This is a genomic window from Micromonospora chaiyaphumensis (genome assembly GCF_900091435.1).
In the GTDB taxonomy this organism is placed as follows: Bacteria; Actinomycetota; Actinomycetes; order Mycobacteriales; family Micromonosporaceae; genus Micromonospora; species Micromonospora chaiyaphumensis.
Window position 1 is genome coordinate 225,681 of the sequence record NZ_FMCS01000007.1, and the last position, 55,844, is coordinate 281,524.

The following is a 55,844-nucleotide window of genomic DNA, read 5'->3' on the forward strand; positions in this document are numbered from 1 at the left end:
GCACCCCCGGCCCGTCGCCGGGCTGGACCAGCGGCAGATGGACAACGCCAAGGCCATCGTCGACACCGGCCTGACCATGAAGATGCCCCGCCGGGCGCTCGTGGTGGCCGTGGCCACCGCCATGCAGGAGAGCAACCTCTACAACCTGGCCAGCGACGTGCTCCCCGAGTCGTTCGACTACCCGCACCAGGGCAGCGGCTCCGACCACGACTCGGTCGGCCTGTTCCAGCAGCGGCCCAGCAGCGGCTGGGGCACCGTCGCCGAGTGCATGCGCCCGGCGTACGCGGCCCGCGCCTTCTTCACCGCGCTGAACGAGGTGCCCGGGTGGATCGAGATGAGCCTCACGGCAGCCGCCCAGGCGGTGCAGGTCTCCGCGTTCCCCGACGCGTACGCGAAGCACGAGGACCGGGCCACCACCGTGGTGGCGGCGCTGGTCTGAGCCGGCGCTCAGGCGGCGCTGCGCTCGGCGGTACCGCCGGGTGGCACGCCCGCGGCGGCGGTCGGCGTGTCCGGGGGCACGGTGTCGCCGCGTACCCCGGCGAGGATCTCGTCGACGCGGGCCTCGCGCCGACGGCGGGCCAGCAGCGCCGCCTCGAAGTCCCGGCGCGCCCGGACCGCATCGGCGTAGGCCTGCTCGCGCACCCGGCGGGCCTCCTCGCGCGCGGCCTCCAGCTCGCCCCGGGCCTCGGCCAGCAGCCGGGCGGCCTCGCGCTCGGCGGCCGTGCCGGTGGCCGTGTCGCCGTCCACGGCGGCCGTCCGGCGGCGCAGGAAGTCGCAGAGGTGGGTCGCGTCCTCCCGGATCAGGTCCCACTCGCGGCCGGCGCCGGCGCTCTCCGCGCGTGCCGCGAGCCGGACCAACCGGATTCCCAGCTCATCCAGGCAGGAGTCCACCTGCCGCTGGTCGTAACCGGTCTCAACCACGGAGAACCTCATGCTGTGTCGCCCCCCAGGCAGCTGGTGTCACGTCCCCACCTGACGATCCTGGGCGCCCACGGCCACGGCCGCGGCGGTTCCCGCAAAATGTTCAGCATCCGGACGCCCGGACGAAACCGGTCAGGGGTGCTTGGGGAGCACGACCACCCGGCCGAAGAACTCGTCGATGCGGCGCACCACGTCGTTGAAGTCGTCCAGGTCGATCGGCTTCGTCACGTACGCGTTGGCCTGGAGGGTGTAGCTGCCGAGGATGTCCGTGTCGGCGTTGGAGGTGGTCAGCACGACGATCGGGATGGTGCGCAGGTCCTCGTCCCGCTTGACCTCGCCGAGCACCTGGCGCCCGTCCATGCGCGGCATGTTCAGGTCGAGCAGGATGACGTCGGGCCGCCGGGCCTCGGTGTGCCGGCCCTCGCGGCGGAGGAACTCCATCGCCTCCTGGCCGTCGTTGACCACGTCGATGACCTTCTCGACGTCCGAGTCCTCGAGCGCCTCCTCGATCATCAGGACGTCGCCCGGGTCGTCGTCCACCACCAGGATGCGAACGGGGCTCGGGGTGCCATGACCCATGGGACTACCTGCTTCGTCTCGGAGGTGGAGCGCCGACGGCGAGGTCGACTGCTGGCGGGGAAATCTATCCGATCAGGAGGCGGCCGGAGTGGCCGGGTCGGCCGGCTCCGCCTCGTGGCGCAGCACCTCGGCCAGCCCGGTCACCTGGAGCACCCGGGCCACCCGCCCGGTCGCTCCGGTTATCCGCAACCAGCCGCCGTCGGCGGCGGCGAGGTTGTCGCCGCGGACGAACGCGGCGATGCCGGTCGAGTCGCAGAAGGTCAGCTCGGTGAGGTCCAGCAGCAGCTCACGGTGCCCCTCGGCGAACAGCCGGTCGATGGCCGCGTTGAGTTCGGGCGCGGTGCTCAGGTCGAGCTCACCCGCGAGCCGGAGGCGGGCCGGACCGCCGTCCCGCTGGCCGTGCGTGACGGTGAAGGTCACCGTGGCCCCTCTCGATCCCACCGCAGGCCGACCCTTGCAGTGCAGCAAGTATAAGCAGGTCCGCCCGCCGCGCCCGCACCCCGACGGTCACCGTTCCGGCACGGCGGACAGCCCGCCGACCAGCGCACGGGCCCGGTCGAGGAACCGCCCGGCCCGGGGGAAGTCGTGCAGCCGCTGTCCATAGTGGTCGAGGGTGAGGGCGACCGCGCCGGCCGGGACCCGGCGGCTCACGAGGATCGCCACCAGCCACTCGACGAACTCGGTGAAGAGGGTCTCGTCGTCGACGTAGAGGGCGGCGGCGAGGAAGTCGACGATGTAGCCGAGGTCGCTGACGGTCGAGTCGAGCTGCGCCGGGGTGTAGTGGCGCACCCCGGGCACCCGCTCCCGCAGGTCGGCCAGGGCGCTGTCGATCAGCTCACCGCGCCGCTTGGCCAGGCTCGCGTACTCGTCGTCGGCGAGGTGGTCGAGCCGGGCGGGCGGCACCGCGCGCAGTGCCCGCTCGTCGGCGACCAGGTCGGCGGCGGTCGGCGCGTCCGGCGCCCAGGGCACGCCGAGCACCCGGGCCCAGCGGCCGTCGCCACCGAAGCCGCGCCCACCCACCACCACCGGCACGTCGGAGCGCCGGCACGCCTCGATCATGCGGTGCGCGTGGGGCAGCCGCATCGGCAGCGCGCAGGCGAGGGCGACCGCGTGCGCGTCGTACCGGTGCAGGTAGGACACCAGGTGGGCGGCGGGCACGCTCGCCCCGAGGAAGGTGATCTGCCAGCCGCGCAGCCGCAGGACCTCGGCCACCAGCCGGGCGGGCAGCGCGTGCCACTCGCCGTCCATGCAGGCGACCACGATCCGGCCGCGGGTGGGGCGGGGATCGGCGTACGCTGCCACGGCCGCCACCACCCGCTCGCTGATGTGGGTGGCGGCGTGCTCCTGGGCCACGCTCCACTCGTCGCGCGCCCACCGCTCCCCCACCTCGGCCTGGGCCGGGGCGACCAGATCGAGCAGCACCCGCTCGGCCGGCACGCCGGACTCCAGCAGCCCGCGGGCCACCTCGACGGCGGCGTGCTCGTCGGCCTCGGCGAGGCACTCCAGGTAGCCGGGGAAGGCCTGGGCCGGGTGGGCCTCGGTGGTCGTGGCGGTCACGCGTCGGTCTCCCTCGTTCGGTCGGTGCCGACCGGCCCGGGCACCGCGTGCAGGTGGCGGCCCGGGCGGCCCGGGGTCGTCGCCCGCAACGCGAGCACCGCGATGTCGTCGTGGTCGCCGTGGCCGAGCCAGTCGCAGGTCACCTGCTCGACCCGCTCGGCCAGCGCCGGGGCCGGCATCCGGTGGCAGCCGGTCACCGCGTGCAGCAGCCGCTCGGCGCCGAACTGCTCCTCGCCCCGCCGGCCGCCGCGCGCCTCGGTCACCCCGTCGCTGTAGAGCAGGCAGGTCTCACCCGGGGCCAGGTGCACGGTGACCTCGCCGATCCGGGGATCCGGCACCACGCCGATCAGCATCCCGCTCAGCGGCACGACCTCCACCTCGCCGGAGGCCAGCAGCACCAGGGGCGGGAGGTGACCGCCGCCGGCCATGGTCAGGGTGAGCCCGCCGTCGCGGTGGGGGCGCACCACGCCCAGCACCATGGTGGCGAACCGGCCCTGCCCGTGCGCCTGGGTGGTTTCCAGCAACGCGTCGTTGAGCAGCTTCAGCAGCCGCGCCGGCTGCGACTCGACCCGGTGCAGCGCGTGCAGGCACTGGCGGAGCTGGCCGGTGAACACGGCCGCCTCCACGCCCTTGCCCGAGACGTCGCCGAGGAAGAAGACCGAGCCGCCGTCGACGAGCCGGTGCGAGCCGTAGAAGTCGCCGCCGATCCGCAGCCCGGCCTGCGCCGGCCGGTAGGCGGTGCCCCACTGCACGCCCTGGGCCGCCGCCGGCTCGACGGGCAGGAGACTCGCCTGGAGGGTGTCGGCCACCTCGGCCTGGTCGCGGTAGAGCAGGGCGGTGGTGAGCGCGGCGCCGGCCCGGGCAGCGAAGGCGCGGACCAGGTCGAGGTCGGCCTCGTCGTGCCAGCGGCCGGCCCGGCGGGCGACCAGCAGCACCCCGGCCGGGGCCTCCCGGCCGGGCAGCGGCACCACCCGGGCGGTGGCGCCGGCCTCGTCGAGCCCGGGCAGCCAGCCCGCCTCGACGGCCTGCTCGACCAGCCAGTCCAGGGCGTGCGGCTCGGCGCCGCCGAGCCCCTCCTCGATCGCCGACGGCAGCGCCGCGGCGGCGAGCACGCCGCTGTCCACGGCCGGCGACGGCTCCAGGTCGCGGCGCGGCGTCAGACGCGCCGAGCTGAAGTTGTCGCCCGCATCGTCGTCCGCGCGCACCGCCCGCCACCACCGGGCCCGGCCGGAGCGCGGGGCCAGCACCAGCACGGCGACGTCGGCCACGGTCGGCACGGCCAGCCGGACCACCGCGGCGGCGGCGCGGTCGGGATGCAGGGGGTTGCCGAGCTTCTCGCCGACCACGGCGAGGAACGCCGAGCGGGCCCGCTCGGCGAGCAGCGCGTCGGCGCGGCTGACGCTCTCGGTGACGTCCTCGACGTACCAGCAGCGACGACCGGCGGAGAGCGGGACCCGGCGCAGCCGCAGTCGCCGGCCGTGATGGGTGAACTCGCCCGGGTCGTCGCCACCGAGCGCGGCAACGCCCGCCGCGGCGAGGACCTCGCCGGGCACCACCTCGGGGACCAGCCGCTCGGCCACCGGGCTGAGATGCCGCACCACCCCGTCGGCGTCGCAGACGATCAGACCCTCGCGGAAGTGCTCCACCACCTCCGACCAGCCGGGGGTGGCCGGGCCGCGGTCCGGGGCCAGGGGCGGCAGCGCCGGCTCGGGCGGGGACCACGCCCGAGCCCGTTGGGCACCCGGCGTGGAGATCCGTCCGTCGCCCGGGTCAGCACCCCTGACGTCGGCAGCAGTCACCAGCTGAGCCCCACTCCTTGTCGATACCCGCGGTCCACCGGCAGCGGCGCGTATGGTCAAATCTCTCCGCCCACCCTACGCCGGTGTACCGGTACCGCCACCTCACGGCCGACGGCCCGGCCTGCGGACGCGCCACCCGGCAGGCCCGTACCGGGCTTGTTACGATCCGGGAACGACCCGGCCCGGCCGGCAGCGCGGAGAGGCGTGATGGTGGCATCCCGACGGAGAACGCCCGAGGCGACACCGCTCACCATCTCCGTGGACCGCTCCGATCCGGGGGTGCCGGTCATCCGGATCGGCGGTGATCTCGCCTTCGCCACGGCCACCCCGCTGCGCACCGAGGTCGACCGGCTGCTGGCCGGGGCCCCGCGGACGCTCGTGCTCGACTTCCGCGACCTGATCTTCATCGACAGCACCGGCCTGTCGGTGATCGTGCACGCCTGGCGGCACGGCCAGCAGAGCGGGACCGCCATCCAACTCTGGGAGACGCCCCGCTTCCTGGCGACCATCCTCGACATGACCGGTGTGGCCGGCCTGCTGACCCGGCCGCAGCCCGACGGCCGGTCCGACCGGCCCGTACCGGGCTCGTCCGCCCTTGCCTGAGCACCCCGGGGTTTCCCGGACCGGTCCGAGCTGGAAACATGGCCGTATGCCCGCGCAGCTGTTGACCATCGAGGTGGACCGGCTCGACGCCGGCCGTGCCCGCCTTCGGCTGACCGGCGAGCTGGATTTCGCCACCGCGCCGGAGCTCGTCGCCGCCGCGGCCGAACTGCGCCGCGACGGCTGCCACGAGCTGTTGCTCGACTTCGCCGGGGTGGCGCTCTGCGACTCCTCCGGCCTCAGCGCCCTGGTGGTCATCCACCGGGCCGGCGCGGGTCCGGTGCGGCTGGACGCCGTGGGCCCGCAGGTGCGGCAGCTCCTCGACCGCACGGGGCTGGCCGAGCTGCTCGCCGTCCCGCCGCCCGGGGAGACCGGGGCCACCCGCGAGGCCGGCTGACCGGCCGGAAACGGGAGGTGGCCCCCGGCCCTGGGACCAGGGGCCGGGGGCCGGGGAGGGTGGCTCAGGCGGCGGGCGTGGCCTGCAGGCGCGGGCCGGACTCGCGCAGCTCCCCCACCGTGGGCGACGCCGCGTCCTCCGGCGTGCCGGAATCAGGCGTCTGGAACAGGTAACGGACGAACTCCCCACCCGCCTCGTTGTCGTCGGCTCCCGGCCACTGCCCCACACAGTCGACGCCGACGACCTCACGTCCGGTGCCGTCGATCTCCTCCAGCAGCGCCCAGAGGGTCACCGGGTAGCTGCGGGTGCCACCCGGGTCGACCTGCCACCGGGCGTACCAGCCGGGCCGGGCGGGGACGATCTCCACGATCCGTTTCATGACGACCTGCCCTTCCGCGTGCGTCGGAAGTTCTTCCGGTCCACCACGATCGTGCGGCCCCCCGGGGTGACCGGTCCTCACCCGCAGCGAGTGAAGCGGCCGGTTCGCCGGCAGCCGTTTCCTTCCCGGCAGCGCCGGGAAGGCGACCGGCGCAAGCGCAACCGACCAGGAACGAGGTGCGACGATGCGCAAGCAGATGGAGGGCGACAACCAGCGCCGCCGGGCCCTGGCCCGGGACGCCCGGGGACGCGGCCAGCTCCCCAGCCGGACCGGCGCCAGCCTGAGCGCGTCCAAGCAGATCACCTCGCTGGACCGGCGCGAGCGGTCCGGCCCGCCGCCGGCCGGCCGGCGCAAGCCGGACACGACGCGCGGCGGTCCCGCGCCGCCGCCCGCGGCCGTGGCGGAACGCCCGCGCCCGCTGCCCGACGAGCGACCGCCCCCGGTGACCACGCTGGGCTACCGGGATCTCGTCGGCGACGTGAGCCGGCGGGCGGGCGTCGACTTCTTCACCGCCAAGGTGGCGGCGGAGGCGACCGTGCTCGCGCTGGCCGGGGCGCTCGACGAGGCCGAGCGGGAACGGCTGCTCGAGGCCGTGCCGGTGAAGCTGCACGACGTGGTGCCGGTGGAGGGCATCGAGCGCCGGCGCGACCTGCCCGGCTTCCTCGACGAGGTGGGCCGGCACAGCCGCCTCACCCCGGAGCAGGCCCGCTACCAGGCGCAGGCCACCCTGGCCGCGCTCGCCGACGCGGACGGCGAGCTGGTCGAGTCGCTGCGCGTACCGGACGGGTTGCGGGACCTGCTCGCGCCGCCGGTGGCCGGCGGCGGCCTGGTGGGCGCCACGTCCGCGACCGCCCCGCTGGACGAGCAGGAGCTGCGCGACGCGCTCGCCCAGCTGCCGTACTGGTCCAGCGACCGGCAGTCCCTGGTGCGCACCATCGAGCTGCCGACCGGCAACCTGGACCGGGTGCTCGACCGGCTCGACCAGCTCCGGGCTGAGGCCGGGCGCGGCCCGCAGATCGGCCGGCCCGACGCGGACAGCGCCGTGCTCACGGTGCGCAGCCAGCAGGTCGACGGGGTGACGGCGTCGGACGTGGACCTGGCGAGGCGGGTCGACGACGCGATCGACGAGGCCGGCGCCGGGATGGCCACGGGCTGAGCCACGCACGGTCGCGGGCCGGTGGGCGTCCCGCCCGCCGGCCCGCCGTGCCCCGGGTAGCGTTGCCGGCCGTGGAGAGCGACGCCGAGGCCCTGGAGATCGTCGTGGACCCGGCCCGACCCAGCGGCCGGACGCTGCTCGCCGCCGGGGTCGAGCAGTCCTACGTCGACGTCGCGGATCCCCGCCACCTGCACTTCGAGTACGTGCGGCGGATGGCGGCCGTGGTCGACCTGGCCGCACCGCCGCGCCTGCCGCTGGCGGCCCTGCACCTGGGCGGCGGGGCGCTCACCCTGCCGCGCTGGCTGGCCGCCACCCGCCCCGGCTCCCCGCAGCGCGTGATCGAGCGGGACCCGGCGGTGGTCGACCTTGTCCGCCGCGAGCTGCCCCTGGTGCCGGCCGAGGTGGCCGTCGAGATCGGCGACGCCCGGGACGCGGTGACCGCCGCCCCGGCCGGGGCGTACGACGTGGTGCTCGCCGACGTCTACCGGGCGGCCCGGATGCCCCGGCACGTGACCAGCGTCGAGTTCGCCGCCGCGGTGGCCCGGGTGCTGCGCCCGGACGGCGTCCTCCTGGTCAACGTCACCGACCTGCCGCCGCTGGTGCACACCCGGACCCAGGTGGCCACGCTGCGGGCGGTCTTCGCCGACGTCTGCCTGGTCGCCGACCGGCGGATGCTGCGCGGCCGGCGGTACGGCAACCTGGTGCTCGCCGCCGCCACCCGCCCCGAGCGCCTGCCGGTACGCCGGCTCGTCGCCCGCGCCGCCGGCGATCCGGTGCCCGGCGGCGTGCTGCACGGGGCGACCCTCGACGCGTTCGTCGCCGGCACCCTGCCGGCCACCGACGCCAGCCTCGCCGAGCGCTGACCGGCGGGGTTTCCGCTGGTCCGGGGCGGGTAGCCGCGCCGGATGAGCAACGCCGACGACCGGTACACCGCCCGCCGGGCGCTCATCGTGATCGGTCTGGTGCTCGCCACGCTGATCGGGCTCGGGCTGATCTGGGCGACCCGGCGGGTGCTCGTGTGGGGCCTGGTCGCGGCGTTCCTGGCGGTGGCGCTGAAACCCCTTGTCGACCGGGTGGAACGGCGGCTCGTGCGGCACCGGGCGCTGGCCACCCTGCTGGTCTTCCTCGGCACCTTCGTGCTGCTCGCCGCGCTGGGGACGGTCATCGTGCTGCCGCTCGTGGACGAGGTGGGCCGGTTCGCCGACCGGGCCCCCGAGCTGCTCCGCGAGGCGCGGGCCGGGCGGGGGCCGGTGGGCGAGGTGTTGAACCGCTTCCACCTGCGCCGGTACGCCGACGCCCACGCCGACCAGCTCCAGCGCTACGGCGCCCGGCTCGGCCAGCCGGCCGTCGGGGTGGTCCGGGGCGTGCTGGAGATCGTCGCCGGGGTCCTGACCGTGGTGGTGCTGGCGTACCTCATGGTGCTGGAGGCTCCGAAGATCATCGCGGGGACGCTCAAGCTGGTCGGCGACGGCGCGGCGGTGCGGCTCCGGCGCATCGGGCAGGACTCCTCCCGGATCATCACCGGCTACCTCAGCGGCAACCTGCTGATCAGCGTGATCTGCGGTGGCCTGACCTTCGCCGTGCTCTTCGTCGTCGGGGTGCCGTTCGCCGGGGTGATCGCCCTGGTGGTCGCGCTGACCGACCTGGTGCCGCTGGTGGGTGCCACCATCGGGGCGATCGTCGCGGCCGGCGCCGGGTTCCTGCACTCCCCCACGGCGGGCGTGGTGGTGCTGGTCTTCTTCGTGGTCTACCAGCAGGTCGAGAACCACCTGCTGCAACCGGTCATCATGGCCCGCGCGGTCCGGCTGAACCCGCTGACCGTGCTGGTCAGCGTGCTGCTCGCCGCCGAGCTGGCCGGCCTGGTGGGCGCCCTGCTGGCCATCCCCGCGGCCGGGATCGGGCAGGTCCTGCTGCGCGAGTTCGCCCGCACCGGCCGCCAGGCCCTGCCGGTGCCGGCCGCCGCCGGCCCGGACGCGGCGGCCGGCGGTCGGGGCCCCACGGAGGAGAGCCCGCCGCCGGCCGGCGGTTGAGTCCGGTCGGATCAGCCGCGGCGCACCACCTCGGGCGACTCGCTCTCCAGCGGCACGGCGTTCGCCGGGACCAGGCCGAGCTGCACGGCGGGCCGGGACAGGGTGGCGTCGAGCAGCCAGTCCGCGCCGACCCGGGCCCGGTTGCTCGGCATGGCGTACAGGTGGTAGCCGCGGGTGACCGCCTTGGCCGGCAGGCCGGCGAGCGGCACGTGCAGCGGGTTGGCCGCCGCCTCCTTGCCGCCCAGGTCGACCACCCAGCCCAGGTCGCGATGCTTGTACGACTTGCGGGTGCCCTGCCCGTACGAGGCGGCGATGTTGTGCGCCGCGAGCTTGCCCTGCCGCTGCGCGTGCTGGGCGGTCATGGCGCAGACCTGCCCGGGGCGGGTCGGATCGGGCACGGCCGCCGCGTCGCCGCAGGCGAACACCTCCGGGTAGCCGGGGACGTTGAGGTACTCGTCCACCACGAGGCGGCCCTTCTCGGTGCGCAGCCCCAGCTCGGCCACGAACGGGTCGGGGCGCACCCCGACGCACCAGACCAGGCTGCACGTCGGCACGTACTCCCCGTCGGTCAGCAGCACCCCGTCCGGGGTGGCCTCGGAGACCGAGGTGCCCATCCGCACGTCGACCCCGCGCCGGCGCAGCACCCGGTCGGCCGTGACGGACAGCCGCTGGTCCAGCTCGGGCAGCACGCGCGGAGCCACGTCCAGCAGCATCCAGCGGGGACGCACCTTGAGGTGGGGCCGCTGAGCCATCAGCCGGTCCGTGAAGAGCTGGCCGTGCGCGGCTACCTCGGTGCCCGTGTAGCCCGCGCCGACCACCACGAAGGTGGTCCGGGACCGCTGCTCGGCCGGGTCCTCGGCCAGCTCGGCCAGCTCGATCTGACGGACCACGTGGTCGTGGAGGTAGACCGCCTCGGGCAGGCCGCGGAAGCCGTGCGCGTACTCGGTCACCCCGGGGATCGGCAACAGCTTGTTGACGCTGCCGACGGAGAGCACCAGGCGGTCGTACGCGAGCTGGCCGTGGTCCCCCTCCGCGGAGCGGTAGCCGACCCAGCGGTTCTGCAGGTCGACCCGGTCCGCCTCGCCGATGACCACCCGGACGCCGTCGAGGGTGCCGGCGAGCGGCACGGAGATCCGGGTGGGCTCGACCACCCCGGCGGCGACCTCGGGCAGCAGCGGCAGGTAGAGGAAGTAGTCGGTCGTGTTCAGCAGGACGATCTCGGCCCGCTTGCCGGCCCGCCGGCTCAAGGCCTTCGCCGCGTGGTATCCGGCGAAACCGGCCCCCACGATCACCACACGAGGTTTCGTCATGCCTGCTGCCGTTCCCGTCGAGGACCCCGACAAACGTGGCCGTCAGTCCGCGGAGAGCCGCACGTACCCCTTGCGGCCCACCGCCTCGAGGTCCCAGGACTGCCCGAAGGCCCGCAACCGGTCGACGGCGATCCGGCCGATCTCGGGCGGGACGTCGGGGTCGAGGACGAGGCGGCCGTCGACCGGGTTGAGGTTGAGCATCGCGCGGGCCAGGGCCAGCGGAGTGGCGCTCGCCCAGGCCTGCGGGCTGCACGCGGTCGGGTACGGCACGGCGAAGAGCAGCCGCTCGCGCGGGTAGCCGCTGAGCGCCTCGGGGAGCCGGTAGTTGAACTGCTCCGCCACCTCGATCAGCGCCAGGCTGATCCGGTTGGCCTCGGCCCGGTACCCGTACCGGGTCAGCCCGAGGACGGCGAGCGAGTTGTCGTGTGGCCACACCGTGCCGTGGTGGTAGCCGAGCGAGTCGAACAGCGCATCCTCGCGCGACAGGGTGCGGATTCCCCAGCCGGAGAAGGAGTCCTCCGCCATCAGCTGCCGCACCACCCGGTCCGCCCGCTCCGGTGGCACGATGCCGCTCCAGAGCAGGTGGCCCATGTTCGACGTCTTCGAGTCGATCCGGTTCTTGTCGCCGTCCAGGCCGACGGCGTAGAAACCACCCCGCTCCTCGATCCAGAAATCGCGGTTGAACCGGTCGTAGAGCCGAGCGGCGTCCGCGCGCAGCCGGCGGGCCAGGGCCGGGTCGTCCAGGGGGCCGTCGGCGAGCTCGGCGAGCCGCAGCTTCGCGTCGTAGCCGTAGCCCTGGATGTCGGAGGTGGCGATCGGCAGCACCGGGATCCGGCCGTCGTGGAAGACGACGCCGTTCGGCGAGTCCCGCCAGCACTGGTTCCCCAGGCCCTCCGGCGAGCGGGTGGCGTACTCGACGTAGCCGTCGCCGTCCCGGTCCCCGTAGTGGTCCATCCAGTGGAGGGCGGCCATCGCGTTGTCCCGCAGGCTCCGCACGAGGTCGTCGTCCCGGGTCCACCGCCAGTACTCGGACAGGAGGATCAGCCAGAGCTGGGTGGCGTCGGCGGTGCCGTAGTACGGGCCGTACGGCTTCAGCCCGGTCCGGGTCAGCTCCCCGCTGCGGACCTCGTGCAGGATCTTGCCCGGCTCCTCGTCGGTGAAGTCGTCACAACAGTCGCCCTGCAACCGGGCCAGGGCGAGTAGCGCGCCGCGCGCCAGGCTCGGACCGGCGACCAGTGTGTGGTAGGCGGTGAGCAGGGTGTCCCGGCCGAAGACGCTGAGGAACCAGGGCAGTCCGGCGCCGGGCAGCATAATGCGCTGCCCCTTGACCTCCAGCTCCAGCCGGAGCGCGGCGATGTCCTGCCCGGTCCGGAGCATGGTCCGCTCCAGCGCCTGACTGTCGCTGTGCAGCCGGGCCCGCTCGGCCATCCAGTGGCGGAACGGGTCGGGTACCCACCCGTGGATCACGTCCGCGATGTCGCCCCGGACCGACTCGACCACCCCCAGGCCCGGCGGCAGCGGCACGTCCAGGTCGACGAACCACTCCTCCCGTTGGTGCAGCTCCAGCTCCCACACCAGCTCGTCGCCCTCGACCCGGTCCGCGGGCCGCGAGGAGCAGACCCGGGTCTCGGCGGAGAAGCCCTCGGCCGCGTACGTGAAGCAGAGCTGGTCTGGCGTGTGCCGGCGGGTGATCTGCGCGGAGCGGTCCCGGACCCCGGACTTGACCTCGAAGAGGTCGGCGAAGTCGGCGGCCGCCGCCAGGCGCAGCTCGATGCGGACCGGTTCGGGCTGGTAGGACACCAGTTCCACCCGCTCGTGGAAACCGTCGCCGATGTAGCGCAGCCGCCGGAACCCGAGGCCGTTCGCCGGGAGGCCGGGCAACTCGGGGCTGGCGAGCGCGAACTGGGCCGAGTAGTGCTGGAGGATCTCCGAGCGGAGCACGAGCAGGCGCTGGCCGTTCACCGTGAGCACCCACCCGCTGAGCAGCCGCGTGTCCAGGTGGACCAGACCACCGATGCTGCCGGCCGGCACGTCGCCGGACGGCTCCGAGTACATGAAGGTGGGGCCGTTCAGGACGGCGATGGATTCGGCGCCCAGCTCGGGCGGGATGGATCGCTGGTCCCCGCTCTCGCGGGCGGGGGCAAGCACGCCCGGCGTCGGGTCGGCCGGAGTCGGACGCACGACAGCCATGCGCCGACGGTAGGAGGAGTGCGGGCGAGGGTGGCATCACCCGTTCCGGATGAATCGCCAGGTGTTCTTCGGCGTCCGGGCCGTGGACCGGGCGAGGCACCGCGGCCCGGTGGCGTTCCAGCTGACCGCCCCGCTCACCCGGACCGGGCGGGGCCGCCTCACCCGGCCGCGACGGAGTCTGGTGGGAACGCGAGAGTCGATCCCGACAGAGGGGAGCCCGCGATGAGCATCCTGCCGTCCGACCGACGTGAGGCCCACTACCGGCAGCAGAGTGGCCGCCCGCAGCTCACGCCCCGGCAGCGCCGGCGCGTCGAGCAGAAGGAGGCGAAGCGGCAGCGCCTGACCGGGCAGCGCCCGCAGGATCGGGGGCCCGGCCGCTGAGGTCCGGCGACGCCGGTGGCGGCCGCCGTTCCGGCGGTCGCCACCGCGCCGTCAGCCCAGCTCTGGTGCGGGGGCGGTGATCGCCCAGCGCTCGTGGTCCCGCCAGGCGCCGTCGATGAACAGGTAGTCCGGCGAGAAGCCCTCCAACCGGAAACCGAGCCGCTGGGCCAGCCGCTTCGACGGCTCGTTGCCCGGTTGGATGTTCGCCTCCAGCCGGTGCAGCCCGAGCACCGTGAACGCGTGCTCGATCACCAGCCGGACCCCGGCCGAGGCGTGCCCGGTGCCGGCGTACGGCAGGAAGGCGGCGTAGCCGAGGTAGCCGCCGCGCAGCGCGCCCAGGACGATGCCGCTGATGTTCGCGTACCCGGCGATCGCTCCGGTGGCCCGGTCGCAGAGCAGGTACCCGGAACTGTCCCGCCCCCGGATCTTGCGCAGGTAGGCCGCGTACCGCTCGGCGTCGTCCGGCGCGGAGAGCCACGGATGGTGCAGGTCGCGGCTGCGCCGGGCGGCGGCGACGAACTCCGCCTCGTCGGTGGGGCGGGGACGGCGGATCGCGACGCGCCCGTCGCTGCGCAGGTACCTCACGGTGATCCACTCTCGGTCACCCGCCCGTCCGCTGTCCAACCGGGGTCGCGCCGCGCGAGGAGAAGCCCTAGCGTGGCATCCGAGGACGGGAGGTCGATCATGAGGACTGCTCCACTCGGCACGGTGCTGGTTCCCGCTTCGCCGCTGGGCCACCCGGTGTCCTGACCGGCGCGGCACCGCCGCCCGACCCGACACCGCCACCCTCGCCGCGAAGCGATCCGGTGATCCGCCCTGCGCGGATCCCGACGTCCCGGCGTGCCCCGCACGCCACCACCATCGCTTCCGAGGGAGTTCCTCGTGTTTCCGGACGACCCGTCCGGGCGCCGCAGCGTGCCCGGACCACGCACCCCTGCCCGGTGGCCGGCAGGACGGCCACCCTTCCCGCCGACCGGCTCGGCCCCGACTTCCACCGGCTCTGGACGGCCTCGGCCGTCGCCAACCTCGGCGACGGCGTCACCCTGGTGGCCGCGCCCCTACTGGTCGCCTCGCTCACCCCGGACCCGGCGGCGGTGGCCGCCGCGGCGTTCGCCCCGCAGCTGCCGTGGCTGCTCCTCGCCCTGGTCAGCGGGGCGCTCGTGGACCGGCTCGACCGCCGCCGGCTGATCGTCGCGGTCAACGTGGGCCGGGCCCTGGTGCTCGCCGCGCTGGCCGGGGCCGTGCTCGCCGGCGTGGCCACCGTGCCGCTGGTCTGCCTCGCCTTCTTCCTCACCGGTGTCGGCGAGACCCTCGCCGACACGGCCGCCGGGGCGCTCCTGCCGTCGGTGGTGCCCGCCGACCGCCTGGAGCAGGCCAACAGCCGGCTCTCCGCCACCTTCGTGATCGGCAACCAGTTCGTGGCCAAGCCGTTCGGGGCGTACCTCTTCGTGGTGGCCGCGGCACTGCCGTTCGGGTTCGACGCGGCCACCTTCGGGCTGGCCGCGCTGCTGCTGGCGCTGCTTCGCTGGCGGCCGGCGCCGCCCGCGGCGCCGCCGGCGCCGGCGGATCCGCGCCGGTCGCTGCGCGCCGAGGTGGTGGAAGGCGTACGGGCGCTCTGGGCCGTGCCGGTGCTGCGCACCCTGGCCGGCTGCATCGCCGTCATGAATGTGGCGTTCTGCGCCGCGTTCGCCGCCTTCGTGCTCTACGCCCGGCAGCGGCTCGGCCTCGCCGAGGTCGGGTACGGCCTGCTGCTGACCGCCTCGGCCGTCGGCGGGCTGGCCGGCAGCGCGCTGGCCACCCGGCTGCGGTCCCGGTTCGGCACGCCTGCGCTGCTGCGGGCCGGGCTGCTCGTCGAGATCGGGCTCCAGCTCGTGCTGGCCGGCACGCGGCAGCCGGTGGTCGCCGGTGCCGCGCTCGCCGTGTGGGGCGGGCACGCCATGGTCTGGGGCGTACTCGTGGTGTCGCTGCGGCAGCGGCTCGTGCCGGACCGGCTGCGCGGCCGGGTGACCAGCGTCTACGCCCTGGCCGATCTGGGCGGGGCGGCGCTGGGCACGGTCGCGGGCGGGGTCCTGGCCCGGGCGGCCGGCAGCCTCCTGGCGCCGTTCTGGCTGGCCGCGGGGGCGCTCACGGTGCTCACGGTGCTGGCCTGGCGCCGGCTGGGCGACACCGCCGGCTGACCTGCCGGGCGCCGGTGGGGAGACCGCCGCGTTCTCCCCACCGGCGTCCCCCAACCGCCTCCTCTCGGTCACCTTGCCGTCACGTCGGCGTAGCCGCGGCGACCGATGCCTCGACCAGCGTGGTGTCGCGCCGGAAAGGCCGGCCGACCAGCGGAGGACCACCAGTGGCACACGACGAGGCGACGCCGCCGCGCCGCGGCCGCGTCGTCATGCTTGTCGACAACAAGGTCGAGGGCGACTCCCGGGTGCAGAAGATCGCCCGGTCCGCCGCCGAGGCCGGGTGGGACGTGACGCTGCTCGGCCGTTCCCCGGACGGCACCGAACGGACCTGGCGGCTGGGCGCCGCCGAGGTGCGGCTGCTGCCGATGCCCGGGCCGCTGCACCGGCGCCGGCACGAGTTCCGCCGGTCGCTGCGTTGGCCCCTCGCGTACCGGTCGGGCGGCATCGCCGAGCACCGCGCCCAGTGGGTCCGGGCCTGGCGGGCCGACCTGGCCGTCCGGTCCGCCCTCGTGGCGGGGCGCGCGGCCGCCGGTGAGCTGGCCGGCGCCCGGCTGGGGCGGGCGCGGCGCGCGCTGCGCCGGCGGGAGGTCGCCGCCGGGCTGCTCGACCGCTGGGTGTGGCTGCGCACCAGGATGATGAACCGGGTCCGGTACGGCCGCCGCTTCCGCAGCCCGTGGGACCGGGCGTACACGCTGTTCTGGCGGCTCGTCCAGGGTGACCGGGCGTGGCGGCGGCTGGAGCCGGGGCTCTGGGACTACGAGCTGGCCTACGGCCCCGAGGTGGACCGGCTGCGCCCGGACCTGATCCACGCGCACGACTTCCGGATGCTCGGCGTCGGGGCCCGCGCCAAGATCCGGGCGGCCGGCCAGGGTCGCCGGGTGGCGCTGGTCTGGGACGCCCACGAGTTCCTGCCCGGGATCAAGCCCTGGCGGGACCACGCCCGCTGGCTGCCCGCCCATCGGGCGCACGAGCGGGAGTACGCCCCGTACGCCGACGCCGTGCTCACCGTCTCGGCCGACCTGGCGGAGCTGCTGCGCCGCGAGCACGGGCTCGCCGAGGCGCCCGGCGTGCTGCTCAACGCCCCGGCCGACGACCATCGCCCGGCCGACGACGCGCCGCCGCCGGACCTGCGGGCCGAGTGCGGGATCGGCCCCGACGTGCCGCTGCTGGTCTACAGCGGCGCGGCCGCACCGCAGCGCGGGCTGGACACCCTGGTCGAGGCGCTGCCCCGGCTGCCCGGCGTGCACCTCGCGCTCGTGGTGAACCCGGCGCTGCGCTTTGTCGAGAAGCTGGCCGAGCGGGCCGCCCGGCTCGGCGCGGCCGACCGGCTGCACGTGCTGCCGTACGTGCCGCACTGGCAGGTCGTGCCGTTCCTGTCCGGCGCCGACGTCGGGGTCATCCCGATCCACCACTGGCCCAACCACGAGATCGCACTGATCACCAAGTTCTTCGAGTACGCGCACGCCCGGCTGCCGGTGGTGGTCAGCGACGTGCGCACCATGGCGGCCACCGTGCGGGAGACCGGCCAGGGCGAGGTGTTCCGGGCCGGCGACGTCGACGACTTCGTCCGCGCGGTCACCGCCGTGCTGGCCGACCCCGCCCGGCACCGGGCCGCGTACGACCGGCCCGGGCTGCTCGCCGGCTGGACCTGGTCGGCCCAGGCCGAGGTGCTGGAGGCGACCTACCGCCGGCTGCTGCCCGACGCCCCACCACCGCCCGACGTGGACACGCCCGACCCGCCGACTCCCCGAGGAGCGCTCCGGTGCCCACCCCAGACGTGAGCGTCGTCATCCCGGTCTACAACACCCTGCCCTACCTGCGGGCCTGCCTGGACTCGCTGCTGCGGCAGACGATCGGCCGCGACCGCCTGGAGATCGTGGCGGTGGACGACGGCTCCACCGACGGCAGCGGCCGGCTGCTGGACCGGATCGCCGCCCGCCATCCCGGCACCGTCAGGGTGCTCCACCAGGCGAACTCCGGCGGCCCGGCCGCACCCTGCAACCGGGGCCTGGAGGTGGCCACCGGCCGGTACGTGTTCTTCCTCGGCTCGGACGACCACCTCGGCCCGGAGGCGCTGGAGCGGCTCGTCGCCGCCGCCGACCGGTACGGCTCGGACGTCGTGCTCGGCAAGGTGGTCGGGGTCAACGGCCGGCACGTCTTCTCCGACGTCTTCGCCGCCGGCAACGCGGTCGACGTGAGCCTGTTCGACTCCGCGCTGCCCTGGTCGCTGGCGAACACCAAGCTGTTCCGCCGCGACCTCGTCGACCGGCTCGGGCTGCGCTTCCCCGAGGACATGCCGGTGCTCAGCGACCAGCCGTTCACCCTGGCGGCCTGCTACCACGCCCGGCGGATCTCGGTGCTCGCCGACTACGACTACTACCACGCGGTGCGCCGGCTGGACGCCCGCAACATCACCTACCACAGCCGGGTCGACAAGCGCCTGGTCAGCGTGGAGCGGCTGTTCGCCTTCGTGGACGGGCTGATCCCGGCCGGGCCGCGCCGCGACGCCGTGCTGCGCCGGCACATTGGCCTGGAGCTGGCCAACCTGGTCGGCGACGACTTCCGCCGGCTGGACCGCCCCGCGCAGGAGCGCGTGCACGCGGCGGTGCGCCGGCTCGTCGAGCGGTACGTCACCGACGGGCTGCGGGACCGGCTGGACATCGAGGCCCGGCTGCGGCTCGGCGCGGTGACCGCCGGGGGCGTCGACGAACTGCTGGCCGTCATCGACCAGGACGCCGAGCGGGGCGTACCGGCCACGGTGGTCGCGGACGGCCGCTGGCACGCCGGCTATCCGGGCGCCCCGGCAGCGTGGACCGACGTCACCGAGGTCCGCGCCGACTGGCTGGCCCGGGTGGACACCGTGACGGTGAGCTGGGCCGACGCGCACACCCTCGCGGTGACCACGCGCAGCCCCTACCCCCGCTTCGCGGCGGAGGCGGGGCCGGTGCGGCTGGTGGCCGGCCCGGTCGCGGGCACCACCCTGCTGGACGCCACCGACCCGACGGGCCGGACGGTGCGCACCGACTTCCCGGTCGACCGGCTCCTGGCCGGCAGCGCGGCCAGCGGCCAGCGCCACCCGGTGCGGGCGGAGGTCGACGGCGGCCACGGCCGGGGCAGCGCCCCGGTCCGCGCGCCCCGGCTCGCCGCCGGCCGCCCCCGGGTGCTGCGCCGGGGCGCCCGCCTGTACGGGGTGGCCGCGACCGTCGACCCGCGCAACGGCCAGCTCGTGCTGTCGGTGGTGCCGGTGACCGTCGGGCAGGTGCTCAGCCGGCTGCGCCGGCGGTGGCGGCGGAGCGCGCCGCCCGTCGCCCGTCGGGTGCCGGCCCCGCTGCCGGTCCCGACGACGTCAGAGTGGGCGCGGGTGGGGCTGGTCGAGGGGCATGGGGATCTGGAGGAAGGTGGTGCCCCGCAGGTCGAGCCAGGCCTGGTCGGGCGCGCGGACCAGCCGCACCATCACCTCGGTGCAGGCCGGGCAGCGTCCGATCAGCCCGGGGGCGTGCGAGTAGACGTGCAGCCCCGCCATCGGGCCGGTCATGCCGCAGTGGTCGCAGCGCCCGATGGCGGAACTCAGGTCGACGGCGAAGACTTCGCGCATCGGCCCGTCGAGCATGTTGCCGTCCACGTAGGACATGTCGGTCATGCGCTCTCCTCGGGTGGTCAGCCGGTCGGGCCGAACCGTTCGGTCTTCACCCGCCGCGTCGGGTGGCCCAGGCCCACCAGCAGGTCCGCCACCGCCTCCACGAACCCGGTGGGGCCGCAGACGTAGCAGAGCGGCTCCAGGTCGGGCGGCCATCCGTGGGTATTCACGTCGGCGAGGCCGATCCGGTGCGGCTCCCCCCGCCAGCCCTCGGGCGCGGCCCGGGTGTAGACGTACGCCACGTCGAGGCCCTGGTCGTCCCGGGTACGGCGGCGCAGTTCCTCGGCGTAGAAGACGTCGTCGGGGGTGCGCACCGAGTAGATGAGGCGGAACGGCGCCCGGTTGCCGGCGGCCCGCCGCGCCCGGACCATCGCCATGAGCGGCACCACCCCGGAGCCGCCGCCCACCAGCAGCACCGGCGCGGTCTCGTCGGCACGCCAGACGAACCAGCCGCCGATCGGCCCGCGCACCTCCACGGGGTCGCCCTCGGCGTAGGTGTCGGTGAGGTACGGCGACACCTCCCCGTCGGGCACCCGCTGCACGGTCACCGCGATCCGCTCCCCCTCGGCCGGCCCGGCCAGCGAGTAGGAGCGGGCCGCCTGGTAGCCGTCGGCGGCGGTGAGCCGGATGTCGACGTGCTGCCCGGGCTGGTGCCCCGGCCAGCCGGGCACCTCCAGCACGAGGGTCTGCGCGCTCGGCGTCTCGACCCGCCGCTCCACGAGGCGGGCCACCCGCCAGGTCAGCGGGGCGGCCACCCGGTCGCCGGTCGTGGGGGCGGCCACCTCAGTCGCCCTGGTAGCGCTGCTCGCGCCACGGGTCGCCGTAGTCGTGGTAGCCGGCGGTCTCCCAGAAGCCCGGCTGATCGTCGGTGAGCAGCCGGATGCCCCGGACCCACTTGGCCGACTTCCAGAAGTAGAGGTGCGGCACGAGCAGCCGGGCCGGCCCGCCGTGCTCGGCCGGGAGCGGGCCGCCGTCGTAGGTGTGCGCCACCCAGGCCCGGCCGCCGCGCAGGTCGTCCAGGGGCAGGTTGGTGGTGTAGCCGCCGTAGGAGTGGGCCAGCGCGTAATGGGCGGCGGTGTCGACGCCGTCGAGCAGGGTGTCCAGCGAGACCCCCTGCCAGTCGGTGCCGAGCTTGGACCAGTGGGTGACGCAGTGGATGTCCACGTGCGGCGTCTCCTGCGGCAGGCCCATCAGCTCGTCCCAGGACCAGCGGTACTCGGCGCCGGTCTCGGTGGTGAGCACGAACTCCCAGGTGTCCAGCGGCACCCGGGGCGTCGGCCCGGCGGAGAGCACCGGGAAGTCCTGCGTGAGGTACTGCCCCGGTGGCAGGGCCGGTTCGGCCGTACGGGGCCGGCCCTGGAAGCCCGGCGAGACGATTCCCACCCGTCAGTCGTACCACCTGGGGTGGGCCGGGGCGAGGGGTTCGGCCGGGAGCCGCCGCGCCGGGTGACCGGCGCGGCGGCCGGGTCACCGCCGCTCGGCGACCACCGCGCCCTCCCCGGCGGTCTGGTCGCGGGTGGCCCGCAGGCTCGTCAGGGTGACGATCACCAGGACGCCGATGATGACGCCCAGCGAGGCGAGGGTGGGGATCTGCGGCACGCCCGGCCAGATGCCGTGCGCCCAGTGCAGGCCCAGCTTGAGGCCGATGAAGGCGAGGATGACGGCCAGGCCGTAGCTGAGGTGCACGAGGCGGCTCAGGGCGGCGTGCAGGACGAAGTAGAGCGCCCGCAGGCCGAGCAGGGCGAAGGCGTTGGTGGCGAAGACCAGGTAGGGGTCCTCGGTGATGCCGTAGACGGCGGGCACCGAGTCGACGGCGAAGACCACGTCGGTGGCGAGCACGGCGACGACCACGAGGGCGAACGGGGTGAGCGCGCGCCGGCCGGCGCTCCGGACGGTCATCTTCGGGCCGTGGTACTCGTCGACCACCGGCATGACCTTGCGCAGCAGCCGGACGGACCGCATCTTGTCGATGTCGACCTCCTGCTGGTGCCCGGAGAGGGCGTCGCGCAGCAGCTTGACCGCGGTGGCGATCAGGATCAGCGCGAAGAGCAGGAAGGCGAAGTCGAGGGTCTGCAGCGCGGCGGCGCCCAGGGCGATGAAGATGGCACGCAGCACGAGCGCGCCGGCGATGCCGTAGAGCAGCACCCGCTGGGCCAGCACGGCGGGCACCGCGAACGCGGCCAGCAGCAGCATGAAGACGAAGAGGTTGTCGACCGAGAGCGACTTCTCCACCAGGTAACCGGTGAGATACTGGACGCCCTGCTCGGAGCCGTAGCGGCCCCACACCCAGCCGCCGAAGGCCAGCGGCAGGGCGATGTAGAAGGCCGACCAGCCCAGCGCCTCCTTCAGGGAGACCTCGTGCGGCTTGCGGGTGACCAGGAAGTCGAGCACCAGCAGCGCCAGCACGCCGGCGATGGTCACCGCCCAGAGGGTGGGGGTGCCGACCGACGACAGCTCGGTGGCGGACAGGTACGACAACTCGGTCATGGAGCCTCCTCGAACACGGTGCCATGTCCGAGGTCTCCTTCACCCACCGATCGTGGGCAACCACCCGAGGCGCGCCCGGGGCCCGCCGTACTGACCGGAATGGTTCGTGGGAAGTACTCCCCTCGCGGCTCCAAGGTTAGGGCAACCTCAACCCGCACGCCAAGTTTCGACGCGGATGATTGCCCTGGTCAACCGCTGTGCGGGGCGGTGGGGCATGGTGCCCGGGCAGCCGGAGCCCTATGGTGACGCGATGACCAACGGGCCGCTGACCGGCGTACGGGTGATCGAGCTGGCCGGCATCGGGCCCGGGCCGTTCGCCGCCATGATGCTCGCCGACCTCGGCGCGGACGTGGTGCGGGTGGACCGGATCGGCGGCGGGGGCTTCGGCGACATCCCGGGCGACCTGCTCAACCGCAACCGCCGCTCGATCGCCGTCGACCTCAAGACCCCGGAGGGGCGCGAGGTGGTGCTGGCCCTGGTCGCCGGGGCGGACGCGCTCGTCGAGGGATTCCGGCCGGGCGTCACCGAGCGGCTCGGCCTCGGCCCGGACGACTGCCACGCCGTCAACCCCAAACTGGTGTACGGGCGGATGACCGGCTGGGGGCAGGACGGACCGCTCGCCCAGACGGCCGGCCACGACATCGACTACCTGGCGCTGACCGGCGCGCTGCACGGCGTCGGCCGGGCCGGCGAACGCCCGGTGCCGCCCATGAACCTGCTCGGCGACTTCGGCGGCGGCGGGATGATGCTGGCCCTCGGCGTCGTCGCGGCGCTGTACGCGGTCCGCGCCGGCGCCCCCGGCCAGGTGGTCGACGCGGCCATCGTGGACGGCGTGTCGGTGCTGGCCACCCAGATCCACGCGCTGCGGCACGCCGGCATGTGGCAGGACCCGCGCGGCGTGAACCTGCTCGACGGGGGCGCGCCCTTCTACGACACGTACGAGTGCGCCGACGGGCGGCACCTCGCGGTGGGCGCGCTGGAGCCACGGTTCTACGACGAGCTGGTCCGGCTCACCGGCTTCCCGCTCGACGGCGACGAGGCGCCCGACCGGCACGACCCGGCGAACTGGCCGGCGCTGCGGGCGGCCTGGGCGCGGCTGTTCCGCACCCGCACCCGGGACGAGTGGGCCGCGCTGCTGGCCGGCTCGGACGCCTGCGTGGCGCCGGTACTCGACTGGGCCGAGGCCCCGGAGCACCCGCACCTGGCCGCCCGGGAAGTCTTCGTCGCGCCCGACGGGGTCGCCCAGCCGGCCCCCGCGCCGCGCTTCTCGGCGACCCCCACCTCGGTACGCCGACCGCCGCCGCGCACCGGTGAGCACACCGACGAGCTGCTGGCCGAGACCGGCCTCGACGCGGAGCGGATCGCCGCCCTGCGCGGCTCGGGCACGGTCGCCTGACGGGGCCGGGCCCGTCGGGTCAGCGGCGGGCCGTAGCGGGCGCCAGGGCGGGCTCCACCATGTCCCGGAAGTCGCGCGGCAGTTGGACCACCACGTCCTGGAACTCCCCGCCGCTGATCGCCTCGCGCAGGGTGCAGAAGACGGCGCGCACCCCGTTCCGGGCGGTCGCCTCGTCGACGCCGGCCCGCACGGACACCCGGGCGACGAACTCGGCGGCCCCGAAGCGGTCGGCCGCCTCGGCGCGGGGATCCGGCTTGAGCAGCCCCTGGAGGGGCTTCGGCAGCTGCGCGGCGAGGTCCAGCACCTCGCCGCCGGTCAACCGGTCGGTGAGGGTCGCCAGCGTGGCCCGCGTCAGCTCCGCCGCCAACTCCTGCGACGCTCCGGTACGTCGCGCCACCCGGCCGACGAAGGTGAGGTAGTGCATGCGTGGTACCCCCTTCGGTGCTCAGCACCGCGCGGCTACCCGTCACGGCGGCCCGGAAACGCCGGCGTTTTTCCACCGGCCGCGGGGGCGTGACCCGCGGTCCGGCGGGTAACCGCCGCCGGTCGTGACCGCAACTACAGGCGCGAGGAGCCCCACCCATGGCGAGTTACACGGACGTCCTCGAGTACCTGTCCGCGCTGGACTATCCGGCCGGCAAGGACGACGTCATCCAGGAGGCCGAACGGGAGGGCGCGCCGCCGGAGGTCTTGAAGGCGCTGCGGGCGCTGCCGCCGGTGGACTACGCCAACGGCACCGAGGTGGCCCGCTCGGCCGGCATCGACGCCGCCCCGGAGGTGGGCCGCTCCCAGCGCGCGGCGCAGGCCCGGGACCGGCACCCGCGGGTCTCGCAGCACCTGCGCGGCATCTGACCCCGCTCGGTGCCGCGTTGGACGGCCGGCCGGGTCCACGGGCACGTGCCGGCGGCGCTCCAGCTCGTGGTGATGGCGCTGGTCGGCGGCATCGCCGCCGGTGCCGCCGTCGTCATGCTCAGGCCGGCCCTCGCCCCGCTGGTCGGATGGGACGCGGCCGCGCTGAGCTGGCTGGCACTGCAGTGGGGACGGCTGTCCCGGCTGGACGCCGAGCGGACCGCACGGTTGGCGAAGCTGGAGGATCCCAACCGGGCCACCCGTGACGCCCTGCTGCTGGCCGCCTGCCTGGCCAGCCTGCTCGCGGTCGGCATGGTGCTGACCACCACGCACAGCCTCCAGCCCGGACTGCTCCGGGACCTCTACGGCGCCCTCGGCGTGCTGAGCATCGTGGTCGCCTGGTTCGTGGTGCACACCGTCTACACCACCCGGTACGCCCGGCTGTACTACAGCGGTGAGCCGGGCGGGATCAACTTCCACCAGGACGAGCCACCGCGCTTCTCCGACTTCGCGTACGTGGGCTTCACCGTCGGCGCGACCTTCCAGGTCTCCGACACCGACCTCTGCAGCTCGGAGATGCGCCGCACGGCGCTGCGGCACCTGCTGCTGTCGTACCTGTTCGGCGCGGTCATCATCGCCGCCACGGTGAACCTGCTCGCCAGCCTCGCCCAGTGAGCCCCCGGCCCAGTGGGCCCCGGAGACAGGCGGGCGCCCCGGGTCACGAACCGCGACCTGGGGCGCCACGCAGCACCTGTCCCCGCCGGTCCGCGCCCGAACCGGGTCGCGACCGACAGGCGGTGGATGTTCGCCCGAACCGGGCGGGCATCGCTGCCACGATCATCATACGACAGGGCATCAGCCGAACGGGTGAGTATCGCGGGAATGTGGCGGTCGGCACGTCAGGCCGACAGCTCGGCGTACCGCTTCTCCAGGTCCACCCGGGCCAGCGCACCCACCAGCCACGCCAGCCGCTCCGACTCGCCGCTGCCGGCCAGCCCGGCCAGGTCGTCGGCGGAGCGGCCCAGCCCCAGCCGGCGCGCCGCGGCGAGCGCCCGCCGGTCGGCCACCGGCGCCACCTCCCGCCACACCGCCTGCGCCTCGCGCAGGAACAGGTCGGCCACCTCGTCGTCCACCCCGGGCAACGCGGTCAGCAGTCGCCGCTCCCGGGCCGGATCCTGGTGCGCCTCGGTGCGGAGCCGGCGCAAATCGCCCCGGTACGCGTCGACCACGTTCTGCGCCAGGTCACCGAGCGTGGCGGCGAGCTTGTCCACGTCGCCGCGCTGCCCGGCCGCGCGCAGCACAGCGACCCGGTCGGCGTGCAGCGAGCGGGCCAGCCGGGCCGCGCTGTCCCAGCCGGCGTCCCGCAACCCCGTCGCGGCGTCGACCGCCTTGTGGAAGTCGCCCCGACGGGCGAGCAGAACGGACAGGTAGAGCACCTGGAACAGCTGGGACGGGTTGTTCGTGACCCGGAACCCGTACCGTTCGGCGAACCCCCGCCCGTCCCCGGCGAGCCGGCGGACCAGCCGCTTCTTGTCCTCGACACTGGAAATCGCACTGGTGGTGGGCATGCCCGCCGTCTACCCCGGGCGGGGCGGGGCATTCAGCCGAGCGTGGTGCCGTGCCGGTCCCGCGCCTTGAGCCGGGTGGTGGGCAACGCCGGGGCGGGCAGCGGAGGCGCCGCGTCGTCGGCGACCGTGCCGAACCGCCGGCCCGCCATCCAGTCCTCGCGGGCGGCCGCGACCTCCTCGTGCGAGCGGCCCACGAAGTTCCACCACATCACCAGCGGCTCCTCGAACGGGGTGCCGCCGAGCAGCAGCAGCCGGCTGCCCGGGGCGGCCCGCAGGGTCAGCGCGTCCCGGCCGGCGCCCAGGTAGAGCAGCGCTCCGGGCGCGAAGGCCACCCCGTCCACCTCCGCGGAGCCGGACATGGCGAGCAGCCCGTACTCGAAGTCGCGGCGCAGCGGCAGCGTGGCCGCCGCCGGACCCCGGACCTCGAGCTGCGCCCCGACCAGCGGGGTGTACACCACGGCCGGGGAGCGCTCCCCGCCCACCTCGCCGACGAGCAGGGTGACGTCCAGGTCGCCGTCGCTCCAGCGGGGCAGCTCGGCGTGGTGGGCGAAGTCGGCCGCGCCGGCCCGGGCCGGGTCCGGCAGCGCCACCCAGAGCTGCACGCCGTGCATGAGCGGCGGGTGCACCAGGGGCGAGCGCTCCGAGTGGGCGATGCCGTGCCCCGAGGTCATCACATTGAGCTGGCCGGGGCGGATCGGCTGGACGTTGCCCAGGCTGTCCCGGTGCAGGATCTCCCCGTCGAGCAGCCACGTGACCGTCTGCAGGCCGGTGTGCGGGTGCGGCGGCACCTCCATGCCGGGGCGCTCGGCCACGTCGTCCGGTCCGAAATGGTCGACGAAGCACCAGGCGCCGACGAGCCGCCGCTGCCGCTGCGGCAGCAGCCGGCGCACCGTCGTGTAACGCCCCAACGGCACGTCGTGCCCGGGCAGCAGCACACTGCCGGGGTCCGTGGAGCCCACGCCGGGTGGGAGGGTCTGCGCGGGCAGGGATTCGGTACGGTCCACCTGCCTGACTGTACGCGCGGGGCTCGTCGCGTTCGCCCTGCTCCGGGTCTGGTTCTTGCTGGTCGTTGGTTGCGGTCAGGGCTGGGGGCGAGGGTGACCGGCTCCGGGCAGTCAGGCTTGATCCCTGCGCCGGTCACCCTCGCCCCCAGCCCGTCGTGGTCCTTCGCCGTCCTTGACTTCCGAAGACGCCGCTGGCCGGCACCCCTGTTCGGGGTGCCGGCCAGCGCGGTGGCTCAGCTGTTCCAGTTGTGGGCGACGATGTCGGTGGCCTGCTGCTCCCACTGGGCGTAGGCGTCGGGGTAGGCCGAGACCTGCACGGTCTGGGCGGCCTCGGTCAGCGGCATGTCCTGCCAGCCGTCGACCTGCTTCAGGCCCTTCAGGAACGCCAGGGTGGAGTACTCGGGGTCGGTGATCTGCTCCGGCGAACCCCAACCCCAGCACGGGCGCTGCTGGAACAGGCCCAGCGAGTCGTGATCGTTCCGGTCGCCGAGGTGGCCCAGGTTCTCCAGCTTCGACTCCTGCAACCACGTGGCGATCGAGATCACCGCCGCCCGCTCCGGGAGACCGGCCTTCTTCGTCGCGGCGATGATCGCCTTCGCGTTCGCGGTCTGCTCACCGTTCAGGTCGATCTTCGACTGGGCGCCCTGCACGCTCGCCACCGCGGCCGGCTTGGTGCCCTGCACGGGGGCAGCGTCGGCGTGGGCGGCGACCGGACCGGCGAAGATCCCACCGGTGAAGGCCAGACCAGCAATACCCAGCACGCTCTTACGCAGCATCGAGTTCATGACAAAGCTCCTTGGGGGTTGGCGCACACGCCGATGGGGGTCGGCCGTGCGCAAGCACCGTCAGGCGCTCAAAGAAGTCTTGGGGGATCATCGGCGCGCGGGGCGAAGCCACTTCGTCGCGCCGGGACCATGTACAACGACCGGCGGCCCACCATCATTCCGGGCGGTACACCCACCTTGATTGGCGGGGCGGTTCCCGGAGGGGCCGGTCACCCCGCTGGGCGGGGCGCCTTCCTCGGTCGTGCACCGGGTACAACGACCCCCGCCCACCGGCCATTCCGCCGCCGGGATGCCGCCGATCACCGCCGCGAAACGGACAATCCTGCCAGGCCACGACCGTCGGTGGAACACCACGGGTGTATCCGGGCCCGGGAACACCCATGGGGCGTTCCACCCACGCCCGAGCGACGGCGCGAAACGGACTTCACCCGGCCCGGCACGGTCGGTGGAACGGTATGGAGGTGTCCCGACCCCGGAGACATCCATAACGTTCCACCCAGCGGGGCGAGGCCGGGCGCGAACCGGACACTCGACGCAGTCGGACACCGGGCGGGCGAACGGGCCGGGTGTGCGTGGTCGGCCGGTCTGGGCGCCGGTAGCCGGGCGAAGCCCGGTGGGAGCCGGCCGTCCGCGTATCCCTGGGGCGTGTGCCGGAGGTGGCACGGGCCAGGAGGTCGGCACGGGCCGGGAGGGGGCACGGGCCGGGAGGGGGCACGGGCCGGGAGGTGGCACGGGCCGGGAGGTGACACGGGCCGGGAGGTGGCACGGGCCGGGAGGTGGCACGGGCCGGGAGTCAGGCGGAGGCCGCAGCGTTCCACTCACCGGTCAGCTCAGGCGGGTGCGGGCCTTCTCGGCGCAGGCGGACAGCAGGGTCTGGGCGTCCAGGCCCAGGCTTTCGATCGCCACCAGGGCGGTGAACGCCACGTCCGCCAGTTCGGCGGCCACCTCCTCGCGGGTGTGCGTGACACCCTTGCGGGGGTTCTGGCCGAGCACCCCGATCCAGGCGGCGGCCACCTCTCCCGTTTCCTCGGTGAGCTTGAGGAGCCGGGCGGTCAGCTCCGCGTCCCCGGTGCCGTTGGCGGCGTCCAGCCAGGCACGGGCGTCCCTCGCCGTCTTCCAGATCAACTCGTCCACCCGACCAGTGAACCGGACGGCGGCGACGATCCGTACCCCGGGACGGTGCGGCGACGAGGCCGGCACCGGGACCGGAAGGGGCGTGTCCGTGATGCCGGAGACCGTCGAGACGGTGTTCGCGAACGTGGTCAAGCGGAACCCGGGTGAGCCCGAGTTCCACCAGGCCGTCCGGGAGGTGCTGGAGAGCATCGGACCGGCCCTGGCCCGCCACCCCGAGTACGCGCACGCGTGCGTCATCGAGCGGATCTGCGAGCCGGAGCGGCAGGTCATCTTCCGGGTGCCGTGGGAGGACGACCACGGCCGGGTCCGGGTGAACCGCGGCTTCCGGGTGGAGTTCAACAGCGCCCTCGGCCCGTTCAAGGGCGGGCTGCGCTTCCACCCGTCGGTCTACCTGGGGATCGTGAAGTTCCTCGGCTTCGAGCAGATCTTCAAGAACGCGCTGACCGGCCTGCCGATCGGCGGCGGCAAGGGCGGTGCGGACTTCGACCCGAAGGGCCGCTCGGACCGCGAGGTGATGCGGTTCTGCCAGAGCTTCATGACCGAGCTGTACCGGCACATCGGCGCGCAGACCGACGTGCCGGCCGGGGACATCGGGGTGGGTGGCCGGGAGATCGGCTACCTGTTCGGCCAGTACAAGCGGATCACCAACCGGTACGAGTCCGGCGTGCTCACCGGCAAGGGCCTGTCGTACGGGGGCGCGCAGGTGCGGCGCGAGGCGACCGGCTACGGGGCGGTCTTCTTCGCCGAGGAGATGCTCCGGCAGACCGGGGACAGTCTGGACGGCAAGCGGGTGGTGGTCTCCGGCTCCGGCAACGTGGCGATCTACGCGGTCGAGAAGGTGCACCAGCTCGGCGGGACGGTGGTGGCCTGCTCGGACTCGGACGGCTACGTGCTGGACGAGAAGGGCATCGACCTTTCCCTGCTGCGCGAGCTGAAGGAGGAGCGCCGGGCCCGCCTCGACGACTACGTCCGGCACGTGCCGCACGCGGTCGCGGTCTCCGGTCGTACCGTCTGGGAGGTGCCCTGTGATCTGGCGCTGCCCTGTGCGACGCAGAACGAGATCGGCGGCGCGGAGGCCGCGGCCCTGGTGGCCGGCGGCTGTGTCGCGGTGGTCGAGGGGGCGAACATGCCGACCACGCCGGAGGCGGTGCGGATCCTGGGCCGGGCCGGGGTGCGGTTCGCCCCGGGCAAGGCCGCCAACGCCGGCGGGGTGGCGGTGAGCGCGTTGGAGATGCAGCAGAACGCGAGCCGCGACTCGTGGACGTTCGCCCAGTCGGAGCAGCGGCTGCGGGAGACGATGCGGGACATCCACGCCCGCTGCTGGGCGACCGCCGAGGAGTACGGGCTGCCGGGCGACTACGTGGCCGGGGCGAACATCAACGGGTTCCGGCGGGTGGCGGAGGCGATGCTGGCGCACGGCCTGGTGTGAGCGGCCACTGTGGGCGGACCGGGCGATCCTCGCTGACCGTTCGGTCAGTCAACGATTGACAGGCTTCGAGCCCCCGGCCTAGGTTCAGGGCGCTACCGGCCGGTAGGCATCCGTCCCGCCTGGCCGCCCCCGTCCCGGGGCGGCACCCGTCCCCGGGGGAGCACCGATGCTGACCTCATCCACCCGCCTCCTGCGCCGGCTGCTCGCGGCCGGCGCGGCCCTCACCCTCACGGTCGGCCTCGCCGGCGCCGCGCCCGCCCTCGCCGCCGACGACGGCAGCCAGCCGTTGCCCGGCTACACCATCAGCAACCCGCCCCTCGCGCCGCTCGTCATCGACGGCGCCGCCACCACCGTCCGGCAGGGCGTGCACGCGCACGCCGGCTACATCATCGAGACCCCCGCGAAGTGGAACGGCGATCTCGTGATGTGGGCGCACGGCTACCGCGGCCAGGGCACCGTGCTCGCCCCCGAGCCGCCCGGCTACGACCTGCGGCAGCGGATGCTGGCACAGGGGTACGCCTGGGCGTCGTCCTCCTACGACCGCAACGGCTACGACATCCGCTCCGGCGTGCTCGGCACCCGGGCGCTGGCCGACCTGTTCGCCGGCACGGTGAAGCGGCCGAAGCGGGTGCTCATCGCCGGCGTCTCCATGGGCGGGCACATCATCGGCCGCTCGCTGGAGCAGTACCCGGGCTACTACGACGGCGCGCTGCCGATGTGCGGGGTGCTCGGCGACCACGAGCTGTTCGACTTCTTCCTCGACTACAACCTGGCCGCGCAGGCCATCGCCGGGGTACGCGCGTACCCGACGCCGGACGACTATCTGACCAACGCGGTGCCGCGCATCCAGGCGGCGCTCGGGCTGGCGGAGCTGAAGCCGGGCGGCCCGGACACCACCAACGACCTCGGCAAGCAGCTGCGGGCAATCACCGTCGAGCGGTCCGGAGGTCCCCGGCCCGGCGCCGACGCCGCCTTCGCGGTCTGGAAGGACTTCCTGTTCAGCATCACCACCACCGACGGCGGCGACTCCCCCGCCCAGCGGCCCGGGCAGCTCGCCACCAACCTGCTCACCCGGTACTCGCCGAACAGCCCCGTGAACGTCAACGCCACGGTGCAGCGGGTCGCCCCGGAGAACGTGCGGCAGCGGCTGTCCCCGACGCTGACCGAGGTGCCGCGGATCAGCGGCCGGCCCACCGTGCCGGTGCTCAGCCTGCACGACCTCGGCGACCTCTTCGTACCGTTCAGCATGGAGCAGGCCTACGCCCGGGACGTCGCGTGGCACGGCCGCAGCCGGCTGGTCGTCCAGCGGGCGATCCGGGCCGCGCAGCACTGCGAGTTCAGCCCGGCCGAGGCCGGCGCCGCCTGGGACGACCTCGTGTCCTGGGTACGCACCGGCAAGCGCCCGGCCGGCGACGCGGTCACCGATCGGAAGGCGGTGTCGGCGCCGGACTTGGGCTGCCGGTTCAGCGACCCGGCCGCCTGGGCCGCAGGCTCGGGTACGCGTCGCCTGTACGCGCCCTGCTGACGCCGCTGGCCGGCACCCCTGTTCGGGGTGCCGGCCAGCGCGGTGGCTCAGCTGTTCCAGTGGTGGGCCACGATGTCGGCGGCCTGCTGCTCCCACTGCGCGTACGCATCCGGGTAGGCCGAGACCTGCACGGTCTGGGCGGCCTCGGTCAGCGGCATGTCCTGCCAGCCGTCAACCTGCTTCAGACCCTTCAGGAAAGCCAGGGTCGAGTACTCGGGGTCGGTGATCTGCTCCGGCGTGCCCCAACCCGAGCTCGGGCGCTGCTGGAACAGGCCCAGCGAGTCGTGATCGTTCTTGTCGCCGAGGTGGCCGAGGTTCTCCAGCTTCGACTCCTGCAGGCTCGTGGCGATCGAGATGACCGCGGCCCGCTCCGGCAGACCGGCCTTCTTCGTCGCGGCGATGATCGCCTTGGCGTTCGCGGTCTGCTCACCGTTCAGGTCGATCTTCGACTGGGCGCCCTGCACCGTCGCGACCGCGACCGGCTTGCCCTCGACCGGGCGGGCGTCGGCGTGAGCGGCGACCGGACCGGCGAACACGCCACCGGTGAAAGCCAGACCAGCAATACCCAGCACGCTCTTACGCAGCATCGAGTTCATGGGGATAGCTCCATTCGGGGGTTGGCGCACACGCCGATGGGGGTCGGCCGTGCGCAAGCACCGTCAGGCGCTCAAGAAAAGTCTTGGGGGATCATCCAGCGCGCGGGGCGAAGCCTCTTCGTCGCGCCGGGACCATGTACAACGACCGGCGACCCGCCATCATTCCGGGCCCGGGACACCCGCGCCGGCGGGCCGCCCTTCCTCGGTCGTGCACCGGGTACAACGACCCCCACCCACCCGCCATTCCACCGCCCGGGTGCCACCGGCCACCCCACGAAACGGACACCCCGCCCACACCACGACGGTCGGTGGAACACCATGGGTGCATCCCGGCCCCGGAGACACCCACAGCGTTCCACTCACCAGTCGACCAGCGCGTGAACCGGACATTCTGCCCGTGTGTCACGCCGGGAGCAGCGCACCCGTGACCCGATCTTGGAGAGTTTCTGTTCCTCTCGAACGGAAACTCTCCAAGATCGCGAGGAGGCCGCGTCGCGGAAGACGTCGGTGGGGTGCGAAACGGACATCCGTCCGCTGAAGCGGGCGACACGCGCCCGCTCGCAGCAGTTCGCGGGGTGGTGGCGGCCCGGGTGTGCTGCGAGTGATCAGCGGTCGTCGGGCTCCTCGGGGGTCCACCAGCCGCCCCGGTACAGGGTGCCGCGGGGCGGCTCGGCCGGGGCGGGGCGGGGGCGACGCGCCCGGCGCACGCGGCTGACCACGAACCAGCCGACGGCGCCCACGCAGACCACGATGACCACGTTCTGCAGCGTCCCGACGTACGACTCGACGACGTGCCAGTTCTCGCCGAGCAGGTAGCCGGCCAGCACGAAGGCGCTGTTCCAGATGAGGCTGCCCAGCGAGGTGAAGAGCAGGAAGACCGGTACGGGCATCCGTTCCACGCCGGCCGGGATGGACACGAGACTGCGGAAGATCGGAATCATCCGGCCGAAGAACACCGCCTTGACCCCGTGCCGGAGGAACCAGGCCTCGGTGCGGTCGACGTCCTCCAGTTTGACCAGCGGCAGACGGCCCACGAGGGCCCGCATCCGATTCCGGCCGAGAGCCGCGCCGATCTGGTAGAGGGCCAGGGCGCCCAGCACCGACCCGAGGGTCGTCCACGCGATCGCCCCGACGAGGCTCATCCGCCCCTGACTCGCGGTGAACCCGGCCAGCGGCAGGATCACCTCGCTGGGGATGGGCGGGAAGAGGTTCTCCAGGGCCACCGCGAGGCCGGCCCCTGGGCCGCCGAGCCGTTCGACCAGGCCGGTGACCCAGCCGACGGGTCCTTCGCCGGCCGGCTCCGCGGCGCGCGGGGCCGCCACCCGGGGACCGACGAGGAGTTGCGCGTTTCCGATCATCCGACAACGTTACGGGGCGGCGTGCCCGGCGACCACGAAACCAGGCGGGCGGGCGACATCTACGCCGCTGTACGACGCGCCTCGAAAGGGTCGGCCCCGGGCGACCGTCCACTGAGTACGGCCCCGGTGTCGGACGGGCCGCCTATGGTGTGCCGGTGGGGCCGACGGCCCCGAGAAGGAGAAGACGATGGCGGTCACTCCGGCCAGGGGCGCCGTCCGGCCCGCCGACGGCGGCCCCATGGATCCGGGCACTCCGGCGACCGCTCCCCTGGCCTCCGGCCGGACCGCCGACGTGTACGCCCTCGACGGCGACCGGGTGCTGCGCCGGTACCGGGACCGTGGCGACGTGCGCGCGGAGGCCGAGGTCATGCGCCACCTGCACGCCGCCGGCTACCCGGTGCCGCGGGTGCACCACGCCGAGGGTCCCGACCTGGTGCTCGACCGGGTGGCCGGCCGGACCCTGTTCGAAGCGATCGTCGCGGGTGAGGTCACGCCGCGCTCGGGGGCGGGTCTGCTGGCCGACCTGCACGCCCGGCTGCACGCGCTGCCCGCCCCCCGCTCGGCCGATCCGGCGGTCCGGCTCCTGCACCTCGACCTGCACGCGCAGAACGTGCTCCTCACACCGGCCGGCCCGGTCGTCATCGACTGGGCCAACGCCACCGAGGGGTCGCCCGCGCTGGACCGGGCGGTGACCGCGCTGATCATCGCCGAGGCCGCGGTGGACCGTTCCTTCCCGCTGCGGGCAGCGGCGGCCGAGGTGCTGTCGGCATACGTGGCCGAGGCGGGGCCGCTGGCGCCGGTGGCGGAGGCCGTCGCGCGGCGGACCGGACTGGGACCGCTCGAGGCGGCCCGGCTGCCCGAGGCGGCCGCCATGGTCGAGGCGACGGTCCGGGTGGCGGGTGCCCGGTGATCGGGCGGGTCCTCGGCATCCGGCGTTATCCCGTGAAGTCGTTGCTGGGTGAGGACCTCGATGCGGTGGCCGTGGACGCGGCCGGGCTGGCCGGGGATCGGCGGCTCGCCCTGCTGCACCGGGAGACCGGGCGGGTGGCGAGCGCGAAGAACCCGTACCGGTGGCGGGCGCTGACCACGCTGCGGGCCACCGGCGGCGACGGCGCGGTGCGGATCACGCTGCCCGACGGCCGGAGCGTCGCAGTCGGCGACGACGGGGTGGACGACGTGCTCTCCGAGGTGCTCGGCGCGCCGGTGACACTGACCGACACCCCGCCGCCCGACGCGGTGCTCGAACGGTCCCGTCCGGAGGAGGTGCTCGCCGCGGGGGTGGCGGTGCCGGTGCCGGTCGAGGAGGGGCGGCTCGGGGGCGCGGCGCCGCCGGGCGGGCTCGTCGACTTCGCCCCGGTACACCTGCTCACCACCGCGACGCTGCGGCGGATCGGCGCGGAGCTGCCGTCCGGCGCCGTGGACCCGGTGCGGTACCGGCCGAACCTGGTGCTGGAGACTGCTGGCGCCGGGTTCGAGGAGAACGACTGGCCGGGCCGGGAGCTGCGGATCGGCGACGACCTGGTGCTGCGGGTGCTGGCCCGTACGCCCCGCTGCGCGGTGCCGACCCTGGCGCACGGCTCGCTCCCCCGCGACCCGGAGGCGCTGCGCGTCCCCGCCCGGCTGAACCGGGTGGTGCCGCTGGACGGGCTGGCGCCACAGCCGTGCGTGGGCGCGTACGCCCAGGTGGTGCGCGCCGGCCTGGTCCGGGCTGGCGACCCGGTGCAGCTCGCCTGAGCGGGGGCTCAACTCGCACAGGAGCCGGCGCCGCGGCCGGCTGACCCGACCCGGGCGAGCCAATTCCTGCACGCGGCCGGCCCCGAACCGGTACGGCTGCCCAGAGCCGGGCGGGCCAACCCCTCCAGGCCGGCCGGACCCGACGCTGTGCGGGTGGCCTGCCGGACGAGCCAACCCCTGCCTGCCGACCGGCCCGAACCGGTGCGGCTGACCGGAGGCGGGCGGCTCAGCCCTCGCCCCGGCCGTCCCCGCGTAGCCCCGCGTAGGCGTCGAGCAGGTCCTGGAGGGCGGCGGCGGTGCCGTCGTCGAGCTTGCCGTCCTCGGCCAGCTCGTCGATCCGCTCGCGCAGGTCGTCGATGCGCTTGGCCCGATCCTTGGGCTTGCCGCGGTCGAGCTCGGCGGCCTTCTCGCGCAGGTCGTTCGCGGTCTTCCGGTCGATCCTGCGGTCCGCTACGGCCTGGTCGACGACGTCGGCGAACTGGGCGGCGAGCTGGCGCAGCGTGACCGGCGCGGGCCGGGCGTCGGCGGGGCTGGACGTGGCCGGCCCGGACGGCGTCGACGGGCTCGGCTCGTCGGCCGGCGTGCCCGTCGACGGGTCGGTGGACAGGCCGGTGACCGGCCCGGTGCCCGTCGGCGTGCCGGAGTCGTGGTCGAGCAGCAGCGTGCCGACGAGGGCGAGCAGCAGCACCACCCCGGCGGCGACCAGCGCCCCGAGGAGCCGGTTCGACCGGGCGGCCGGCCGCGCGGGCGGCGGCGGGACCGGGCGGGAGGCCCGCTCGATCAGCGTCGGCGGGTGTTCCGGCCGGGGCACGGTGGGCAGGATCGCGGTCGGCGGGTCGGCCGGCTGGCCGGCGCCGAGCCGGGTGGCGAGCTGGGCGGCCGTGGGGCGCCGAGCCGGGTCCACGGCCAGGCAGGCCAGGGTGAGTTCGGCGACGTCGGCGGGGAGGCCGGGGATGCGCAGCGGCGGCACGGAGGGCCGGTGGGCCTGCACGTCGAGCACGTCGTCCCAGGTCTGCACGGGCAGCGGGGCGCGCCCCGTGAGGGTGCGGTAGAGCAGGGCGCCGAGGGCGTAGACGTCGCTGGCCGGGTTCGCCGGGCCAGGGGTCATCCGTTCCGGCGCGAAGTAGGCCGGGGTGCCCATCAACAGCTCGCCGGTCTGCCCGGCCAGGGGGTGCCGCGGGCCCGCCAGGGTGGCGATGCCGAAGTCGAGCACCTTGGCCCCGGTCTCGGTGAGCATCACATTGCCGGGCTTGATGTCGCGGTGCACCACACCGATCCGGTGCGCGGCGGCCAGGGCGGCGGCGACCTGGCCGGCCAGCCGGACGGCCTCGGGCCAGGCGAGCGGCCCGCGGGTCAGCCGGTCGGCGAGGGTCTGCCCTTCGACCAGCTCCATGACCAGGTAGGGCACCACCGAGGCGTCGGGCAGGGTGGCCTCGCCGTAGTCGTACACCTGGGTCACGTGCGGGTGGGTGAGCCGCGCCGCGGCGCGGGCCTCGCGCTGGATGGTGGCGCGCAGCTGCGGGTCCGCGGCGAGCTGGGTGGCGAGGGCCTTGACCGCGACGGGGCGGTGCAGGACCTCGTCGTCGGCGCGCCACACCTCGGACATCCCGCCGAGCCCGATGCGCTCGCGCAGGACGTACCGGTCGTGCAGGCGCAGCGACGGCGTGAACGGCGACATGGTGGTCCAGTCTGCCTGGCCGGAGGGCCGGCCCACCAACCCGGTGCCCGGTTCGGTGCCGATCGGGCGGTTCCGGGGCCGAACGGGGTGGCGCCGACCACCAGCCGTGGGTCAGGACGGGCAACTGGGACGGGCCGCCGGGCGGGGTTCCATCCGGTCGGCGAGGCGGCGCAGGGCCGCCGCGGCGGCCAGCCGGGTGGGTGCCAGCCGGGGTGCGCGCGGCCGGTCGGGGCGGACCGGGGCGTCGGGACGGGCGGAGTTCACGTGCCGCGTCACGGCGTCGACGGCGAGGACGAAACCGGTGGAGTGTTCCATGGTCAACTCCTGGGGACGGGACCGGTCGAGGTCCGGACAACGAGGTCGGTGGGGAGCAGAAGGTGGCCGTCGGCCGGGTCGGCGGGCGGCTCCAGCAGCAGTGCGGCGGCGAGCCGGCCCTTCTCCTCGGCCGGCTGCCGGACGGTGGTCAGCCCCGCGGCGGCGGCCTCGGCGATGTCGTCGAAGCCGGTGACCGAGAGGCCCGGGTGCGGGCCGGCCGCGTCGAGCACCCCGAGCGCCAGCACGTCGGAGCAGGCCAGCACGGCCGTGGGGGGATCGTCCCCGGCCAGCACCGGGGCGATGGCCGCGGCGGCGGCCGCCCGGCTGTTGCCGGCGGCGTTGACCACGGTGATGGCCGGCCACGGGACGCCGGCGGCGGCGAACGCGTCGGCGAAGCCGGCGAGGCGGCCGTGGGTCGTGGGGCGGGGGGCGTCGCCGGGGCCGGCCAGCCGCAGCGGCCCGGGCGGCGCGTCGGGCAGCACGGTGTCGCCGAGCAGGGCCACCCGCCGGTGCCCGAGGCCGGCGACGTGGGCGGCGACGGATCGGGCGGCGGCCCGTTCGTCGATGCCGACGAAGCGGTCGGCGGGGGCGGCCGCTTCGGGGGCGGTGGTGACGAGGGGCAGCCCCCGGTCGCGGATCGCCCCGAGGACGTGCTCCTCGTCGCCCACGCAGTAGACGCAGAAGCCGTCGACCGCGGCGTTGTCCACGGCGGCCCGGGCGCGGTCGCGCTCGCGGGGCAGCGGCACCAGCAGCAGGCTGGCGCCGTGCCGCTCGGCCACCTCGCCGACGCCGGCGAGGAAGCGCACCGCGAACGGGTCGGTGAAGGCGTAGGACAGCTCGGAGGTGAACAGGACGCCGATGGCGCCGACGAAGCCGCGGCGCAGCGAGCGGGCGGTCGGGTCGGGGCCCGGGTAGCCGAGGCGGCGCGCGGCGTCGAGGATCTTCGCCCGCAGCGCGGCGGAGAGCTGGTCGGGCCGGCTGTAGGCGTTGGACACGGTGCTGCGGGAGACGCCCACCGCGTTCGCGACGTCCTGCAGGGTCGGCTTCACCGTTCTGCCCTTCTGGATCGATTCAGTACTGTATCGATTCAGAAGCTACTCCGCCGCGCGGCGGGCGTCAACGGGAAACCGGCGCGATCAGGCCGGGTAGAGCTCGTCGCGGATGCGCGACAGCAGCTCGGGGGTGCGCTCGGGCGGCGCGGCCTCGCCGCAGAGCCGCTCCATCGCCCCCGCGTAGTGGTCGAGGTCGTCGCGCTTGTCGAGGTAGACGGCGCTGGTCAACTGCTCGATGTAGACGATGTCGGGCAGGTCCTGGTCACCGAAGCGCAGGATGCTGAAGGCGCCGCCGGCGGCGGCGTGCCCGCCGGTGTCGAACGGGACGATCTGGAGCCGGACGTGCGGCGCCGCGGTCGCCGCGATGAGCGCGTCCACCTGCTCGCGCATCACCGCGGGGCCACCGACCGGCCGCCGCAGCACCGCCTCGTCGAGCACCGCCCAGAGCTGCGGCGGGTCGCTGCGGCGCAGCAGCCCCTGGCGCTCCATCCGCAGGCTCACCCGCCGGTCGATCTCCGCCGGCGGGGCACCGTGGTGGCCGAGCAGGACCACGGCCCGGGCGTACGCCGGCGTCTGGAGCAGGCCCGGGACGAACTGCACCTCGTAGGTGCGGATCAGCGCGGCGGCGGCCTCCAGCCCCAGGTAGGACTGGAACCATGCGGGGAGCACGTCACCGTAGCGGTGCCACCAGCCCGGGCTGTTGGCGTCGCGGGCGAGTCGCAGCAGCGCCGCCCGCTCGTCGGGCGTCGTGACGCCGTAGAGGGTGAGCAGGTCGGCGACGTCGCGCTCCTTGAAGCCGACCCGGCCCAGCTCCATGCGGCTGATCTTCGATTCGGAGGAGCGGATCTCCCAGCCGGCGCTCTCCCGGCTCACCCCGGCGCCCTCCCGGAGCCTGCGCAACTGCGCCCCGAGCAGCATGCGCAGCACGGTCGGGCCGCTGGCCGGGCCTCCTTCGACGGGCACCGTCGTCACCTGACCGTCCTCTGCCGACTGTCCTGACCGGACGCCCCAGCCCGGCCGAGGAGTAAGCATGCCATGAACCGACAGTGAGGTGAACTCCCCCGGACGGAGGATGCGGTCCCGTCAGCGGGACGGCGGGCGAGCGATCAGGTGGTCGAAGTCGCCGTCCCGGGCACCGAGCACGAACGCGGCGATCTCGTCGACCGTGTAGATGAGCGCCGGCCCGTCGGGGTGGCGGGAGTTGCGGACCGCGATACCGCCGCCGTCGGGCAGCTCGGCCAGCTCGACGCAGTTGCCGCTGGGGTTGCTGCGCCGGCTCTTCTGCCAGCGCACCGGCGGCAGCTCGGTGGTGGGTACGCCGTTCGGGGGGTGTTGCATTGGGGCGTCCTTCGCGGGAAGAGCCAGCCGGTGCCGCGGGGAGGAGCGGTGGGTGGCGACGGGGCTGTCGACTGAGGACGGAGATGCACGTGCATCTGCTATTGCATCTGCAATGGACAGCGAGCATGATATCGCACGTGCGGTGTACCCGGACGTTCACGTTCGGTTACCCGGATCCCGGTTGCGAGCAGACAGAACAGGTCCGGCCCGGCACCGTCCGGCGAGGCCGGGACTGCGGTGAGGGAGGGCGCGTGCCGGATCCGATGACCGTCGCCTCCGGCATCTCCGCAGCGGGCGCCCTGCTGTCCGCCTGGCAACTGCGCCGCCGGGCGCTGCGCGCCGAGGCCGAGATCGAGCTGCTGCACGCCGAGCTGGCGGCCGAGCGGCACGCGGCCAGCCACGACCCCCTCACCGGGCTGCCCAACCGGCGGGCCTTCTTCCGGCTGGCCGCCACCCTGCTCACCGACGCCGCCGGCAAGCCACTGGTGGCGATCGTGCTCGACCTCGACGACTTCAAGCAGGTCAACGACCGCTACGGGCACGCCGCCGGCGACCAGGTGCTGGTCAGCGTGGCGCAGCGGCTGGCCGCGTTCGCCGGGGACAACCTGGTCGCCCGGCTCGGCGGCGACGAGTTCGCCGGCCTGCTGGTCAGCCCGACGGTGGACCGGCGCTGGATCGAGCACGCCACCCGCCGGCTCTGCGAGGCGCTCGCCGCACCGATCCCACTGGGCGCCCGCAGCGTGCGGGTGACCGCCTCGGTCGGGCTCGCCCCGGTGCACGGGCCGACCCAGCTCACCGACGCGCTGTGCCGGGCCGACGCCGCGATGTACCAGGCGAAGACGGTCGGCGCCGCCCGCGCGGCCCGCCAGCTCGTCGGCGAGTGCTGAACCGCCGTCAGCGCCAGCCGTAGCCGGACCGCAGCGCCTGGCCCACCCGGTCGAACCGGCGCCGGTCCAGCACCGCGCCCTCGCGGCGGATGCTGTCCTCGCGCATGGTCAGCACCCGGTCCAGGCGGACCCAGCTCGGCCGCTGGTCCCGGTCCCACTCCCCCGGGCCCAGCGCCAGCCAGTGCCGCTGGCCGTCGCGCTCGCTCTGGCTGGACAGCATGAGCCCGAACAGCGTGCGGCTCTGCCGCCCGACCACCAGCACCGGGCGGTCCTTGCCCTGGCGGGGGTCGTCCTCGTAGGGCACCCAGGTCCAGACGATCTCGCCCGGGTCCGCCTGGCCGTCCAGCTCCGGCGCGTACGCCAGCTCACGCCGCTGCAACGCGGTGACCTGGCGGCGCCGGGCGACCTGGGCCGGGATCGGCCGGGCGGTACGGGTGGGCGCCGACGCCGCGCCCCCGGCGATCCGGCCGAGCCGGGACGCCACGTTCCTCAACAGACCTGCCACGGCGGGCAGCCTATCCTCCGGCCCCGGCACGCACACGGCGGGGAAACCGGTGGCCGCCAGGGCCGGTGCTCCGCGACGATGCCCCGGTGACCGTTCCCCGCCACCAGGTCCGGGCCGCCTTCACCGCCGACACCGTCACCGTCTACCAGGCGTACCGGCCGGAGATCGCCGACGCGGCGCTGGCCGCCGGCCGGTTCGTGCCGCCGTTCAAGCGGGAGCGGATGACCTGGATCAAGCCCTCGTTCCGGTGGATGATGTACCGCTGCGGCTGGGCCCTCAAGCCCGGCCAGGAACGGGTGCTCGCGGTCGAGATCACCCGTGCCGGCTTCGAGTGGGCGCTCGCGCACGCCTGCCTCAGCGGCTACGACCCGCGGCGGCACCCGGACCGGGAGAGCTGGCGGCGGCAGCTGCGCACCAGCCCGGTGCGGGTGCAGTGGGACCCGGAACGCTCGCTGCGGCTCGCGCCGCTGCCGTACCGGTCGGTGCAGGTGGGGCTGGCCGGCGACGCGGCGCGCCGCTACGTCGACGAATGGCTGGTCGGCCTCACCGACATCACGCCGCTGGCCCGGGCGGTGCACGCCCGCCTCACCGCCGGCGACGAGCCCGGCGCGGCCGCGTTGCTGCCGGTCGAGCGGCCGTACCCGCTGCCGGCCGAGGTGGCCCAGGTGGTCGACGCCGACCCGGACTGACGCGATGCCCTCCGTCCCGAGCGCAATTGGGTTGTTCGACGGTGGTGCACGACCGACCATGGTCGGCATGGTGGGAGATCGGAGGTGAGGACGCCGCTTCAGGGCGGGCTCCCGCCGATCGACGCGGTGGCCGGCGCCGTCGTCGAGATCGCCTGTGACGAGTCGGGGTTCTCGGGCACCAACCTGCTCCATTCGACCGCCCCGGTGATCACGCACGCGGGTGTCGACCTGGACGTGGACGAGGCCGTCGAGCTGATCACGACGCTGCGGTCCGGGTTCCGGTTCTCGCCGCACGAATTCAAGTCCGGGCAGTTCCTCCGCGGCCCGGGCGCGGCCGAGGCGCGGGAGTGGTTCCTCGGTGCGCTGACCGGCCGCGCGTCCGTGCACCTGGTCGACAAGGAGTTCTTCCTCGTCACCAGGGTCGTCGACCTGCTGCTGTTCGAGCCGGTGTACGCGGCCGGCACCCGGCTGACGCAGGATCAGCGTCCGCCCGCTCTCGCCCTGTACCGGGCCGGCCGCTCGGCCGGCGGCGACTGGGATGTCTTCCTCGGGGCCTTCGTCGACCTGGTCCGGACCAAACGGCGGCAGCCGGATCCCCGGGCCGTGCAGCGGTTCTTCGCAGCCCGGGACGCGCTGCTGGGCACCGGCCTCGGCACACCGGCCGCCGCCGTCCTCACCGCGCTCGACCCGACCCACGTCTGGGCCGTGGTGACCCGGCTCGACAACGAGGACCGGTCGATCCCCCCACCGCTGGAACCGATGCTGCCGGCGCTGGCGGAAACGGTGCTGTCCTGGAGCGGCGGCCGGCGGCAGGTGCTGGTGACCCACGACGAGCAGAGCGCCCTCACGGCCGACCGGTTGACCCGTCTTCGGCAGGCGCTGACCGACCACTGCGGACCGCCGGCGGCGGACGCCGACCAGGCCGGGGCGTTGCCGGCCGGAACATCGCCGCTGGCCGGGCTCGTGATGGTCGACTCCCGCGACGATCCACGGGTCCAGGTCGCCGACCTCCTCGCGGGGGTGGCGCGGCGGTCGCCGGGGATCGTCGAGGACGCCCTGCTCCAGCCGCTGCTGTCCCCGACGTCACTGCGCGACCCCGAGGGATGACGCTCGGCGACATCCGGACCCGGCCGGAACGACGGGAGAACAAGGTGACATCCGAACTGTCGTTGATCGGTCACTGCGTGATCGCCACCTGCCGCACACTGGCCCGATGAACCGTCCGGCCGCATTCCTCGCCGATCCGCCGCAGAGCCCGGCGGTGACCGCCGCCTACGAGGGCGATCTCACCTCCGACGGCTACGTCAACAACCTCACCCGGGTCTGGTGCTGGCGTCCGGACGTGCTGGCGTCCTTCCAGGCGGTGCGTGCTGACCTCCTGGCCGGTTCCGGCCTGTCGCCGAGGGAGCTCGCCGTGCTGGTCGCCGCCACCGCGGCTGCGCGCGACGACGCCTACTGCGCGCTGGCCTGGGGCACCAGGCTGGCCGAACTCAGCGACGAGGCGACCGCCGCACGGGTGCTGCGGGGCGTGGACGCCGACCTGTCCGAGCGGGAGAACGCGCTGGCCGCCTGGTCCCGTCAGGTCGTCCAGGATCCGAATGCCACGACCGAGGCCGATGTGCAGCGCCTGCGCGACGCGGGTCTCCACGACCAGGAGATCTTCGAGGCGACGACGTGGATCGCATTCCGGCTGGCGTTCTCCACCGTCAACGACGCGCTGGGAGCACGCCCGGATCCGCAGCTTGCCGAGAAGGCGCCTCGACTCGTCCGCGAAGCCGTCACCTTCGGCCGCCAGGTTGAGGCGCACGCCGTGTGACGCTCGCGCCGGCACCGGCCGGCGCCGACCGGGTCAGGCGGCCCGGCGGGCCAGGACGAGGGTGGTGCGGAGGTCGAGGACCACAATGCCCCCGAACCCGTCGATCGCCGCGCCGACCGCGCCGAGCACCCGTTCGCGCAGCTCGGGCGGGCGGCGCAGCTGCGGCGAGAAGGTGCCGACCAGCCGGAGGTAGGCCGCGGTGTCCAGCGGCAGGTCCCGGCGGAAGACCGGGGCCCGGACGTCGGTGAAGAGGCCGCTGCCGGCGATGTCGGCGCGGAACCAGTCGTCGGGGCGGTCGTGCTGCTGGCGCGGGTCGGCCGACTCGAACGCCGCCCGGATGGCGGCCCGCTGCCCCGGGTCGACGTAGTCGTAGCGGTGGCCGAAGACGGCGAGCGTGCCGCCGGGACGCAGCGCGTCGTGCGCCCGGCGGTTGCGGGTGGCCGGGTCGAGCCAGTGCCAGGCCATGGCGCAGGCCAGCACCGGCACGCCGCCGGCCGGCGGGGTCCAGTCCTCGAAGGCCGCGGTCACCACCTCGACCTGGGGGAAGCGCGCGGCCAGCACCTGGGCCATCCGGGGGTCCGGCTCGACGCAGGTGGTCGGCGCCCCGAGGCCGAGCAGGGTGGTGGTGGCCAGGCCGGTGCCGGCGCCCACCTCGGCCAGCAGCTCGGGCGTGCCGCCGTGGTAGGCGCGGATCGCCGCGACGATCTCGGCCGGATAGCCTGGGCGGGCCTCGTGGTAGGCGCCGGCCACCTCGCCGAAGAGTTGCGACATGATCGCCATCATCGCAGGCCCGGCCGGTCGCCACCGCCCCGACGAAGGGAGTGCCGTGGATCCGGAGCTGCCCGACGACCTGCCGTTGTTCGAGCGGGAGGCGGTCCGGCTGGTGGTCCTGGACGCCACCGACCGGGTGCTGCTGTTCCACACCCGCGACCCGGACCATCCCCGGCTCGGCACCTGGTGGGAGCTGCCCGGCGGCGGGCTCGACCCCGGGGAGACCTACCTCGAGGCGGCGGTACGCGAGCTGCGCGAGGAGGCCGGCATCGTGGTCGCGCCGGCCCAGGTGGGTGCGCCGACGTGGCGGCGGCGGGCCAGTTTCCGGCACCGGCAGCGGCGGCACCTCCAGGACGAGGTGGTGGTTCCGGTACGGCTGCCCGGGCCGGGGCCGGACGTGGACGAGGCGGACCGGCTGGACTACGAGGTGGAGGACTACTTCGGGTTCCGCTGGTGGCCGGTGGCCGACGTGGTGGCCGAGCAACCCCGCTGCTACCCGGGGCGGCTGCCGGAGCTGCTGCCGGCGTTCCTGGCCGGCGAGGAGATCGACGAACCGTTCGAACTGTGGTCCTGACCGGCGTGCCGGACGGGCCGCCGACCGGCACAGTGGAGCGGTGAACCCTCTCCACGAACCCCTGGCCCACTACGCCGAGCGGCTGCACCGGGCCGCCGGCGACGCCCACCACGTCGCCTCGCCGCTGGGCGCCTGGCTGCTGCTCGCGTTGACCGGGCCGGCGGCGACCGGCGAGGCCCGGGCGACCCTCACCGAGGCGCTCGGCGCCGACGCGGACGACGCCGCCGCGGCGGCCCGCGCGCTGCTCGCCGAGCCGCACCCGCTGGTCGCCGCGGCCACCGCCCTGTGGGAGCGGACCCCCTTCGAGCAGCTCGCCGCCTGGCGGGCCGGCCTGCCCGAGCGCACCGAGCGCGGCCCGCTGCCCGACCAGGCGGCGCTGGACGCCTGGGCCCGGGAGCGCACCGCCGGCCTGATCGAGCGGTTCCCGGTCACCGTCACGCCGGACACCCTGCTGATCCTGGCCAGCGCGCTGGCCACCCGGGTGTCCTGGGCCGACCCGTTCCGGGTGGCGCCGGCCGGTGAGCTGGGGGCCGGCAGCGCCTGGGCGGGGCGCCTGCGGCGGGTGCTGCGGACACCCCCGCGAGGGCACCGCTGCTGGGTGGCGACCACCGAGCGGGCCGGCGACGTGGCGGTGCACGCCGCGCCGGCCCGACCGGCGGACGGCGGCGCCGGGCTGCTGGTGGTGTCGGTGGCCGCCGCGCCGGAGGTGCCCGCGGCGGACGTGCTGGCCGCCGCGCAGGACCTCGCGGCGACGGCGGCCACCGTCCCGGCCGGGATGGAGCCGGGCCGGCGGTCGCTGTTCGACCTGCCGCTGGGCGAGACGCCGCTGTGGACGGTGCGGGAGGAGCCGACCCGGACGTTCGCCCGGGACGGCCGCGAGGAGTGGGCCGTGGCGGTGCTGCCCTGCTGGTCGGCGGAGAGCCGGCACGACCTGAACCCGGCCGGGTTCGGCTTCGACGGGGCCGCGCGGGCGCTGGGCGCCCTGCTCGGGCTGGCCGAGCCGCCGTTCGAGGCGGTGCAGTCGGCGGTGGCACGGTTCGGGCGGTACGGCTTCGAGGCCGCCGCGGTGACCGCGTTCGCCGTGGCGACCGGGCTGCCGCCCGAGGGCGTGGCCCGGGTCGCGGAGCTGCGCTTCGGGCACCCGTACGCGGTGGTGGCGGTGGCCACCGACGACGTGGGCGGGCCGTGGCACGGGCTGCCGGTCTACTCGGCGTGGGTGGCCGAGCCGGCGGAACTGCCCGAGGACGAGGTGGCCGACCCGCCGGAGCAGTGGTGAGCGTGGGGGCCTCCGGTTGCCGCCGGAGGCCCCCACCGGCCTAGACCGCCACCGTCTCCCGCTCGGCGGCCCGGGCGGCGAGCCGCCGTTCCCGCTCCTGCGCGCCGATCAGGTCGTCGGGCAGGGAGTCCTCGACCTCCAGGTCGAAGCGGCGCAGCAGCCGGATCGCGAAGCCGCCCAGGGTGATCAGGACCAGGATCACCCCGAAGCAGACGTACGCGAAGCCGATGCCACGGCCCGGACCGGTGCCGATGACCGCGCCCACCGACCCGGCCAGCGCCCCGCCCGGGGCGAGCATCGGCTCGAACAGGGCGGTGGCGCCCGGCGCGAGCAGCGCGAACCCGATGGGCAGGGTGGACCAGGCGATGGTCTGGTTGAGGCTGAACACCCGGCCGTGGAAGCGCTGCGGCACCTTGACCTGGACGATGGTCGCGTAGATGGACTGCGCAGTGGTCATCGACATGGCCAGCCAGCACATGCCCACGCAGATCATCGCGAGCGAGGCGTCCAGGCCGATCAGCACGCAGCCGATCGCGGTGCCCAGGTTGCCGATGAGCACGCCGATCATGCGGCGCCGGCGCGGCCCGCCCCACAGCGACATGAGCACGCCGCCGGCCACCGCGCCGACCGCCTCGGCGAGCGCCACCTGGGCCACCTGGGTCGGGCTGCCGAAGGACAGCACCAGCGGGGTGGTGAGCACCAGGGCGGGGGCGAGGAAGATGTTGCCCAGCGCGAAGTAGCCGAGCATCAGCCGGAAGCCGCGGTGCTGCCAGGAGTAGCGCAGGCCGTTGGCGATGGCCACCAGCAGCCGCTCCCGGGGCCGCCAGCCGAGCAGGTCGGGGAAGCGGACCAGGGCGAGCGTGAGCACGGCGAGCACGTAGCTGGCCACGTCGATGAGCAGGATGCCCTTCAGCTCGATCGCGGCGAGCAGGCCGGCCGCGAAGACCGGCATGAGCAGGGTGGCCACGCCGGTGGAGAGCTGGGTGATGCCCATGGCGTGGCCAAGGTAGCGCTTCGGCACGAGCTGCGGCACCGCGGACTGGAACGCGATCCGCTGGAACGACCCGGCGACCGAGCTGAGCGCCACCAGCAGGTAGATGTGCCAGAGCACCAGGTTGTCGGTCCACAGCAGGGTGGCCAGGACCAACTGGATCGACCCGGCCACGGAGCTGGCCAGCATCATGATCCGCCGTCGGCTCACCCGGTCCACGATGGCGCCGGCCACCGGGAGCATGAGCACCCCGCAGATCAGTGCCAGCGCCCAGAGCAGGCCGAGGTCGGCCACCGAACCGGTCCGGTTGAACAGCCAGATCGGCAGGGCGAACGCGGTCAGCGCCGAGCCGGTGCTGGAGACGAGCTGCCCGATGGTGATCGACAGGAAGCGGGCCATGCTCGGCTTGACCGTCGTGGTCGCCGGCCGCTCCTCGGCGCCGACCCGGAGGTGGTCGAGGACCGCCCAGCCGGCGTCCTCGCCCCGGGCCTGCGGGGTCAGGTCCCCGATGTCGCCGGCGACCACGGCCGGATGCACCCGGGTGACGATTTCGGCCAGTTCCTCGGCCCGGTACTTCAGGAAGAAGTGCCCGGCCTGGTCGAGGACCACCAGCCCGAGGGTGTCGCTGAGGAACTGCCACTCGGCGTACCGCTCGCGGTAGTAGTCGGTGACCGGGTCCTCGGAGCCGACCACCGAGATGATCGGTGCGCGCAGCTTCGTGGCCCGCTGGTCGAGCAGCCGGGTGAAGTACTCCTCCGAGGCGCGGGAGTCGGCCCGCATGTTGCTGATGATCCGGTCGGCCTGCTCCGGGTCCAGCTCGTCGGTGTCCACGCCCATCGACTTGAGCCAGCTGGCGTAGTGCTTGTTGCTGCGCAGCTGTTCGAGGCGGTTGCGGGCGGCCGCGAAGAGGCCCTTGGGGCGGGCGAACGGGAACATGGCGCCGATGTAGACGGCGTCGAGGTCCCGCCCGGCCGCCTCCACCTTGCGGGCCACCTCGGCGACGATGGCGCTGCCCACACCGCAGTGGCCGTAGAGGGCCAGCGGCCCCTCGACCCGCTCCAGGATCTCGTCGGCCACCCGCGTGGTCAGCTCGTCGAACGGCAGCGCGTCCTCGCTGAGGCCGACGTCGTGGCCCGGGATGGCCAGCGACCACAGCGCGTGCCCGGCCGGCAGCGCGTCGGCGAGCGGCTGGTAGACGATGGCGCTGCCGCCGCCGTACGGGACGCAGACGTAGGTGAGCACCCGCTGGGCGGCAGGGATCGGCTTGGTCAGCTCGTAGAGCAGCCGGCGCGGGCCGGCCTCGGCGGCGTCACCGGCGATGAACGCGGCCAGCTCGCGGATGGTCCGCTGCTGGAACAGGTCCATGACGCCGACCGCCCGGCCGCCCAGCTCCGCCTTGCGGATCTTCGCGACCACCTGGGTGGCGAGCATGGAGTGCCCGCCCAGGTCGAAGAAGTCGTCGTCGATGCCGAGCATGTCGACGCCGAGCACCTCGGACCAGATGGCGGCGAGCGCGCGCTCGGTGTCGTCGCGGGGCTCGACCAGCGCCACCGACGCCTCGCGGGTGACCACGGGCGCGGGCAGGGCCTTGCGGTCGAGCTTGCCGTTCGGGGTCAGCGGCAGCGCGTCGAGCGTGACGAACGCGGCCGGCACCATGTATTCCGGCAGGGTCTCCTTGAGCGCGGTCTTGAGGGCCGCATGCTCGGCCTCCCCGACCAGGTACGCGGTGAGCCTCTTGTCGCCGGGGCTGTCCTCGCGGACGATCACCGCCGCCTCGGTCACCGCGGGCTGCTCGCGCAGCGCGCTCTCGATCTCGCCCAGCTCGATGCGCAGGCCGCGCAGCTTGACCTGGTGGTCGATCCGGCCCAGGAACTCGATGACCCCGGCCCCGTCCGGCCCCACCACCCAGCGGGCCAGGTCACCGGTGCGGTAGAGGCGGGCGCCCGGCTCGCCGGACCACGGGTCGGGGACGAACTTCTCGGCGGTCAGCGCCGGCCGTCTGTGATAGCCGCGGGCCAGCCCGACGCCGCCGATGTGCAGCTCCCCGGCGACCCCGACCGGGCACTGCGCGCCGGCCGGGTCGAGCACGTGCAGCCGCAGGTTGGCGATGGGCGCGCCGATCGGCACGCCGGTCACCCCGGCCAGCCGGGCCGGGTCGCAGTGCCAGGCCGTGACGTCGATGGCCGCCTCGGTCGGGCCGTACAGGTTGTGCAGGCCGCACCAGGGCAGCCGGGCCGTGAAGTCGAGCGCGGAGGCCAGCGGCAGCTCCTCGCCGGAGCAGATCACCCGGCGCAGCGCGGTGGCCGCCTCGATGCCCTCCTCGGCCAGGAACACGGTGAGCATGGACGGCACGAAATGGGCCGTGGTGATCCGCTCGGCGACCAGCAGGTCGCGCAGGTAGCCGGCGTCCTTGTGACCGCCGGGCTTCGCGAGCACCAGCCGGGCGCCGGTGCGCAGCGGCCAGAAGAACTCCCACACCGACACGTCGAAGCTGGCCGGGGTCTTCTGGAGCACCGCGTCGTCGGCGCCGAGGCCGTAGGTCTTCTGCATCCAGTCGAGCCGGTTGACGATGCCCCGGTGGGTGTTCGGCACGCCCTTGGGCCGGCCCGTCGAACCGGAGGTGTAGATGACGTACGCCAGGTGCTCCGGGCCGGCGGTGGGCGCCGGGTCGGTGCTCGGCTGGTCGGCCCAGACCGTGGCGTCGTCGAGGGCGAGCACGGTGGCGGCGGTGGCCGGCAGCACCTCGCGCAGGTGCTCCTGGACCAGCACCACCGGCGCGTCCGCGTCGGTGACCATGAAGGCGAGCCGGTCCGCCGGGTACTCCGGGTCCAGCGGCAGGTAGGCGCCGCCGGCCTTGAGCACGCCGAGCAGGCCGGCGACCAGCTCCACGGAGCGTTCCGCGCAGACCCCGACCAGGATCTCCGGGCCGACGCCGGCCGCGCGCAGCCGGTGCGCGATCCGGTTGGCCGCCGCGTTCAGCTCGGCGTAGGTGAGGCTGCACCCCTCGATGGTGACGGCGACCGCGTCCGGGGTGGCGGCGGCGCGCTCCTCGATCGGGCCGTGCAGGGTCTCGTCGCGCGGGAAGTCCGCGGCCGTGTCGTTCCACCCGGCCAGCAGCGCCCGCTCGTCGGCGGGGAGCAGCTCCAGCCGGGAGACCGGGGTGTCCGGCGCCGCGACGATCGCGGCCAGCAGGGTGGTCCACCGCCGGGCCATCCGCTCGACGGTGTCCCGGGTGAACAGGTCGGTGTTGAAGACCAGCTTGCCCCAGAGCCCGTCGACGGTCTCCACGGCGTGCAGCTCGAAGTCGAACCGGGTGGCCTTCAGCTCCATCGGGGTCCACTCGAAGGTGACCTCGTCTTCCCGGGACACCCCGCTGAACCGGCCCATCTCGTAGTTCTGCAGCACGAACATGGCCTGGAACACCGGCGAGCGGCTGACGTCGCGGGGCAGCCCCAGCTCGTGGACGACCTTGGCGAACGGCACCTCGGCGTGCTCGAAGCCGTCGAGCACGCTGCGCCGGGTGCGCGCCAGCAGCTCCGTGAAGGTGGGGTCGCCGGCGAGTTCGGCCCGCAGCGGCAGCATGTTGATGAACATGCCGACGACGTTCTCCAGCTCGGGCGCGGAGCGGCCGGCCACCGAGGCGCCGACCGCGAAGTCGTCCTGGCCGGCGTGCCGGGCCAGCAGCACCTGGTACGCGGCGAGCAGCGTCATGAACAGCGTGCCGCCGGTGGCCCGGGTGAGCGCGTTGAGCGCCTCGGTGGCCGCCGGGTCGAGCTGGAACTCGACGAAGTCGCCCCGGTAGGTCTGGGTGGCCGGGCGGGGCGCGTCCAGTGGCAGTTCGAGGGGGGTGATGCCGGCGAGGCGCTGCTTCCAGTAGTCGACGTGGGCCCGGGCCTGCGGGCCGTCCAGCTCGCCGGCCTCCCAGACGGCGAAGTCGCCGTACTGGATCGGCAGGGCGGGCGGCTCGCTGCCCCGGTAGAGGGTGATGAGGTCGCGCAGCAGCACGTCGACCGACCAGCCGTCGCCGACGATGTGGTGCTGGCCGAGGAAGAGCACGTGGTCCTCAGCGGCCAGCCGGATCAGCAGGGCCCGCAGCAGCGGCCCGTTGGCCAGGTCGAACGGCTCGGCGGCGGCCGCGTCCACGAGCGCCTGCGCGCTCGCCTCGTCCGGCGCGTCCACGACGGTCAGCGGCACCTCGACGGACTCCTCCACCACCACCGTGGGGCGGCCGTCGGAGTCGGCCGGGAAGCGGGTGCGCTGCGACTCGTGCCGGGTGGCGAGCGCGGCCAGCGCCGCGCGCAGCGCCTCGACGTCGAGCGGGCCGCGCACCCGCAGCGGCACCGCGATGTGGTACGCCGCCTCGCCCGGCGCGAGCTGGTCCATGAACCAGACCCGCTCCTGGGCGTACGACAGCGGCACCTCGGCGCCGGCGGGCCGGGGGGTGATCCGGGCCGCGGGGGCGGCCTGGCGGGCGCGCAGCCGCTTGGCGATCAGCGCCTGCCGGGCCGCCTCGCGAGCCGGATCCTTCAGGTCGGTCATCAGCTGCTTTCCTCTTCCGCCGCGAGCAGCGCGGCGACCTCGGTGTCGGAGAGCCCGTCGAGTTCCGCGGCGATCCGCTGCTCGATCTGGGCGGCCAGGTCCGCCACCACGGGGCTGCTGAACAACGCCCGCATGGGCAGGTCGACGTCCACCTCGGCGCGGATCCGGGCCATCGCCCGCATGCCGCGCAGTGAGTTGCCGCCGAGGGTGAAGAAGTCGTCCAGGGCGCCGACCTTCTCCACCTGGAGGATCTCGGCGTACACCTCGGACACCAGGGACTCGGCCTCGGTGCGCGGCGCCACGTAGGTGTCCTCGGCCGGTGCGGCGGCGGCCGGCGCGGGCAGCGCGGCCCGGTCCAGCTTGCCGTTCGGCGTCAGCGGCAGCCCGTCGAGCCGGACCAGGGCCGCCGGCACCAGGTGCGCGGGCAGCTCGCGGGCCAGTTCGGCGCGGACCGAATCCTCGTGGGCCGGACCCACCAGGTAGCCGACAAGGGTCGGCTCGCCGGTGTCGGTGCGCACCGCCGCGGCGGCCGCCCGGACGTCCGGATGGGCCAGCAGGGCGGCCTCGACCTCGCCCAGCTCGATCCGCATGCCGCGCACCTTCACCTGGTCGTCCCGGCGGCCCAGGTAGTCAAGGCTGCCGTCCGGATGCCAGCGGGCCAGGTCGCCGGTGGCGTACATCCGGGCGCCGGGCGGGCCGTAGGGGCACGGCAGGAAGCGCTCGGCGGTGAGGCCCGGGCGGCGGTGGTAGCCGCGGGCGAGCTGGGCGCCCGTGACGTACAGCTCGCCGACCACGCCGGGCGGCACCGGCTGGAGGGCGGCGTCGAGCAGCAGCGCCCGGGTGTTCCAGGTGGGCGTGCCGATCGGCACCGGGCCCGGCGGGACCGGCTCGCCCGGGGCGATCCGGGCGGCCACGCAGCCCACGGTGGCCTCGGTCGGGCCGTACTCGTTGACGACCGCCACCTCGGGGTGGGCGGCCCGCCAGCCGGCGAGTTGCTCACCGGTGAGCGCCTCGCCGCCGATCACCAGGTCGGTGGTGGGCGACAGCTCGCCGTCGAGCAGCGGCAGGTGGCTCGGGGTGACCTTCAGGAAGGCCGGCCGTCCCCCGGCCCGCGCGGCCGGCTCGTCGATCGCGGCGAGCCGGACCGTGCCGCCGGCGGTGAGCGTGCCGAGCAGGCCGGTCACGGTGAGGTCGAAGGAGACCGGCGAGTGCAGCAGCGCGGTGCCGGCCAGCCCCGGGTAGGTGTCCCGCGCCCAGGCCAGGTAGGCGGTCACCGCCCGGTGCTCCACCACGACGCCCTTGGGCCGCCCCGTCGAGCCGGAGGTGTAGAGCACGTACGCCGGGTGGTGGGGGCGCAGCGGGCCGCGCCGGTCGGCGTCGGTCAGGTCGCCGCCGGGCTGGTCCGCGCCGAGTTCGCCGTCGAGCACCAGCGCGTCGCCGGGCACCAGGGCGGCGGTGTCCGGGTTGGCCACCACGAGGGCCGGCGCGGCGTCCTCCAGCAGGTAGGCGATCCGACCGGCCGGGTACGCGGTGTCCACCGGCACGTAGGCGGCGCCGGACTTGAGCACGGCGAGCATCGCCACCACCAGCTCGCAGGAGCGGGGCAGGGCGAGCGCGACCCGGTCCTCCGGGCCGGCACCGCGGGCCACCAGCAGCCGGGCCAGCCGGTTCGCGGCGGTGTTCAGCTCGGCGTACGTCAGCGGCACGCCGTCGCAGACCAGCGCCGTGGCGCCCGGGGTGGCCGCGGCCTGCCGCTGCACCTCGTCGACCACGGTGGCCGGCGGGACCTCCCGCACGGTGTCGTTCCAGGCGCCCAGCACCAGGTCGCGTTCGGCGTCGGTGAGCAGCGGCAGCGCGGCGACGGTCCGCTCCGGGTCGGCCACGGCGGCGGTGAGCAGCCGGACGTACCGGCGCACCACCGTCTCGGCGGTGGCCCGGTCGAACAGCGTGGTCCGGTAGACCAGGCGGCACTCCCCGGCGGTGATGTCGAAGGCCAGGTCGTCCTTGGTGGTGCCCAGCTCCACCGGGTCGAGGCCGGAGTCCGGGATGTAGTTCAGCGCGGTCTGGAAGATCGGTTGCACCGACGGGTCGCGCTGCGGGTCGACCGCCTCGACGATCTTCTGGAACGGGGTCTGCCCGTGCTCCATGGCGTCGACCAGGCTGTCGCGGACCCGGCCGAGCAACGCGGCGAAGGACGGGTCGCCGGAGACGTCGCAGCGCAGCGCCACCGGGTTGACGAACATGCCGATGAGCGGGGCCAGCTCGGGGGTGTCCCGGCCCGCGGTGGAGACGCCGACCACCACGTCGCTGTCGCCGGAGATCCGGGACAGCAGCGCCGCGAAGCCGGCCAGCAGCACCATGTACGGCGTGGCCGCCGCCCCGGCCGCCAGCTTGCCGACCCGGTCGAGCAGCCCGTCGGGCAGGTCGAAGCGCACCTCGTCACCGGCGAAGCCGAGCTGCGCGGGGCGGGGCCGGTCCAGGGGCAGGTTGGTCACCGGCGGCGCGCCGGCCAGGTGGCCGGTCCAGAAGGCGAGCTGCCGGTCCAGTTCGGCCCCGGCGAGCTGGTCGCGCTGCCACACCGCGAAGTCGGCGTACTGGATGGGCAGCTCGGGCACGGCGGGCTCGGCGCCGGTCTGCGCGGCCGCGGAGAACGCGGCGAGTTCGGCGTGGAACAGCACCGCCGAGTGGCTGTCGAAGACGGCGTGGTGCACCACGAAGATCAGCGCCCAGGCGTCGTCGAGGCGGACCAGCCGGGCCCGCCACAGCGGCGGGGTGTCCAGCGGGATCGGGGTGCGGGCCAGCTCGGCGCGGATCGCCTCGAACGCGGTCAACCGCTCGGACTCCGGCAGGTGCCGCAGGTCGGTGGTGGGCAGCGGGGCCGGCTCGTGGGCCCGGACCACCTGCACGAGCGCGCCGTCGTCGACGCGCAGGTGAGTGCGGAGCGCCTCGTGCCGGGCCACCACCCGGTTGACCACGTCGCTGACCGCGTCGGCGTCGAGGGCGGCCGGGAAGCGCCACGGGATGGACACGTTGAACACCGGCGAGCCGGCGTCGAACTGGTTGGCCATCCACACCCGCTCCTGGGCGAAGGAGGCCGGGAAGGTCCACTCCTGACTCATGAGTGGGCCTCGCGGACGGAGCGGGGACGCATGTCGGTCCAGACCGTGTCGACGTGGGCCAGGCACTCCTCGCGGGTGCCGGCGAAGCCGGCGTCGTGCCAGCCCGCGGGGAGGTCCCGGTCGGCCGACCAGATCGAGTACTGCTCCTCGTCGTTGCGGACGACCAGGAATCGGGGTTCGGCCATCTCAGTTCGCTCCAGGGGTGTCGGGGGTGTGCGGCTCGGCCATCGCCACGGCGATCTTGCGGGGGCCGGTGAACGGCTCCCGGCCGTGCGCGGCGGTCATGTTGTCGACCACCAGCACGTCGTCGCGCTGGTAGTCGAAGCGGACGGTGGCCGCCCGGTAGGCGGCGCGCAGGTGGTCCATGACGTCGGCGGGGATCTCGCCGCCGTCGCCGTAGTAGGTGTTCGACGGCAGCCCGTCGGCACCGAACATGGCGAGCAGCCCCTCCTGGTAGTCCTTCGGCAGGGTGCTCACGTGGAAGAAGGTGGCGTGGTTGAACCAGCGCGGGGTGTCCGAGCCGGGCCGGTGGTGCACCACGTCCCGCACGGCCCGGGTGCGCAGGCCGTCCTTGCCGACCCACTCCACGGTGATCCCGTTGGCCGCCGCGTACGCCTCGACCTCGGACCGGTTCTCGGTGTTGAACACCTCCTGCCAGCGGGTGCCGAAGTCGCCGTGGAAGTTGCGCACCAGCATCCAGCGCCGCCGGACGAACTCCTCGCGTACCGCCGGGTCGATCAGGTCGTGGACCCGGCGGACGTCGGCGAGTGGGGTGGCGCCCTGCGTCTGCGGCGCCGTGATGCAGTAGAAGAACAGGGTCAGCGGCCAGCGCGCCTGGTACGAGTTCTCGTTGTGCAGGAAGATCTCCTCGTCCGGCGGGTAGTCGGTCGAGGTGTAGACCCGGCCCTTGATGGAGTGCCGGGGCGAGGAACGCTCCGTGTAGGTCAGCGGCTCGCCGGACAGGGCGCGGACCACCCCGTCGAAGCCGTCCACCCCGCCGACGTCGAAGCCACGGAACAGCAGCCCGCCGTGCTCGACGAGGGTGGCCCGCAGTTCGGCGCGGCGCGCCGCGATCAGGTCGGTCAGGGCGCGGCCGTCGTTCTCGACGACCACCGGGAGCGTGGCGATCGTGTCGCTCATGATGCGGTGTCTCCTTGTTCTCGTGGTCAGGCGCGGGGCAGCCGCGGGATGGCCGGGATCGCCGCCGGCGCGGCCGGTTCGTCGGCGGGCTGGCTGGCCCGCAGCTCCTCGATCCGGGCGGCCAGCCCGGCGACCGTGGGGGTCTCGAAGAGGCTGCGCATGGGCAGCCGCACCCC

54 protein-coding genes and 1 pseudogene (2 of these 55 cut by a window edge) are annotated in these 55,844 nt (G+C 74.6%); 23 read left to right on the forward strand and 32 right to left on the reverse strand.

Annotated features, from left to right (window positions below):
* Positions 1-439, forward strand: partial view of a hypothetical protein gene (locus GA0070214_RS20365; protein ID WP_244167776.1) — the 3' portion only. Its footprint begins 398 nt before the window's first position; the window shows 439 of its 837 coding nt (coding positions 399-837); its start codon lies off the left edge, out of view; it ends in the stop codon at positions 437-439.
* Positions 440-447: 8 nt separating this feature from the next.
* Here the strand turns inward: GA0070214_RS20365 and GA0070214_RS20370 are convergent, their stop codons facing one another.
* From GA0070214_RS20370 to GA0070214_RS20390, 5 genes are all read right to left on the reverse strand, one after another.
* Positions 448-933, reverse strand: a complete 486-nt coding sequence (locus GA0070214_RS20370) for an ATP synthase subunit B family protein (protein WP_091266196.1) — start codon at positions 931-933, stop codon at positions 448-450.
* Between the two features lie 120 nt (positions 934-1,053).
* Positions 1,054-1,500 (reverse strand): response regulator, encoded by a 447-nt coding sequence (locus GA0070214_RS20375; protein ID WP_091266200.1) that lies wholly within the window; start codon positions 1,498-1,500, stop codon positions 1,054-1,056.
* 72 nt (positions 1,501-1,572) lie between these two features.
* On the reverse strand, positions 1,573-1,920 hold the full coding sequence (locus GA0070214_RS20380; RefSeq protein WP_091266203.1) for an STAS domain-containing protein: 348 nt from the start codon (positions 1,918-1,920) through the stop codon (positions 1,573-1,575).
* A gap of 87 nt (positions 1,921-2,007) precedes the next feature.
* A complete protein-coding gene (locus tag GA0070214_RS20385) occupies positions 2,008-3,057 on the reverse strand; it encodes a cobalamin B12-binding domain-containing protein (RefSeq protein ID WP_091266207.1) in 1,050 nt (349 codons plus the stop codon).
* Positions 3,054-4,856, reverse strand: a complete 1,803-nt coding sequence (locus GA0070214_RS20390; protein ID WP_091266211.1) for a PP2C family protein-serine/threonine phosphatase — start codon at positions 4,854-4,856, stop codon at positions 3,054-3,056. The genes GA0070214_RS20385 and GA0070214_RS20390 overlap by 4 nt, the downstream gene beginning before the upstream one ends.
* Before the next feature lie 207 nt (positions 4,857-5,063).
* Here GA0070214_RS20390 and GA0070214_RS20395 point away from each other — a divergent pair, with 207 nt between their 5' ends.
* Together GA0070214_RS20395 and GA0070214_RS20400 are read left to right on the forward strand one after the other, a co-directional pair.
* Positions 5,064-5,459, forward strand: coding sequence for an STAS domain-containing protein (locus tag GA0070214_RS20395; RefSeq protein ID WP_208602836.1), 396 nt, complete (start codon positions 5,064-5,066; stop codon positions 5,457-5,459).
* 46 nt (positions 5,460-5,505) lie between these two features.
* Positions 5,506-5,853, forward strand: a complete 348-nt coding sequence (locus GA0070214_RS20400; protein WP_091266217.1) for an STAS domain-containing protein — start codon at positions 5,506-5,508, stop codon at positions 5,851-5,853.
* Positions 5,854-5,917: 64 nt separating this feature from the next.
* On the opposite strand, the gene GA0070214_RS20405 is transcribed toward GA0070214_RS20400, so the two are convergent.
* A complete protein-coding gene (locus GA0070214_RS20405; protein ID WP_091266220.1) occupies positions 5,918-6,232 on the reverse strand; it encodes a hypothetical protein in 315 nt (104 codons plus the stop codon).
* A 184-nt stretch (positions 6,233-6,416) separates the two neighbouring features.
* Between GA0070214_RS20405 and GA0070214_RS20410 the strand changes: the two genes are divergently transcribed.
* The 3 genes from GA0070214_RS20410 (at position 6,417) to GA0070214_RS20420 (ending at position 9,418) form a co-directional block, all read left to right on the forward strand.
* A complete protein-coding gene (locus GA0070214_RS20410) occupies positions 6,417-7,388 on the forward strand; it encodes a DUF2267 domain-containing protein (protein ID WP_091266223.1) in 972 nt (323 codons plus the stop codon).
* Positions 7,389-7,459: 71 nt separating this feature from the next.
* Complete coding sequence (locus GA0070214_RS20415; RefSeq protein ID WP_139141879.1) at positions 7,460-8,251, forward strand: spermidine synthase; 792 nt, start codon at positions 7,460-7,462, stop codon at positions 8,249-8,251.
* Positions 8,252-8,293: 42 nt separating this feature from the next.
* A complete protein-coding gene (locus GA0070214_RS20420) occupies positions 8,294-9,418 on the forward strand; it encodes an AI-2E family transporter (RefSeq protein ID WP_091266228.1) in 1,125 nt (374 codons plus the stop codon).
* An 11-nt stretch (positions 9,419-9,429) separates the two neighbouring features.
* Here the strand turns inward: GA0070214_RS20420 and GA0070214_RS20425 are convergent, their stop codons facing one another.
* Together GA0070214_RS20425 and GA0070214_RS32850 are read right to left on the reverse strand one after the other, a co-directional pair.
* Positions 9,430-10,728, reverse strand: coding sequence for an NAD(P)/FAD-dependent oxidoreductase (locus tag GA0070214_RS20425; protein WP_091266231.1), 1,299 nt, complete (start codon positions 10,726-10,728; stop codon positions 9,430-9,432).
* Positions 10,729-10,770: 42 nt separating this feature from the next.
* Positions 10,771-12,918 (reverse strand): amylo-alpha-1,6-glucosidase, encoded by a 2,148-nt coding sequence (locus tag GA0070214_RS32850; protein ID WP_091266234.1) that lies wholly within the window; start codon positions 12,916-12,918, stop codon positions 10,771-10,773.
* 222 nt (positions 12,919-13,140) lie between these two features.
* On the opposite strand from GA0070214_RS32850, the gene GA0070214_RS31910 reads away from it, so the two are divergent.
* A complete protein-coding gene (locus GA0070214_RS31910; RefSeq protein ID WP_167364302.1) occupies positions 13,141-13,299 on the forward strand; it encodes a hypothetical protein in 159 nt (52 codons plus the stop codon).
* Between the two features lie 51 nt (positions 13,300-13,350).
* On the opposite strand, the gene GA0070214_RS20435 is transcribed toward GA0070214_RS31910, so the two are convergent.
* Positions 13,351-13,884 carry a GNAT family N-acetyltransferase gene (locus tag GA0070214_RS20435; protein ID WP_244167777.1) on the reverse strand — a complete coding sequence of 178 codons (534 nt, stop codon included), beginning with the start codon at positions 13,882-13,884 and terminating at the stop codon, positions 13,351-13,353.
* 356 nt (positions 13,885-14,240) lie between these two features.
* On the opposite strand from GA0070214_RS20435, the gene GA0070214_RS20440 reads away from it, so the two are divergent.
* The 3 genes and pseudogenes from GA0070214_RS20440 to GA0070214_RS20450 all read left to right on the forward strand — a co-directional run.
* On the forward strand, positions 14,241-15,476 hold the full coding sequence (locus tag GA0070214_RS20440) for an MFS transporter (RefSeq protein WP_091266239.1): 1,236 nt from the start codon (positions 14,241-14,243) through the stop codon (positions 15,474-15,476).
* Between the two features lie 209 nt (positions 15,477-15,685).
* Complete coding sequence (locus GA0070214_RS20445) at positions 15,686-17,257, forward strand: glycosyltransferase family 4 protein (RefSeq protein WP_091266660.1); 1,572 nt, start codon at positions 15,686-15,688, stop codon at positions 17,255-17,257.
* Positions 17,239-18,759, forward strand: a pseudogene (locus GA0070214_RS20450) (glycosyltransferase); the annotation flags it as partial. The gene GA0070214_RS20445 and the pseudogene GA0070214_RS20450, both read left to right, overlap by 19 nt.
* A gap of 63 nt (positions 18,760-18,822) precedes the next feature.
* On the opposite strand, the gene GA0070214_RS32545 reads toward GA0070214_RS20450, so the two are convergent.
* The 4 genes from GA0070214_RS32545 to GA0070214_RS20465 form a co-directional block, all read right to left on the reverse strand.
* A complete protein-coding gene (locus tag GA0070214_RS32545) occupies positions 18,823-19,116 on the reverse strand; it encodes a DUF6510 family protein (RefSeq protein WP_167364310.1) in 294 nt (97 codons plus the stop codon).
* Between the two features lie 17 nt (positions 19,117-19,133).
* Positions 19,134-19,895: a ferredoxin reductase gene (locus tag GA0070214_RS20455; protein WP_091266243.1), complete on the reverse strand. Its 762-nt coding sequence runs from the start codon at positions 19,893-19,895 to the stop codon at positions 19,134-19,136.
* Between the two features lies 1 nt (position 19,896).
* Complete coding sequence (locus tag GA0070214_RS20460) at positions 19,897-20,496, reverse strand: sulfite oxidase-like oxidoreductase (RefSeq protein WP_091266246.1); 600 nt, start codon at positions 20,494-20,496, stop codon at positions 19,897-19,899.
* 84 nt (positions 20,497-20,580) lie between these two features.
* Positions 20,581-21,600: a TerC family protein gene (locus GA0070214_RS20465; RefSeq protein ID WP_091266249.1), complete on the reverse strand. Its 1,020-nt coding sequence runs from the start codon at positions 21,598-21,600 to the stop codon at positions 20,581-20,583.
* 214 nt (positions 21,601-21,814) lie between these two features.
* Here GA0070214_RS20465 and GA0070214_RS20470 point away from each other — a divergent pair, with 214 nt between their 5' ends.
* Entirely contained in the window at positions 21,815-22,996 is a 1,182-nt protein-coding gene (locus GA0070214_RS20470) for a CaiB/BaiF CoA transferase family protein (RefSeq protein ID WP_377463578.1), read from the forward strand.
* Positions 22,997-23,015: 19 nt separating this feature from the next.
* Here GA0070214_RS20470 and GA0070214_RS20475 read toward each other — a convergent pair whose 3' ends face one another.
* Entirely contained in the window at positions 23,016-23,420 is a 405-nt protein-coding gene (locus tag GA0070214_RS20475) for a DUF2267 domain-containing protein (RefSeq protein WP_091266253.1), read from the reverse strand.
* A gap of 158 nt (positions 23,421-23,578) precedes the next feature.
* On the opposite strand from GA0070214_RS20475, the gene GA0070214_RS20480 reads away from it, so the two are divergent.
* Together GA0070214_RS20480 and GA0070214_RS20485 are read left to right on the forward strand one after the other, a co-directional pair.
* A complete protein-coding gene (locus tag GA0070214_RS20480; RefSeq protein ID WP_091266256.1) occupies positions 23,579-23,848 on the forward strand; it encodes a DUF2795 domain-containing protein in 270 nt (89 codons plus the stop codon).
* A gap of 9 nt (positions 23,849-23,857) precedes the next feature.
* The gene (locus tag GA0070214_RS20485; protein ID WP_208602837.1) at positions 23,858-24,520 is read left to right on the forward strand and encodes a DUF1345 domain-containing protein; all 663 of its coding nucleotides are present in this window, start codon (positions 23,858-23,860) and stop codon (positions 24,518-24,520) included.
* Between the two features lie 224 nt (positions 24,521-24,744).
* On the opposite strand, the gene GA0070214_RS20490 is transcribed toward GA0070214_RS20485, so the two are convergent.
* The 4 genes from GA0070214_RS20490 to GA0070214_RS20505 form a co-directional block, all read right to left on the reverse strand.
* Entirely contained in the window at positions 24,745-25,413 is a 669-nt protein-coding gene (locus GA0070214_RS20490) for a hypothetical protein (RefSeq protein WP_091266260.1), read from the reverse strand.
* A 32-nt stretch (positions 25,414-25,445) separates the two neighbouring features.
* Entirely contained in the window at positions 25,446-26,417 is a 972-nt protein-coding gene (locus tag GA0070214_RS20495; RefSeq protein ID WP_091266264.1) for a pirin family protein, read from the reverse strand.
* Between the two features lie 233 nt (positions 26,418-26,650).
* Positions 26,651-27,202 carry a hypothetical protein gene (locus tag GA0070214_RS20500; protein ID WP_091266267.1) on the reverse strand — a complete coding sequence of 184 codons (552 nt, stop codon included), beginning with the start codon at positions 27,200-27,202 and terminating at the stop codon, positions 26,651-26,653.
* Between the two features lie 825 nt (positions 27,203-28,027).
* Positions 28,028-28,336, reverse strand: coding sequence for a MazG-like family protein (locus tag GA0070214_RS20505; protein WP_091266669.1), 309 nt, complete (start codon positions 28,334-28,336; stop codon positions 28,028-28,030).
* A gap of 91 nt (positions 28,337-28,427) precedes the next feature.
* On the opposite strand from GA0070214_RS20505, the gene gdhA reads away from it, so the two are divergent.
* A complete protein-coding gene (gene gdhA / locus GA0070214_RS20510) occupies positions 28,428-29,765 on the forward strand; it encodes an NADP-specific glutamate dehydrogenase (protein ID WP_091266673.1) in 1,338 nt (445 codons plus the stop codon).
* 166 nt (positions 29,766-29,931) lie between these two features.
* Positions 29,932-31,290 (forward strand): alpha/beta hydrolase family protein, encoded by a 1,359-nt coding sequence (locus GA0070214_RS20515; RefSeq protein ID WP_091266270.1) that lies wholly within the window; start codon positions 29,932-29,934, stop codon positions 31,288-31,290.
* A 47-nt stretch (positions 31,291-31,337) separates the two neighbouring features.
* Here the strand turns inward: GA0070214_RS20515 and GA0070214_RS20520 are convergent, their stop codons facing one another.
* Together GA0070214_RS20520 and GA0070214_RS20525 are read right to left on the reverse strand one after the other, a co-directional pair.
* Positions 31,338-31,886, reverse strand: a complete 549-nt coding sequence (locus GA0070214_RS20520) for a hypothetical protein (protein WP_091266274.1) — start codon at positions 31,884-31,886, stop codon at positions 31,338-31,340.
* A 605-nt stretch (positions 31,887-32,491) separates the two neighbouring features.
* Positions 32,492-33,244 (reverse strand): DedA family protein, encoded by a 753-nt coding sequence (locus tag GA0070214_RS20525; RefSeq protein WP_091266277.1) that lies wholly within the window; start codon positions 33,242-33,244, stop codon positions 32,492-32,494.
* 187 nt (positions 33,245-33,431) lie between these two features.
* On the opposite strand from GA0070214_RS20525, the gene GA0070214_RS20530 reads away from it, so the two are divergent.
* Positions 33,432-34,154 (forward strand): phosphotransferase, encoded by a 723-nt coding sequence (locus GA0070214_RS20530; RefSeq protein ID WP_208602838.1) that lies wholly within the window; start codon positions 33,432-33,434, stop codon positions 34,152-34,154.
* Positions 34,151-34,978, forward strand: coding sequence for an MOSC domain-containing protein (locus tag GA0070214_RS20535; RefSeq protein ID WP_244167778.1), 828 nt, complete (start codon positions 34,151-34,153; stop codon positions 34,976-34,978). The genes GA0070214_RS20530 and GA0070214_RS20535 overlap by 4 nt, the downstream gene beginning before the upstream one ends.
* Positions 34,979-35,204: 226 nt before the next feature.
* Here the strand turns inward: GA0070214_RS20535 and GA0070214_RS20540 are convergent, their stop codons facing one another.
* The 5 genes from GA0070214_RS20540 to GA0070214_RS20560 form a co-directional block, all read right to left on the reverse strand.
* Complete coding sequence (locus tag GA0070214_RS20540) at positions 35,205-36,656, reverse strand: serine/threonine-protein kinase (RefSeq protein ID WP_091266280.1); 1,452 nt, start codon at positions 36,654-36,656, stop codon at positions 35,205-35,207.
* A 111-nt stretch (positions 36,657-36,767) separates the two neighbouring features.
* Complete coding sequence (locus GA0070214_RS20545; protein ID WP_091266283.1) at positions 36,768-36,971, reverse strand: hypothetical protein; 204 nt, start codon at positions 36,969-36,971, stop codon at positions 36,768-36,770.
* Positions 36,972-36,973: 2 nt separating this feature from the next.
* On the reverse strand, positions 36,974-38,020 hold the full coding sequence (locus GA0070214_RS20550; RefSeq protein WP_091266286.1) for a LacI family DNA-binding transcriptional regulator: 1,047 nt from the start codon (positions 38,018-38,020) through the stop codon (positions 36,974-36,976).
* 87 nt (positions 38,021-38,107) lie between these two features.
* Positions 38,108-38,995 (reverse strand): helix-turn-helix domain-containing protein, encoded by an 888-nt coding sequence (locus tag GA0070214_RS20555; protein ID WP_091266289.1) that lies wholly within the window; start codon positions 38,993-38,995, stop codon positions 38,108-38,110.
* A gap of 111 nt (positions 38,996-39,106) precedes the next feature.
* The gene (locus GA0070214_RS20560; protein ID WP_091266292.1) at positions 39,107-39,361 is read right to left on the reverse strand and encodes a DUF397 domain-containing protein; all 255 of its coding nucleotides are present in this window, start codon (positions 39,359-39,361) and stop codon (positions 39,107-39,109) included.
* Between the two features lie 251 nt (positions 39,362-39,612).
* Here GA0070214_RS20560 and GA0070214_RS20565 point away from each other — a divergent pair, with 251 nt between their 5' ends.
* A complete protein-coding gene (locus tag GA0070214_RS20565; protein ID WP_167364303.1) occupies positions 39,613-40,248 on the forward strand; it encodes a GGDEF domain-containing protein in 636 nt (211 codons plus the stop codon).
* Between the two features lie 7 nt (positions 40,249-40,255).
* Here the strand turns inward: GA0070214_RS20565 and GA0070214_RS20570 are convergent, their stop codons facing one another.
* A complete protein-coding gene (locus tag GA0070214_RS20570) occupies positions 40,256-40,753 on the reverse strand; it encodes a type II toxin-antitoxin system PemK/MazF family toxin (protein WP_091266297.1) in 498 nt (165 codons plus the stop codon).
* Between the two features lie 86 nt (positions 40,754-40,839).
* Between GA0070214_RS20570 and GA0070214_RS20575 the strand changes: the two genes are divergently transcribed.
* The 3 genes from GA0070214_RS20575 (at position 40,840) to GA0070214_RS20585 (ending at position 43,258) form a co-directional block, all read left to right on the forward strand.
* A complete protein-coding gene (locus GA0070214_RS20575) occupies positions 40,840-41,442 on the forward strand; it encodes a DUF4291 domain-containing protein (RefSeq protein WP_208602839.1) in 603 nt (200 codons plus the stop codon).
* A gap of 84 nt (positions 41,443-41,526) precedes the next feature.
* Complete coding sequence (locus GA0070214_RS20580; RefSeq protein WP_091266303.1) at positions 41,527-42,549, forward strand: hypothetical protein; 1,023 nt, start codon at positions 41,527-41,529, stop codon at positions 42,547-42,549.
* Positions 42,550-42,655: 106 nt separating this feature from the next.
* A complete protein-coding gene (locus tag GA0070214_RS20585) occupies positions 42,656-43,258 on the forward strand; it encodes a carboxymuconolactone decarboxylase family protein (protein ID WP_091266306.1) in 603 nt (200 codons plus the stop codon).
* 33 nt (positions 43,259-43,291) lie between these two features.
* Here GA0070214_RS20585 and GA0070214_RS20590 read toward each other — a convergent pair whose 3' ends face one another.
* Positions 43,292-44,029: a class I SAM-dependent methyltransferase gene (locus tag GA0070214_RS20590; RefSeq protein ID WP_167364304.1), complete on the reverse strand. Its 738-nt coding sequence runs from the start codon at positions 44,027-44,029 to the stop codon at positions 43,292-43,294.
* On the opposite strand from GA0070214_RS20590, the gene GA0070214_RS20595 reads away from it, so the two are divergent.
* Positions 44,028-44,603 carry an NUDIX hydrolase gene (locus tag GA0070214_RS20595; protein WP_091266312.1) on the forward strand — a complete coding sequence of 192 codons (576 nt, stop codon included), beginning with the start codon at positions 44,028-44,030 and terminating at the stop codon, positions 44,601-44,603. The two genes, GA0070214_RS20590 and GA0070214_RS20595, sit on opposite strands and share 2 nt — an antisense overlap.
* A gap of 40 nt (positions 44,604-44,643) precedes the next feature.
* Positions 44,644-45,879, forward strand: a complete 1,236-nt coding sequence (locus GA0070214_RS20600) for a serpin family protein (RefSeq protein WP_091266315.1) — start codon at positions 44,644-44,646, stop codon at positions 45,877-45,879.
* 40 nt (positions 45,880-45,919) lie between these two features.
* On the opposite strand, the gene GA0070214_RS20605 is transcribed toward GA0070214_RS20600, so the two are convergent.
* The 5 genes in view from GA0070214_RS20605 to GA0070214_RS20625 are tightly spaced (at most 26 nt apart) and all read right to left on the reverse strand, a layout consistent with a single transcriptional unit that may run on beyond the window.
* Entirely contained in the window at positions 45,920-51,409 is a 5,490-nt protein-coding gene (locus GA0070214_RS20605; protein ID WP_091266319.1) for a non-ribosomal peptide synthetase/MFS transporter, read from the reverse strand.
* Positions 51,409-54,528: a non-ribosomal peptide synthetase gene (locus GA0070214_RS20610; protein WP_091266322.1), complete on the reverse strand. Its 3,120-nt coding sequence runs from the start codon at positions 54,526-54,528 to the stop codon at positions 51,409-51,411. The genes GA0070214_RS20605 and GA0070214_RS20610 overlap by 1 nt, the downstream gene beginning before the upstream one ends.
* Positions 54,525-54,713 carry an MbtH family protein gene (locus tag GA0070214_RS20615; RefSeq protein ID WP_091266326.1) on the reverse strand — a complete coding sequence of 63 codons (189 nt, stop codon included), beginning with the start codon at positions 54,711-54,713 and terminating at the stop codon, positions 54,525-54,527. Before GA0070214_RS20615 ends, GA0070214_RS20610 begins: the two co-directional genes overlap by 4 nt.
* Position 54,714: 1 nt before the next feature.
* Entirely contained in the window at positions 54,715-55,668 is a 954-nt protein-coding gene (locus tag GA0070214_RS20620; protein ID WP_091266329.1) for a TauD/TfdA family dioxygenase, read from the reverse strand.
* A gap of 26 nt (positions 55,669-55,694) precedes the next feature.
* On the reverse strand, positions 55,695-55,844 hold the end of the coding sequence (locus GA0070214_RS20625) for a type I polyketide synthase (RefSeq protein WP_091266333.1). It continues 5,310 nt past the right edge of the window; the window shows 150 of its 5,460 coding nt (coding positions 5,311-5,460); the start codon falls outside the window, past its right edge — the gene reads right to left on this strand; the stop codon is at positions 55,695-55,697.

Coding starts and splice junctions, on each gene's coding strand:
- GA0070214_RS20370 (WP_091266196.1), bottom strand. CDS start 933: ATGAGGTTCTCCGTGGTTGAGACCGGTTACGACCAGCGGCAGGTGGAC.
- GA0070214_RS20375 (WP_091266200.1), bottom strand. CDS start 1,500: ATGGGTCATGGCACCCCGAGCCCCGTTCGCATCCTGGTGGTGGACGAC.
- GA0070214_RS20395 (WP_208602836.1), top strand. CDS start 5,064: ATGGTGGCATCCCGACGGAGAACGCCCGAGGCGACACCGCTCACCATC.
- GA0070214_RS20400 (WP_091266217.1), top strand. CDS start 5,506: ATGCCCGCGCAGCTGTTGACCATCGAGGTGGACCGGCTCGACGCCGGC.
- GA0070214_RS20405 (WP_091266220.1), bottom strand. CDS start 6,232: ATGAAACGGATCGTGGAGATCGTCCCCGCCCGGCCCGGCTGGTACGCC.
- GA0070214_RS20410 (WP_091266223.1), top strand. CDS start 6,417: ATGCGCAAGCAGATGGAGGGCGACAACCAGCGCCGCCGGGCCCTGGCC.
- GA0070214_RS20420 (WP_091266228.1), top strand. CDS start 8,294: ATGAGCAACGCCGACGACCGGTACACCGCCCGCCGGGCGCTCATCGTG.
- GA0070214_RS20425 (WP_091266231.1), bottom strand. CDS start 10,728: ATGACGAAACCTCGTGTGGTGATCGTGGGGGCCGGTTTCGCCGGATAC.
- GA0070214_RS32850 (WP_091266234.1), bottom strand. CDS start 12,918: ATGGCTGTCGTGCGTCCGACTCCGGCCGACCCGACGCCGGGCGTGCTT.
- GA0070214_RS31910 (WP_167364302.1), top strand. CDS start 13,141: ATGAGCATCCTGCCGTCCGACCGACGTGAGGCCCACTACCGGCAGCAG.
- GA0070214_RS20445 (WP_091266660.1), top strand. CDS start 15,686: ATGCTTGTCGACAACAAGGTCGAGGGCGACTCCCGGGTGCAGAAGATC.
- GA0070214_RS32545 (WP_167364310.1), bottom strand. CDS start 19,116: ATGACCGACATGTCCTACGTGGACGGCAACATGCTCGACGGGCCGATG.
- GA0070214_RS20465 (WP_091266249.1), bottom strand. CDS start 21,600: ATGACCGAGTTGTCGTACCTGTCCGCCACCGAGCTGTCGTCGGTCGGC.
- GA0070214_RS20470 (WP_377463578.1), top strand. CDS start 21,815: ATGGTGCCCGGGCAGCCGGAGCCCTATGGTGACGCGATGACCAACGGG.
- GA0070214_RS20475 (WP_091266253.1), bottom strand. CDS start 23,420: ATGCACTACCTCACCTTCGTCGGCCGGGTGGCGCGACGTACCGGAGCG.
- GA0070214_RS20480 (WP_091266256.1), top strand. CDS start 23,579: ATGGCGAGTTACACGGACGTCCTCGAGTACCTGTCCGCGCTGGACTAT.
- GA0070214_RS20490 (WP_091266260.1), bottom strand. CDS start 25,413: ATGCCCACCACCAGTGCGATTTCCAGTGTCGAGGACAAGAAGCGGCTG.
- GA0070214_RS20500 (WP_091266267.1), bottom strand. CDS start 27,202: ATGAACTCGATGCTGCGTAAGAGCGTGCTGGGTATTGCTGGTCTGGCC.
- gdhA (WP_091266673.1), top strand. CDS start 28,428: ATGCCGGAGACCGTCGAGACGGTGTTCGCGAACGTGGTCAAGCGGAAC.
- GA0070214_RS20515 (WP_091266270.1), top strand. CDS start 29,932: ATGCTGACCTCATCCACCCGCCTCCTGCGCCGGCTGCTCGCGGCCGGC.
- GA0070214_RS20520 (WP_091266274.1), bottom strand. CDS start 31,886: ATGAACTCGATGCTGCGTAAGAGCGTGCTGGGTATTGCTGGTCTGGCT.
- GA0070214_RS20525 (WP_091266277.1), bottom strand. CDS start 33,244: ATGATCGGAAACGCGCAACTCCTCGTCGGTCCCCGGGTGGCGGCCCCG.
- GA0070214_RS20530 (WP_208602838.1), top strand. CDS start 33,432: ATGGCGGTCACTCCGGCCAGGGGCGCCGTCCGGCCCGCCGACGGCGGC.
- GA0070214_RS20540 (WP_091266280.1), bottom strand. CDS start 36,656: ATGTCGCCGTTCACGCCGTCGCTGCGCCTGCACGACCGGTACGTCCTG.
- GA0070214_RS20545 (WP_091266283.1), bottom strand. CDS start 36,971: ATGGAACACTCCACCGGTTTCGTCCTCGCCGTCGACGCCGTGACGCGG.
- GA0070214_RS20560 (WP_091266292.1), bottom strand. CDS start 39,361: ATGCAACACCCCCCGAACGGCGTACCCACCACCGAGCTGCCGCCGGTG.
- GA0070214_RS20585 (WP_091266306.1), top strand. CDS start 42,656: ATGAACCGTCCGGCCGCATTCCTCGCCGATCCGCCGCAGAGCCCGGCG.
- GA0070214_RS20595 (WP_091266312.1), top strand. CDS start 44,028: ATGATCGCCATCATCGCAGGCCCGGCCGGTCGCCACCGCCCCGACGAA.
- GA0070214_RS20590 (WP_167364304.1), bottom strand. CDS start 44,029: ATGTCGCAACTCTTCGGCGAGGTGGCCGGCGCCTACCACGAGGCCCGC.
- GA0070214_RS20605 (WP_091266319.1), bottom strand. CDS start 51,409: ATGACCGACCTGAAGGATCCGGCTCGCGAGGCGGCCCGGCAGGCGCTG.
- GA0070214_RS20610 (WP_091266322.1), bottom strand. CDS start 54,528: ATGAGTCAGGAGTGGACCTTCCCGGCCTCCTTCGCCCAGGAGCGGGTG.
- GA0070214_RS20615 (WP_091266326.1), bottom strand. CDS start 54,713: ATGGCCGAACCCCGATTCCTGGTCGTCCGCAACGACGAGGAGCAGTAC.
- GA0070214_RS20620 (WP_091266329.1), bottom strand. CDS start 55,668: ATGAGCGACACGATCGCCACGCTCCCGGTGGTCGTCGAGAACGACGGC.